This window comes from Escherichia sp. MOD1-EC6475, from assembly GCF_003046645.1.
Classification (GTDB): Bacteria; Pseudomonadota; Gammaproteobacteria; order Enterobacterales; family Enterobacteriaceae; genus Escherichia; species Escherichia ruysiae.
Genome location: NZ_PZKQ01000021.1, coordinates 1 through 57,671, shown reverse-complemented (window position 1 = coordinate 57,671; position 57,671 = coordinate 1). Strand labels below are relative to the sequence as shown.

43 protein-coding genes and 1 pseudogene (1 of these 44 running past the window's edge) are annotated in these 57,671 nt (G+C 52.1%); 29 read left to right on the top strand and 15 right to left on the bottom strand.

The window, feature by feature from the left end:
* A protein-coding gene (gene nrdB, locus A7589_RS06395; protein ID WP_105284955.1) for a class Ia ribonucleoside-diphosphate reductase subunit beta crosses the window boundary here: on the bottom strand, positions 1–935 show its 5' portion. 196 nt of this gene lie to the left of the window's left edge; only the first 935 of its 1,131 coding nucleotides appear in the window; the start codon lies at positions 933–935; its stop codon lies off the left edge, out of view.
* A gap of 88 nt (positions 936–1,023) precedes the next feature.
* Complete coding sequence (nrdA, locus tag A7589_RS06390; RefSeq protein ID WP_001075192.1) at positions 1,024–3,309, bottom strand: class 1a ribonucleoside-diphosphate reductase subunit alpha; 2,286 nt, start codon at positions 3,307–3,309, stop codon at positions 1,024–1,026.
* 689 nt (positions 3,310–3,998) lie between these two features.
* Here nrdA and yfaL point away from each other — a divergent pair.
* Entirely contained in the window at positions 3,999–7,745 is a 3,747-nt protein-coding gene (gene yfaL / locus A7589_RS06380) for an AIDA-I family autotransporter adhesin YfaL/EhaC (RefSeq protein ID WP_108188776.1), read from the top strand.
* A 140-nt stretch (positions 7,746–7,885) separates the two neighbouring features.
* Here the strand turns inward: yfaL and ubiG are convergent, their stop codons facing one another.
* A complete protein-coding gene (gene ubiG, locus A7589_RS06375) occupies positions 7,886–8,608 on the bottom strand; it encodes a bifunctional 2-polyprenyl-6-hydroxyphenol methylase/3-demethylubiquinol 3-O-methyltransferase UbiG (RefSeq protein WP_000990774.1) in 723 nt (240 codons plus the stop codon).
* Between the two features lie 146 nt (positions 8,609–8,754).
* On the opposite strand from ubiG, the gene gyrA reads away from it, so the two are divergent.
* The 6 genes from gyrA (at position 8,755) to A7589_RS06345 (ending at position 20,808) form a co-directional block, all read left to right on the top strand.
* Positions 8,755–11,382, top strand: a complete 2,628-nt coding sequence (gene gyrA, locus A7589_RS06370; protein ID WP_001281237.1) for a DNA topoisomerase (ATP-hydrolyzing) subunit A — start codon at positions 8,755–8,757, stop codon at positions 11,380–11,382.
* 148 nt (positions 11,383–11,530) lie between these two features.
* On the top strand, positions 11,531–13,219 hold the full coding sequence (locus tag A7589_RS06365) for a DUF2138 domain-containing protein (RefSeq protein WP_108188775.1): 1,689 nt from the start codon (positions 11,531–11,533) through the stop codon (positions 13,217–13,219).
* Positions 13,216–13,839, top strand: coding sequence for a DUF1175 domain-containing protein (locus A7589_RS06360; protein WP_010353017.1), 624 nt, complete (start codon positions 13,216–13,218; stop codon positions 13,837–13,839). Before A7589_RS06365 ends, A7589_RS06360 begins: the two co-directional genes overlap by 4 nt.
* 23 nt (positions 13,840–13,862) lie before the next feature.
* Positions 13,863–18,377, top strand: a complete 4,515-nt coding sequence (locus A7589_RS06355; RefSeq protein ID WP_201261854.1) for an alpha-2-macroglobulin family protein — start codon at positions 13,863–13,865, stop codon at positions 18,375–18,377.
* On the top strand, positions 18,378–20,027 hold the full coding sequence (locus tag A7589_RS06350) for a YfaQ family protein (RefSeq protein ID WP_108188773.1): 1,650 nt from the start codon (positions 18,378–18,380) through the stop codon (positions 20,025–20,027). It abuts the gene before it with no gap.
* A gap of 4 nt (positions 20,028–20,031) precedes the next feature.
* Complete coding sequence (locus tag A7589_RS06345) at positions 20,032–20,808, top strand: YfaP family protein (protein WP_016158657.1); 777 nt, start codon at positions 20,032–20,034, stop codon at positions 20,806–20,808.
* A gap of 73 nt (positions 20,809–20,881) precedes the next feature.
* Here the strand turns inward: A7589_RS06345 and atoB are convergent, their stop codons facing one another.
* The 6 genes and pseudogenes from atoB to atoS form a co-directional block, all read right to left on the bottom strand.
* Positions 20,882–22,066 (bottom strand): acetyl-CoA acetyltransferase, encoded by a 1,185-nt coding sequence (gene atoB / locus A7589_RS06340; RefSeq protein ID WP_000786559.1) that lies wholly within the window; start codon positions 22,064–22,066, stop codon positions 20,882–20,884.
* A 30-nt stretch (positions 22,067–22,096) separates the two neighbouring features.
* On the bottom strand, positions 22,097–23,419 hold the full coding sequence (locus A7589_RS06335) for a TIGR00366 family protein (protein ID WP_000580270.1): 1,323 nt from the start codon (positions 23,417–23,419) through the stop codon (positions 22,097–22,099).
* Complete coding sequence (gene atoA / locus A7589_RS06330; protein WP_000339061.1) at positions 23,416–24,066, bottom strand: acetate CoA-transferase subunit beta; 651 nt, start codon at positions 24,064–24,066, stop codon at positions 23,416–23,418. Before atoA ends, A7589_RS06335 begins: the two co-directional genes overlap by 4 nt.
* A complete protein-coding gene (gene atoD / locus A7589_RS06325) occupies positions 24,066–24,728 on the bottom strand; it encodes an acetate CoA-transferase subunit alpha (RefSeq protein WP_108188772.1) in 663 nt (220 codons plus the stop codon). Before atoD ends, atoA begins: the two co-directional genes overlap by 1 nt.
* 195 nt (positions 24,729–24,923) lie before the next feature.
* Entirely contained in the window at positions 24,924–26,309 is a 1,386-nt protein-coding gene (gene atoC / locus A7589_RS06320; protein ID WP_108188771.1) for an acetoacetate metabolism transcriptional regulator AtoC, read from the bottom strand.
* A pseudogene (atoS, locus tag A7589_RS06315) lies at positions 26,306–28,122 on the bottom strand (two-component system sensor histidine kinase AtoS). Before atoS ends, atoC begins: the two are co-directional and overlap by 4 nt.
* A 176-nt stretch (positions 28,123–28,298) precedes the next feature.
* On the opposite strand from atoS, the gene rcsC reads away from it, so the two are divergent.
* Positions 28,299–31,148 carry a two-component system sensor histidine kinase RcsC gene (rcsC, locus tag A7589_RS06305; RefSeq protein WP_108188770.1) on the top strand — a complete coding sequence of 950 codons (2,850 nt, stop codon included), beginning with the start codon at positions 28,299–28,301 and terminating at the stop codon, positions 31,146–31,148.
* Between the two features lie 147 nt (positions 31,149–31,295).
* Here the strand turns inward: rcsC and rcsB are convergent, their stop codons facing one another.
* Positions 31,296–31,946, bottom strand: a complete 651-nt coding sequence (rcsB, locus tag A7589_RS06300) for a response regulator transcription factor RcsB (RefSeq protein WP_001516743.1) — start codon at positions 31,944–31,946, stop codon at positions 31,296–31,298.
* Between the two features lie 16 nt (positions 31,947–31,962).
* Positions 31,963–34,635, bottom strand: a complete 2,673-nt coding sequence (rcsD, locus tag A7589_RS06295) for a phosphotransferase RcsD (protein WP_105286754.1) — start codon at positions 34,633–34,635, stop codon at positions 31,963–31,965.
* A gap of 738 nt (positions 34,636–35,373) precedes the next feature.
* Between rcsD and ompC the strand changes: the two genes are divergently transcribed.
* The 6 genes from ompC (at position 35,374) to mqo (ending at position 43,018) form a co-directional block, all read left to right on the top strand.
* The gene (ompC, locus tag A7589_RS06285; RefSeq protein WP_021551088.1) at positions 35,374–36,480 is read left to right on the top strand and encodes a porin OmpC; all 1,107 of its coding nucleotides are present in this window, start codon (positions 35,374–35,376) and stop codon (positions 36,478–36,480) included.
* 111 nt (positions 36,481–36,591) lie between these two features.
* Positions 36,592–37,647: an FAD:protein FMN transferase ApbE gene (gene apbE, locus A7589_RS06280; protein ID WP_000406117.1), complete on the top strand. Its 1,056-nt coding sequence runs from the start codon at positions 36,592–36,594 to the stop codon at positions 37,645–37,647.
* A gap of 73 nt (positions 37,648–37,720) precedes the next feature.
* Positions 37,721–38,785, top strand: a complete 1,065-nt coding sequence (gene ada, locus A7589_RS06275) for a bifunctional DNA-binding transcriptional regulator/O6-methylguanine-DNA methyltransferase Ada (RefSeq protein WP_108188769.1) — start codon at positions 37,721–37,723, stop codon at positions 38,783–38,785.
* Positions 38,785–39,435 carry a DNA oxidative demethylase AlkB gene (gene alkB / locus A7589_RS06270; RefSeq protein ID WP_108188768.1) on the top strand — a complete coding sequence of 217 codons (651 nt, stop codon included), beginning with the start codon at positions 38,785–38,787 and terminating at the stop codon, positions 39,433–39,435. Before ada ends, alkB begins: the two co-directional genes overlap by 1 nt.
* 75 nt (positions 39,436–39,510) lie before the next feature.
* A complete protein-coding gene (gene yojI, locus A7589_RS06265; protein ID WP_000422202.1) occupies positions 39,511–41,154 on the top strand; it encodes a microcin J25 efflux ABC transporter YojI in 1,644 nt (547 codons plus the stop codon).
* 217 nt (positions 41,155–41,371) lie between these two features.
* Positions 41,372–43,018 carry a malate dehydrogenase (quinone) gene (gene mqo / locus A7589_RS06260; RefSeq protein WP_108188767.1) on the top strand — a complete coding sequence of 549 codons (1,647 nt, stop codon included), beginning with the start codon at positions 41,372–41,374 and terminating at the stop codon, positions 43,016–43,018.
* A gap of 195 nt (positions 43,019–43,213) precedes the next feature.
* Here the strand turns inward: mqo and eco are convergent, their stop codons facing one another.
* Complete coding sequence (eco, locus tag A7589_RS06255) at positions 43,214–43,702, bottom strand: serine protease inhibitor ecotin (RefSeq protein ID WP_000849204.1); 489 nt, start codon at positions 43,700–43,702, stop codon at positions 43,214–43,216.
* Between the two features lie 130 nt (positions 43,703–43,832).
* Complete coding sequence (yojO, locus tag A7589_RS23480; protein ID WP_032337191.1) at positions 43,833–43,997, bottom strand: protein YojO; 165 nt, start codon at positions 43,995–43,997, stop codon at positions 43,833–43,835.
* A 108-nt stretch (positions 43,998–44,105) separates the two neighbouring features.
* Between yojO and napF the strand changes: the two genes are divergently transcribed.
* From napF to ccmH, 15 genes are read left to right on the top strand one after another with little or no spacing between them, the layout of a single operon-like run.
* Positions 44,106–44,600, top strand: a complete 495-nt coding sequence (gene napF / locus A7589_RS06245; RefSeq protein ID WP_000686715.1) for a ferredoxin-type protein NapF — start codon at positions 44,106–44,108, stop codon at positions 44,598–44,600.
* Complete coding sequence (gene napD, locus A7589_RS06240; RefSeq protein ID WP_000557378.1) at positions 44,590–44,853, top strand: chaperone NapD; 264 nt, start codon at positions 44,590–44,592, stop codon at positions 44,851–44,853. Before napF ends, napD begins: the two co-directional genes overlap by 11 nt.
* Entirely contained in the window at positions 44,850–47,336 is a 2,487-nt protein-coding gene (napA, locus tag A7589_RS06235; RefSeq protein WP_000778067.1) for a periplasmic nitrate reductase subunit alpha, read from the top strand. The genes napD and napA overlap by 4 nt, the downstream gene beginning before the upstream one ends.
* Before the next feature lie 6 nt (positions 47,337–47,342).
* Positions 47,343–48,038 carry a ferredoxin-type protein NapG gene (gene napG / locus A7589_RS06230; RefSeq protein ID WP_000091291.1) on the top strand — a complete coding sequence of 232 codons (696 nt, stop codon included), beginning with the start codon at positions 47,343–47,345 and terminating at the stop codon, positions 48,036–48,038.
* Positions 48,025–48,888 carry a quinol dehydrogenase ferredoxin subunit NapH gene (gene napH, locus A7589_RS06225; RefSeq protein WP_000013485.1) on the top strand — a complete coding sequence of 288 codons (864 nt, stop codon included), beginning with the start codon at positions 48,025–48,027 and terminating at the stop codon, positions 48,886–48,888. Before napG ends, napH begins: the two co-directional genes overlap by 14 nt.
* Positions 48,885–49,334 carry a nitrate reductase cytochrome c-type subunit gene (gene napB / locus A7589_RS06220; protein WP_000835177.1) on the top strand — a complete coding sequence of 150 codons (450 nt, stop codon included), beginning with the start codon at positions 48,885–48,887 and terminating at the stop codon, positions 49,332–49,334. The genes napH and napB overlap by 4 nt, the downstream gene beginning before the upstream one ends.
* A 9-nt stretch (positions 49,335–49,343) precedes the next feature.
* The gene (gene napC / locus A7589_RS06215) at positions 49,344–49,946 is read left to right on the top strand and encodes a cytochrome c-type protein NapC (protein WP_000528377.1); all 603 of its coding nucleotides are present in this window, start codon (positions 49,344–49,346) and stop codon (positions 49,944–49,946) included.
* 12 nt (positions 49,947–49,958) lie between these two features.
* A complete protein-coding gene (gene ccmA / locus A7589_RS06210; protein WP_000525570.1) occupies positions 49,959–50,582 on the top strand; it encodes a cytochrome c biogenesis heme-transporting ATPase CcmA in 624 nt (207 codons plus the stop codon).
* A complete protein-coding gene (gene ccmB, locus A7589_RS06205; protein ID WP_000971724.1) occupies positions 50,579–51,241 on the top strand; it encodes a heme exporter protein CcmB in 663 nt (220 codons plus the stop codon). The genes ccmA and ccmB overlap by 4 nt, the downstream gene beginning before the upstream one ends.
* Positions 51,242–51,282: 41 nt before the next feature.
* Positions 51,283–52,020 (top strand): heme exporter protein CcmC, encoded by a 738-nt coding sequence (ccmC, locus tag A7589_RS06200; RefSeq protein WP_001295447.1) that lies wholly within the window; start codon positions 51,283–51,285, stop codon positions 52,018–52,020.
* On the top strand, positions 52,017–52,226 hold the full coding sequence (ccmD, locus tag A7589_RS06195; protein WP_000186540.1) for a heme exporter protein CcmD: 210 nt from the start codon (positions 52,017–52,019) through the stop codon (positions 52,224–52,226). The genes ccmC and ccmD overlap by 4 nt, the downstream gene beginning before the upstream one ends.
* The gene (ccmE, locus tag A7589_RS06190; RefSeq protein WP_001026418.1) at positions 52,223–52,702 is read left to right on the top strand and encodes a cytochrome c maturation protein CcmE; all 480 of its coding nucleotides are present in this window, start codon (positions 52,223–52,225) and stop codon (positions 52,700–52,702) included. Before ccmD ends, ccmE begins: the two co-directional genes overlap by 4 nt.
* The gene (gene ccmF, locus A7589_RS06185; RefSeq protein ID WP_000982452.1) at positions 52,699–54,642 is read left to right on the top strand and encodes a cytochrome c-type biogenesis heme lyase CcmF; all 1,944 of its coding nucleotides are present in this window, start codon (positions 52,699–52,701) and stop codon (positions 54,640–54,642) included. The genes ccmE and ccmF overlap by 4 nt, the downstream gene beginning before the upstream one ends.
* Positions 54,639–55,196: a thiol:disulfide interchange protein DsbE gene (gene dsbE / locus A7589_RS06180; RefSeq protein WP_000824453.1), complete on the top strand. Its 558-nt coding sequence runs from the start codon at positions 54,639–54,641 to the stop codon at positions 55,194–55,196. Before ccmF ends, dsbE begins: the two co-directional genes overlap by 4 nt.
* Positions 55,193–56,245: a cytochrome c-type biogenesis thiol:disulfide oxidoreductase CcmH gene (ccmH, locus tag A7589_RS06175; protein WP_001211596.1), complete on the top strand. Its 1,053-nt coding sequence runs from the start codon at positions 55,193–55,195 to the stop codon at positions 56,243–56,245. Before dsbE ends, ccmH begins: the two co-directional genes overlap by 4 nt.
* Before the next feature lie 212 nt (positions 56,246–56,457).
* On the opposite strand, the gene narP is transcribed toward ccmH, so the two are convergent.
* Positions 56,458–57,105 carry a nitrate/nitrite response regulator protein NarP gene (narP, locus tag A7589_RS06170; RefSeq protein WP_010350424.1) on the bottom strand — a complete coding sequence of 216 codons (648 nt, stop codon included), beginning with the start codon at positions 57,103–57,105 and terminating at the stop codon, positions 56,458–56,460.
* A gap of 373 nt (positions 57,106–57,478) precedes the next feature.
* Positions 57,479–57,671 (bottom strand): hypothetical protein (locus A7589_RS23205; RefSeq protein WP_133174883.1); only part of this gene is annotated, 193 nt, incomplete at its 5' end.

Here is a 57,671-nt window from a genome sequence, read left to right as displayed (position 1 = left end):
ATGTACTCGACGTACTGGCAGAGAATGTCTTTATTCAGACCAATCATCGAACCGTCACGGAACAGATAATCCGCCCAGTCTTTCTCCTGCTGTGCCGCCTGGACAAACAGGTCATAGCACTCCTGCTTACACTCTTCGGCAATTTCCGCCATCTCAGGATCGTCCGCGCCGCTGCGCAACAGATTCAGCATATGCTGAGTACCAGTCAGGTGCAGGGCTTCGTCACGGGCAATCAGGCGAATAATTTTGGCGTTGCCCTCCATCAGCTCACGTTCAGCGAACGCGAAAGAGCAGGCGAAGCTGACGTAGAAGCGGATCGCTTCCAGCGCGTTAACGCTCATCAGGCAGAGATAAAGTTTTTTCTTCAGCTCGCGCAGGCTAACGGTCACGGTTTTGCCGTTGACGGTATGGGGGCCTTCGCCCAGCAGATGCCAGTAACTGGTCATTTCGATCAGTTCGTCGTAGTAAGCTGAAATCCCTTCTGCGCGTTTCTGGATCTGCTCGTTGGTGACGATATCATCAAACACAACAGACGGATCGTTAACGATATTACGAATGATGTGCGTGTAGGAGCGGGAGTGAATAGTTTCCGAAAACGCCCAGGTTTCTACCCAGGTTTCCAGTTCGGGAATGGAAATCAGCGGCAGCAGCGCCACGTTCGGGCTACGACCCTGAATGGAGTCCAGTAGCGTCTGGTACTTTAGATTGCTGATAAAGATGTGTTTTTCGTGCTCCGGCAGCGCCTGATAATCGATACGGTCGCGGGAGACGTCAACTTCTTCTGGACGCCAGAAGAAAGAGAGCTGCTTTTCGATCAATTTTTCGAAGATTTCATATTTTTGCTGATCGTAGCGAGCCACGTTGACCGGCTGACCAAAGAACATGGGTTCTTTGAGCTGATCATTCTTCGTCTGTGAAAAGGTGGTATATGCCATGAATGTGTCCTGTGGTTTTATTACCCCTCACCCTAACCCTCTCCCGCAAGGGGAGAGGGGACGGTTTGGTGCAAAGGCTGGGGGATTATCAGATCTTACATGCGCCGCTTTCGCAGCCATCGTCCTGGATTGACGGCACCAGATCGTCCTGCGCGTCTTCAGCGCCATCACGGGTGTTCTGATAATACAGCGTTTTGACCCCGAATTTGTAGGCGGTGAGCAGGTCTTTCAGCAACTGCTGCATCGGCACTTTTCCTGACGGGAAGCGTGACGGATCATAGTTGGTGTTAGCAGAGATCGACTGATCGATAAATTTCTGCATGATACCCACCAGTTGCAGGTAACCATCGTTACCCGGCATTTCCCACAGCAGCTCATAGGCGTCGTGCAGGTGCTCGTAGTCCGGCACCACCTGGCGCAGAATACCGTCTTTCGACGCTTTGATGCTGACGTAACCGCGCGGCGGTTCAATACCGTTAGTGGCGTTAGAGATCTGCGAAGAGGTCTCGGACGGCATCAGAGCAGAAAGCGTGGAGTTACGCAGGCCGTGCGTTTTGATTGACTCACGCAACGCTTCCCAGTCGTAATGCAGCGGTTCATTGGTGATAGCATCCAGATCTTTCTTGTAGGTATCGATCGGCAGGATACCTTTCGCGTAAGTGGTTTCGTTAAACCACGGGCACGCGCCTTGCTCTTTCGCCAGCTCGTTAGACGCTTTCAGCAGGTAATATTGAATAGCTTCGAAGGTTTTATGCGTCAGGTTGTTGGCACTGCCGTCGGAGTAGCGTTTACCGTGCTTAGCCAGATAGTAAGCGAAGTTGATCACACCAATACCCAGCGTGCGACGACCCATCGCTCCGCGTTTGGCTGCCGGGATCGGGTAATCCTGATAATCCAGCAGCGCGTCGAGTGCGCGCACCGCCAGAATCGCCAGCTCTTCCAGTTCATCCAGGCTATTAATTGCGCCCAGGTTGAAAGCAGACAGCGTACACAACGCGATTTCACCGTTTTCGTCGTTGACGTCATTCAGCGGTTTGGTCGGCAGGGCGATTTCCAGGCACAGGTTAGACTGGCGCACTGGCGCAATAGCCGGATCAAACGGGCTGTGGGTGTTGCAGTGGTCAACGTTCTGAATATAGATACGACCGGTAGACGCACGTTCCTGCATCATCAGCGAGAACAGCTCAACGGCTTTCACACGCTGTTTGCGGATGCTGTCGTCTTTTTCATATTTGGTGTACAGGCGCTCAAATTCTTCCTGATCGGCGAAGAACGCGTCGTATAACCCTGGCACATCGGACGGGCTGAACAGGGTGATATCTTCACCTTTCAGCAGGCGGGTATACATCAGTTTGTTGATTTGTACCCCGTAGTCCATATGACGCACGCGGTTGCCTTCAACCCCACGGTTGTTTTTCAGCACCAGCAGGCTTTCTACTTCCAGATGCCAAATTGGGTAGAACAGCGTTGCTGCACCACCGCGCACACCGCCCTGGGAGCAGGATTTCACAGCGGTCTGGAAATGCTTGTAGAACGGAATACAACCGGTGTGGAACGCTTCGCCACCGCGAATCGGGCTACCCAGCGCACGAATACGCCCGGCGTTGATACCGATACCGGCACGCTGGGAGACGTATTTTACAATCGCGCTGGAGGTCGCATTGATGGAATCCAGGCTGTCACCGCACTCAATCAGTACGCAGGAGCTGAACTGACGAGTCGGGGTACGCACGCCGGACATGATTGGCGTCGGCAGCGAAATTTTAAATGTGGAAACCGCGTCGTAAAAACGCTTCACGTATTGCAGACGCGTTTCACGCGGGTAGTTTGAGAACAGGCAGGCAGCAACCAGAATATAGAGGAACTGGGCGCTCTCGTAGATTTCGCCGGTCACGCGGTTCTGTACCAGATATTTCCCTTCCAGTTGCTTAACGGCAGCGTAAGAGAAGGTCATATCACGGTCGTGATCGATAAACGTGTCCATCTGCTTGAACTCTTCTTCCGTGTAGTCTTCCAGCAGATGATTATCGTATTTGCCCATTTCGACCATTTTCTTCACATGGTCATACAGCGCAGGCGGCTCAAACTGACCGTAGGCTTTTTTACGCAGGTGGAAAATTGCCAGGCGCGCGGCGAGGTACTGATAATCCGGTGCTTCACGGGAGATCAGGTCTGCGGCAGCCTTGATAATGGTTTCGTGGATGTCAGAAGTCTTGATACCGTCATAAAACTGAATGTGGGAGCGCAGTTCGACCTGGGAAATCGAAACGTTATGCAGTCCTTCTGCCGCCCAATCCAGAACACGATGGATTTTGTCGAGATTGATGCGCTCTGTGCTACCGTTGCGCTTTGTCACCAGCAGATTCTGATTCATGTATGTAGTACCTGTTTTGGGAATACTTTCCGCAATAGTGTCGCTTTGACTACCTGTAGTGAGAAAAGTCGCAATGAACACTATATATAGGGGGTATGTTTGGGATTCACTGCAAGATAGTGTGAAAATGGCCCTCTTGCAAGTGCATAACTTTGTGGATAACTCGCAACGGAAAAGGTGACTTCCACGCACCTTAGGTCAGACAAGGTGTTCGGGAAAGTCAATGGGAAGAGAAAAAATTGTTAAAAATAACCGTTCGGCGATTTCTTGAACGTTCAATTTAAGATAATTATTGATCCAGGTTATTTATTGCGCTTATGTCAGATGTGGCGAAAATTGATACCATCACAAACTCATATCATGTCGACACTTATTGTTATGTTTATGATGTGAGCAAATGTAAAGGGGGGGCGTTCACGAAACAGATATTTTTTAATCAGTAGATGTAAAATTAAAGTTTGCGATATTGATTATTCCAGGTAAACAAGAAATGAATTAATCAGTTTAATATGTTTTAATTATCATTGTTTAATAATCAAGTAAACTTTGAAAGAAATAATTAATACCTTTCTGTAAATATTATTTCTGGTTCGATTATTTTAAAAATTTCTTGTTTACAATTGGTTATTATCTACAATCGTAATATGCCTTTTAATGATAGCGTGTTATTTCTCACAGGCTGTCAGATCATGAATAAAAAATGGATTATTTTTATCAGGAAAGGGTATCTGTTAATTTTCCCGGCTGTCGTTGCTTGCGTGTTTACGCGTGCAAACGCGGCGTCGCAGATTCTGGCTTCATGTCAGGGGGTTAATGTTTCTACCAGTTGCCTGGCCAGTCGCCAGAGCCTTTCAGGTAGTATGCAGACCTGGAGTGTTGCTGACGGGCAATGGCTTATTTTTTCCTCTATGGCAAATGATGCCAGTGGCGGGGCGGTATTTTTACAACAAGGAGCTGATTTCATATTGTCAGCACAAGGTGGAACAGGTATGACTCTGTTCGAAAATAATACCGTGAGTGGTGAATATAATAATGGAGGTGCTATTTTTGCGAAAGAAAACTCAACGCTGAATCTTACTCAGGTTATCTTCGACAGTAATGTGGCCGGAGGATATGGCGGGGCAATCTATTCTGCGGGTACAAATGACGCTGGTGATATTGATCTTAGCGTTACCAATGCTGTATTTACAGGTAATATTGCTAACGATGGCAAAGGTGGCGCAATTTATTCGATTAATAATAATATTTACTTAAATAACACGATTTTTAATAATAATCGGGCATATACATCAACAAGTTACAGTGATGGCGATGGTGGCGCTATCGATATCACCGATAATAATACGGAAAACATTCACCCATCAGAGTTCACAATAATTAATAACACCACGTTTACAGATAATATTGCTGAAGGCTACGGTGGTGCAATTTATAGCAGTAGTGCGAACTCTCCCTATCTTATTGATATTTCGGTTGATGCCGGCTACAGCTATAACGGTGGCGTTTTGGTGGATGAGAACAACAGTGCCACAGGATATGGCGATGTGCCATCTGCGTCGGCGGGCGGCTTTATGTACATCGATTCAAGTCAGGTCAGGTTTGATATCGCTGGTAATAAAACGTTGATTATTGGTGACCTGAGCAACGATGGTGCGCTCGATTCCATTGCCGGAACCGGAAGTATCAGCAAAACCGGCGCAGGCGAACTGGTGCTTAATGCGGATAATAATAATTTTACCGGTGAGATGCGGGTTGAAAACGGTGAAGTGACGCTGGGGCGTAGCAATTCGCTGATGAATGTTGGCGATGATCGTTGCCAGAGTAATCCACAAAATTGCTATGGCCTGATGGTCGGCAGTATCAGTCATCGGGATGATCAGGCAGAACTTAACGTTGGCGCAACACAGCAGACTTTTGTTCATTCACTGACGGGTTTTCAGAATGGCACTTTAAATATTGATGCTGGCGGTAACGTGACTGTAAATGCCGGCGGGTTTAGCGGAACTATTGAAGGTGAAGGACAACTGACCATTGCCGAAAATGGTAGCTATGTGCTGGCGGGGGCGCAGTCGATGGCACTGACCGGCGATGTCGTGGTAGAAGATGGCGCAATTCTCTCGCTGGCGGGAAACGCGGCGGATCTGGCGGCGATGCAGGACGATCCGCAGTCAATTGTGTTAAACGGTGGCGTATTAGATCTCTCCGATTTCACCACCTGGCAGAGCGGTATGTCAGAGAACGATGGGCTGGAAATCAGTGGCAGTGGCGGTACGGTAATTGGTCAGCAGGACGTTGTCGATCTTTATGGTGGTGAGGATTTGCATATTGGCGATGACGGGAAAAAAGGCGTCTATGTAGTGGTAGATGCAGGCGATGGACAGGTAAGCCTGGCGAATGACAATCAATACCTCGGCACAACACAAATCGCTTCCGGCACGCTGGTGGTGAGCAACAATTCTCAGCTTGGTGATACTCACTATAACCGCCAGGTTATCTTCACTGATAATCAACAAGATAGTGCGATGGAGATTACGGCTGATGTCGATACTCGCTCTGCGATGGCTGGTCTTGGGCGTGATATCGAAATGCGCGCTGATGGCGAAATTGTGGTTGACGATGGTGCTGTGACGCAGTGGGGCGCATTGATCGCCGACAGCAGTGGACAGCAGCAGGACGCGGGAACCACACTGACGAAAACCGGTGCAGGAACGCTGGAACTGACCGCCAGCGGTACAACGCAGTCGGCGGTACGTGTCGAAGAAGGCACCCTGAAAGGTGATGTTGCGGATATCCTTCCTTATGCTTCGTCACTGTGGGTCGGTGATGGGGCAACGTTCGTTACTGGCGCGGATCAGGATATTCAGTCAATTGATGCTACTTCCAGCGGCACTATCGACATCAGCGATGGTACGGTTTTGCGCCTGACCGGGCAGGATACTTCTGTCGTCCTTAATGCCTCACTGTTTAACGGCGATGGGACGCTGGTGAATGCCACCGATGGCGTGACGTTGACAGGTGAGCTTAATACCAACCTTGAAACTGACAACCTGACCTATCTTGCCGACGTGACGGTTAATGGTGATCTAACCAATACGTCCGGTGCGGTTAGCCTGCAAAATGGCGTCGTTGGCGATACGCTGACGGTAAACGGTGATTACACCGGCGGCGGTACGTTACTGCTCGACAGCGAATTAAACGGCGATGACTCAGCAAGCGACCAGTTGGTGTTGAACGGTAATACTGCTGGCAATACCACGGTTGTGGTTAACCCCATTACAGGGATTGGTGAGCCGACATCTACAGGCATTAAAGTGGTTGATTTCGCAGCTGATCCCACGCAGTTTCAAAACAATGCGCAGTTCAGTCTGGCAGGCAGTGGCTACGTCAACATGGGAGCGTATGACTACACGCTGGTGGAAGATAACAACGACTGGTATCTGCGATCGCAAGAAGTAACGCCGCCATCGCCACCTGATCCAGACCCGGACCCAACACCCGATCCTGACCCAACACCCGATCCAATCCCCGCTTACCAGCCGGTGCTGAATGCCAAAGTTGGCGGTTATCTCAATAACCTGCGGGCAGCAAACCAGGCGTTTGTGATGGAGCGACGCGATCATGCGGGTGGCAATGGTCAGACGCTGAATTTACGTGTTATCGGCGGACGTTATCATTACACGGCGGCAGGGCAACTGGCTCAGCATGAAGACACTTCTACGGTGCAGCTTAGCGGTGACCTGTTTAGGGGGCGCTGGGGCGATGATGGCGAGTGGATGCTTGGGATTGTAGGTGGCTACAGCGATAACCAGGGCGACAGCCGCTCGAATATGACCGGAACTCGCGCCGATAACCAGAACCACGGTTATGCCGTTGGGCTGACTTCGAGCTGGTTTCAGCATGGTAGTCAGCAGCAGGGGGCGTGGCTGGATAGCTGGCTGCAATATTCGTGGTTTAGCAATGATGTTTCCGAACAAGGCGACGGCACGGATCATTACCACTCGTCGGGAATTATCGCCTCGCTGGAGGCGGGGTATCAGTGGTTACCGGAGCGTGGTGTGGTGATTGAACCGCAGGCGCAGGTGATTTATCAGGGCGTGCTGCAGGATGACTTTACCGCCGCTAACCGTGCGCGGGTGTCGCAATCGCAGGGTGATGATATTCTGACGCGTGTCGGGATACATAGCGAATGGCGTAATACTTTCTATATCACGCCAACCCTGGATTTGAATTATTATCACGATCCCAATTCGGCGGAAATTGAAGAAGATGGCAGCAATATCAGCGACGATACGGCGAAGCAGCGTGGTGAAATAAAAGTGGGGATAACTGGCAATATTAGCCAGCGAGTTTCCCTGCGCGGCAGTGTCGCATGGCAGAAGGGAAGTGATGATTTTGCCCAGACGGCAGGATTTTTGTCGATGACGGTGAAATGGTAATTGTTGTCCGCCCGGCATCGTTGCCGGATGCGGCGTAAACGCCTTATCCGACCTACGGGGGGCATTTGTAGGCCTGATAAGACGCGGCAAGCGTCGCATCAGGCATTGGTACGGTTGCCGGATGAATCCGGTCAACAATCTCACTTATTCTGCGTGTGCAGCATATAGTTCACATCCACGCCGGGGCCGAGTTTAAAGGAATTAGTGATCGGGTTGTAATGCAGCCCGGTCATATGACGCTCTTTTAAACTGGTCTGATCCACCCAGCCCAGCAGTTCTGCCGGTTTAATAAATTTCTTCACATCATGCGTACCTTTAGGCACCATGCGCAAAATATATTCTGCACCGACCACCGCCATCAGCCATGACTTACCGTTACGGTTAAGCGTAGAGAAAAAGACATCGCCGCCCGGTTTTACCAGTTGCGCACAGGCTCTGACTACTGACTGTGGATCGGGGACGTGCTCCAGCATCTCCATGCAGGTCACAACATCGTACTGCCCGGCATGTTTTGCCGCGTGTTCTTCAACGGTCTCCTGCACGTACTCCACCTGAATACCGCTTTCCAGCGCGTGTAGCTTTGCAACCTGTAGTGGTTCAAAGCCCATATCCAGGCCGGTTACCGTCGCGCCTTCTCGCGCCATACTCTCAGCCAGAATGCCGCCGCCGCAACCGACATCGAGCACCTTTTTGCCAAATAAACCGCCAGCACGCTCGGCAATATAGCCCAGACGCAGCGGGTTAATGCGGTGCAGCGGTTTGAACTCACCTTCAAGATCCCACCAGCGGGAGGCGACGGCTTCAAATTTAGCGATCTCTTCGTGGTCTACGTTATGGTTTACCGGCGATTTTTCGGCATTCATTGGCACTTCTACTCCGTAATTGGCAAGACAATCGAGTATATCAGGCATTGCAGGTGAATAAAGCGTATAGGTTTACCTCAATCTGTGCGGCTGTGTTATAATTTGCGACCTTTGAATCCGGGATACAGTAGAGGGATAGCGGTTAGATGAGCGACCTTGCGAGAGAAATTACACCGGTCAACATTGAGGAAGAGCTGAAAAGCTCCTATCTGGATTATGCGATGTCGGTCATTGTTGGCCGTGCGCTGCCAGATGTCCGAGATGGCCTGAAGCCGGTACACCGTCGCGTACTTTACGCCATGAACGTACTAGGCAATGACTGGAACAAAGCCTATAAAAAATCTGCCCGTGTCGTTGGTGACGTAATCGGTAAATACCATCCCCATGGTGACTCGGCGGTTTATGACACGATCGTCCGTATGGCGCAGCCATTCTCGCTGCGTTACATGCTGGTAGACGGTCAGGGTAACTTCGGTTCCATCGACGGCGACTCTGCGGCGGCAATGCGTTATACGGAAATCCGTCTGGCGAAAATTGCCCATGAACTGATGGCCGATCTCGAAAAAGAGACGGTCGATTTTGTTGATAACTATGACGGCACGGAAAAAATTCCGGACGTCATGCCGACCAAAATTCCTAACCTGCTGGTGAACGGTTCTTCCGGTATCGCCGTAGGTATGGCAACCAACATCCCGCCACACAACCTGACGGAAGTCATCAATGGTTGTCTGGCGTATATCGATGATGAAGACATCAGCATTGAAGGGCTGATGGAACACATCCCGGGGCCGGACTTCCCGACGGCGGCAATCATCAACGGTCGTCGTGGTATCGAAGAAGCTTACCGTACCGGTCGTGGCAAGGTGTATATCCGCGCCCGTGCAGAAGTGGAAGTTGACGCCAAAACCGGGCGTGAAACTATTATCGTCCACGAAATTCCGTATCAGGTAAACAAAGCGCGCCTGATCGAGAAGATTGCGGAACTGGTAAAAGAAAAACGCGTGGAAGGCATCAGCGCGCTGCGTGACGAGTCTGACAAAGACGGTATGCGCATCGTGATTGAAGTGAAACGCGATGCGGTCGGTGAAGTTGTGCTCAACAACCTCTACTCCCAGACCCAGTTGCAGGTTTCTTTCGGTATCAACATGGTGGCATTGCACCATGGTCAGCCGAAGATCATGAACCTGAAAGACATCATCGCGGCGTTTGTTCGTCACCGCCGTGAAGTGGTGACCCGTCGTACTATTTTCGAACTGCGTAAAGCTCGCGATCGTGCTCATATCCTTGAAGCATTAGCCGTAGCACTGGCGAACATCGACCCGATCATCGAACTGATCCGTCATGCGCCGACGCCTGCAGAAGCGAAAACCGCGCTGGTTGCTAATCCGTGGCAGCTGGGCAACGTTGCCGCGATGCTGGAACGTGCTGGTGACGATGCTGCGCGTCCGGAATGGCTGGAGCCAGAGTTCGGCGTGCGTGACGGTCTGTACTACCTGACCGAACAGCAAGCTCAGGCGATTCTGGATCTGCGTCTGCAGAAACTGACCGGCCTTGAGCACGAAAAACTGCTCGACGAATACAAAGAGCTGCTGGATCAGATCGCGGAACTGTTGCGTATCCTTGGTAGCGCCGATCGTCTGATGGAAGTGATCCGCGAAGAGCTGGAACTGGTTCGTGAACAGTTCGGTGACAAACGTCGTACTGAAATCACTGCCAACAGCGCAGACATCAACCTGGAAGATCTGATCACCCAGGAAGATGTGGTCGTGACGCTCTCTCACCAGGGCTACGTTAAGTATCAGCCGCTTTCGGAATACGAAGCGCAGCGTCGTGGCGGGAAAGGTAAATCTGCCGCACGTATTAAAGAAGAAGATTTTATCGACAGGTTGCTGGTGGCGAACACCCACGATCATATCCTGTGCTTCTCCAGCCGTGGTCGCGTCTATTCGATGAAAGTCTATCAGTTGCCGGAAGCCTCTCGTGGTGCACGTGGTCGTCCGATCGTCAACCTGCTGCCGCTGGAACAGGACGAGCGTATCACCGCGATCCTGCCAGTGACCGAGTTTGAAGAAGGCGTGAAAGTCTTCATGGCCACCGCTAACGGTACTGTGAAGAAAACCGTCCTCACCGAATTCAACCGTCTGCGTACCGCCGGTAAAGTGGCGATCAAACTGGTTGAAGGCGATGAGCTGATCGGCGTTGACCTGACCAGCGGCGAAGACGAAGTAATGCTGTTCTCTGCCGAAGGTAAAGTGGTGCGCTTTAAAGAGTCTTCTGTCCGTGCGATGGGCTGCAACACCACTGGTGTTCGCGGTATTCGTTTAGGTGAAGGCGATAAAGTCGTGTCTCTGATCGTACCGCGTGGCGATGGCGCAATCCTTACTGCAACACAAAACGGTTACGGTAAACGTACCGCAGTGGCGGAATACCCAACCAAGTCGCGTGCGACGAAAGGGGTTATCTCCATCAAAGTGACTGAACGTAACGGTTTAGTGGTTGGTGCGGTACAGGTTGATGACTGCGACCAGATCATGATGATCACCGATGCCGGTACGCTGGTACGTACCCGCGTTTCGGAAATCAGCATCGTGGGTCGTAATACCCAGGGCGTGATCCTCATCCGTACTGCGGAAGATGAAAACGTAGTGGGTCTGCAACGTGTTGCTGAACCGGTTGACGAGGAAGATCTGGATACCATCGACGGCAGTGCTGCGGAAGGGGACGATGAAATCGCTCCGGAAGTGGACGTTGACGATGAGCCAGAAGAAGAATAATTTCATTTCTTCATGCCAAAAGGGAGCCATCTCCCTTTTTTGAATTGAAAAGTCCAGGCTGTAAAGTCTGGGCTTTTGTCGTATTAGGGCGCGATAAAGTTGTGCATCGCCCATAAAAAATGGCTGGCTTTACACAAGGAATGTGGCAATGAGTGGTGAAAAAAAGGCGAAAGGCTGGCGGTTTTATGGCCTTGTAGGTTTTGGTGCAATAGCACTGCTTTCCGCTGGCGTCTGGGCATTGCAATATGCTGGCAATGAGCCAGAAAAAACGTTGTCGCCGCTGGTGGTGCACAACAATCTGCAAATCGATCTCAATGAGCCGGACCTCTTTCTCGACAGCGACTCTCTAAGCCAGCTTCCCAAAGATCTCCTTACCATTCCTTTTCTTCATGATGTCCTGAGCGAAGATTTCGTTTTTTATTATCAGAACCATGCCGACCGTCTGGGCATTGAAGGCAGCATTCGCCGCATTGTCTATGAGCACGATCTCACGCTGAAAGATAAGTTATTTTCCTCGTTATTAGACCAGCCTGCGCAGGCGGCGTTATGGCACGATAAACAAGGCCATCTTTCACATTATATGGTGCTGATCCAGCGCAGCGGCTTAAGCAAATTGCTGGAGCCATTACTGTTTGCTGTCACCAGCGATAGCCAGTTAAGCAAGACGGAAATCAGTAGCATCAAGCTAAATAACGAAACCATTCCTGTTTATCAGTTGCGCTATAACGGCAATAACGCCCTGATGTTTGCGACTTATCAGGACAAGATGTTGGTGTTTTCCAGCACGGATATGCTGTTTAAAGATGACCAGCAGGATACCGAAGCCACGGCGATCGCAAGTGATTTGTTGAGCGGTAAAAAACGCTGGCAAGCCAGCTTTGGCCTGAAAGAGCGTACTGCCGAAAAAACGCCAGTACGCCAGCGCATCGTGGTTAGCGCAAATTTGCTGGGTTTTGGCTACCAGCGATTAATGCCTTCTTTTGCTGGCGTGCGCTTCGAAATGAGCAACGACGGCTGGCATAGCTTTCTGGCGTTAAATGATGAATCTGCAAGCGTAGATGCCAGTTTCGATTTCACGCCCGTGTGGCACAGTATGCCTGCCGGAGCCAGCTTCTGTGTGGCGGTGCCGTATTCGCACGGTATTGCCGAAGAGATGCTTACGCACATCAGCCAGGAAAACATCAAGCTGAATGGAGCGTTAGACGGTGCTGCCGGGATGTGCTGGTACGAAGACTCAAAATTGCAAACCCCGCTATTTGTTGGTCAGTTTGATGGCTCAGCCGAACAGGCGCAACTGCCAGGGAAACTGTTTACGCAAAATATTGGTGCGCACGAAAGCAAAGCGCCAGAAGGTATATTGCCGGTAACCCAGACACAGCAGGGCGAAGCGCAAATCTGGCGTCGCGAAGTGAGTTCCCGATATGGTCAGTATCCGAAAGCGCAGGCGGTGCAACCAGATCAATTAATGTCGGATTATTTTTTCCGCGTGTCGCTGGCGATGCAAAACAAAACGCTGCTTTTCTCCCTCGATGACACGCTGGTTAATAACGCGCTGCAAACACTGAATAAAACTCGCCCGGCAATGGTGGATGTGATACCCAATGACGGCATCGTTCCGGTCTATATCAATCCACAAGGTGTGGCGAAACTGCTGCGTAACGAAACGCTGACCAGTCTGCCGAAGAATCTCGAACCGGTTTTTTATAACGCAGCGCAAACTTTATTAATGCCGAAACTGGACGCTCTATCTCAACAACCGCGTTATGTGATGAAACTGGATCAGATGAAACCGGGCGTCGCCTGGCAGTGGCTACCTGTCAACTGGCAGCCGTTATGAGGCGCGGACTTCTGGCGCTGATCTGCTGGCTGTGTTGTTTTTGCGCTCAGGGTGAAATGCTGAATGTCGAACAGTCGGGGCTGTTTCGTGCCTGGTTTGTGCGTGTTGCTCAGGAACAACTCCGTCAGGGGCCAAGTCCACGCTGGTATCAGCAGGATTGTGCGGGCCTGGTGCGCTTTGCGGCGAACGAGGCGCTGAAAGTTCACGACAGCAAATGGCTAAAAAGTAACGGTTTATCGAATCAGTATTTGCCGCCTGAAATGACGCTAACACCTGAACAGCGTCAACTGGCGCAAAACTGGAACCAGGGGAACGGGAAAACAGGCCCCTATGTGACCGCAATTAATTTGATTCAGTACAACAGCCGTTTTATTGGCCAGGACATAAACCAGGCGCTGCCTGGCGATATGGTTTTTTTCGATCAGGGCGATGCTCAGCACTTAATGGTCTGGATGGGGCGTTACATCATTTACCACACCGGAAGCGCCACGAAAACTGACAACGGAATGCGCGCAGTCAGTCTGCAACAACTTATGACATGGAAGGACACCCGATGGATACCCAACGATTCCAATCCCAATTTCATTGGCATTTATCGTTTAAATTTTCTGGCGCGATAGCGGCCTGTCTGTGCCTGTCTCTTGTGGGGACGGGAATTGCTAATGCTGATGATTCGCTTCCTTCCAGTAACTATGCGCCGCCCGCCGGGGGAATGTTCTTTTTGCTCGCTGACAGCAGTTTTAGCAGCAATGAAGAGGCGAAAGTGCGGCTGGAAGCGCCGGGGCGTGATTATCGGCGTTATGAGATGGAAGAGTACGGCGGCGTGGACATTCGCCTGTATCGTATTCCTGACCCGATGGCATTTTTGCGCCAGCAGAAAAACCTGCATCGCATTGTGGTGCAACCGCAATATCTGGGCGACGGGCTGAACAATACGCTGACCTGGCTGTGGGATAACTGGTACGGCAAATCTCGTCGCGTAATGCAGCGTACTTTTTCTTATCAGTCACGGCAGAATGTGACTCAGGCGTTACCCGAATTACAGCTCGGCAATGCCATCATTAAACCTTCCCGTTACGTGCAAAACACTCAGTTTTCACCGCTGAAAAAATACCCGCTGGTGGAGCAATTCCGTTATCCGCTATGGCAGGCAAAACCGGTCGCGCCGCAGCAAGGGGTAAAACTGGAAGGCGCATCCAGCAATTTCATCTCGCCGCAGCCGGGCAACATCTATATTCCTCTCGGCAAACAAGAGCCGGGACTGTACCTCGTCGAGGCAATGGTAGGTGGGTATCGGGCGACAACGGTGGTGTTTGTTTCCGATACCGTGGCGCTTAGTAAAGTGTCAGGTAGCGAGCTTCTGGTGTGGACCGCTGGCAAAAAACGGGGTGAAGCTAAACCTGGTTCGGAAATTCTCTGGACTGACGGTCTTGGCGTGATGACACGTGGTGTGACTGATGATAGTGGCACCTTGCAGTTACAACATATATCGCCGGAACGTTCATACATTCTGGGTAAAGATGCTGAAGGCGGCGTTTTTGTCTCCGAGAACTTCTTCTACGAAAGCGAAATCTACAACACCCGCTTGTATATCTTTACCGACCGCCCGCTGTATCGGGCAGGCGATCGTGTCGATGTTAAAGTGATGGGGCGCGAGTTCCACGACCCGATGCATTCATCGCCCATCGTCAGCGCCCCGGCAAAACTCTCGGTGCTGGACGCCAACGGCAGCCTGTTGCAAACCGTCAATGTCACGCTGGATGCGCGCAATGGCGGGCAGGGGAGTTTCCGCCTGCCAGAAAATGCCGTTGCCGGAGGTTATGAGTTACGCCTGGCTTACCGCAATCAGGTCTACAGCAGTAGTTTTCGCGTTGCCAACTATATCAAGCCACATTTCGAGATTGGTTTAGCTCTCGATAAAAAAGATTTCAAAACTGGCGAAGCGGTCAGCGGCAAACTGCAACTGCTCTATCCGGATGGCGAACCGGTAAAAGATGCCCGCGTGCAGTTAAGTTTGCGCGCTCAGCAACTTTCGATGGTTGGTAACGATTTGCGTTATGCCGGACGTTTCCCGGTGTCGCTGGAAGGTAGCGATGCTGTTTCGGACGATAAAGGCAATGTAGCATTAAACCTTCCCGCTGCCGATAAACCGAGCCGCTATTTGTTAACCGTTTCCGCCAGCGATTGCGCGGCATATCGTGTCACCACCACCAAAGAGATCCTCATTGAACGCGGTCTTGCGCATTACTCTCTAAGCACCGCCGCGCAATACAGTAATAGCGGCGAGCCGGTTGTTTTCCGTTATGCCGCGCTGGAAGCTTCAAAACAGGTTCCTGTTACGTATGAATGGTTGCGTCTCGAAGACCGCACGAGCCATAGCGGAGATCTACCGTCTGGCGGCAAATCCTTTACCGTCAATTTCGATAAACCTGGCAACTACAACCTGACGTTACGCGATAAAGACGGCTTAATTCTCGCCGGGTTAAGCCATGCCGTCAGCGGTAAGGGCAGCACGGCGCATACTGGTACGGTAGATATCGTGGCGGATAAAACGCTGTACCAGCCAGGCGAAACCGCGAAGATGCTGATTACCTTCCCGGAGCCAATCGATGAAGCGTTATTGACGCTGGAACGCGATCGCGTGGAACAGCAGTCGCTGCTATCGCATCCGGCAAACTGGCTAACGCTACAACGTTTAAACGATACCCAGTATGAAGCCCGCGTACCGGTGAGCAATTCCTTTGCGCCTAACATCACTTTTTCGGTGCTGTATACCCGTAACGGTCAGTTCAGTTTTCAGAACGCCGGGATCAAAGTTGCCGTTCCCCAGCTGGATATTCGGGTGAAAACGGACAAAACCCATTACCAGCCAGGTGAACTGGTCAATGTTGAATTAACCTCTTTGCTGAAGGGTAAACCGGTTTCCGCGCAGCTAACGGTTGGCGTGGTCGATGAAATGATCTACGCACTGCAACCGGAAATCGCGCCGAATATCGGCAAATTTTTCTATCCGCTGGGGCGTAACAATGTGCGCACCAGTTCCAGCTTGTCATTTATCAGCTACGACCAGGCGCTCTCCAGCGAGCCGGTTGCGCCAGGCGCGACTAACCGCAGCGAGCGGCGAGTAAAAATGCTGGAACGCCCACGACGCGAAGAAGTTGATACCGCTGCATGGTTGCCGTCGCTAACCACAGATAAACAAGGCAAAGCGTACTTCACGTTCCTGATGCCTGATTCGTTAACCCGCTGGCGCATTACCGCCAGAGGGATGAACGGCGACGGACTGGTCGGGCAGGGGCGCGCTTATTTGCGTTCGGAAAAAAATCTCTACATGAAGTGGAGTATGCCGCCGGTTTATCGCCTGGGCGATAAACCGGCGGCAGGGCTGTTTATCTTCAGTCAGCAGGATAACGAACCTGTGGAACTGGTGAGTAAATTTGCGGGCGCTGAGATGCGTCAGACGCTGACGCTGCACAAAGGGGCGAACTATATTTCGCTGGGGCAGAACATTCAGCAATCTGGCTTGTTAAGCGCAGAGCTGCAACAAAATGGGCAAGTGCAGGACAGCATTAGCACCAGGCTGTCTTTTGTGGATAACACCTGGCCCGTTGAACAGCAGAAAAACGTCATGCTCGGCGGTGGTGATAACGCTCTGATGTTGCCCGGGCAGGCGAGCAATATCCGGATACAAAGTAGTGAAACGCCGCAGGAGATTTTCCGCAATAACCTCGACGCGTTAGTTGATGAACCGTGGGGTGGGGTGATCAACACCGGTAGCCGTCTGATCCCGCTCAGTCTCGCCTGGCGTTCGCTTGCCGATCATCAAAGTGCCGCCGCTAACGACATTCGTCAGATGATTCAGGATAACCGTCTGCGGCTGATGCAACTGGCGGGGCCCGGAGCGCGCTTTACCTGGTGGGGTGAAGATGGCAATGGTGACGCCTTCCTTACGGCATGGGCATGGTACGCCGACTGGCAGGCCAGCCAGGCGCTCGGCGTAACGCAACAACCGGAATACTGGCAGCATATGCTCGACAGTTATGCCGAGCAGGCAGATAACATGCCGTTATTGCATCGGGCGCTGGTGCTGGCGTGGGCGCAGGAGATGAATCTGCCGTGCAAAACGTTGTTGAAAGGGTTGGATGAAGCTATCGCCCGGCGCGGAACTAAAACTGAAGATTTCTCTGAGGAAGACACCAGCGATATCAATGACAGCCTGATCCTCGATACACCGGAATCTCCACTGGCAGATGCGGTGGCAAACGTCTTAACCATGACGTTGCTGAAAAAAGCGCAGTTGAAGTCCACTGTGATGCCACAGGTTCAGCAATATGCGTGGGATAAGGCAGCGAACAGCAACCAGCCGCTGGCGCACACGGTTGTGCTGCTCAATAGCGGTGGCGACACCACCCAGGCGGCCGCCATTTTAAGTGGTTTGACTGCTGAGCAATCCACTATTGAACGCGCACTGGCCATGAACTGGCTGGCGAAATATATGGCGACGATGCCTCCGGTTGTGTTACCTGCGCCTGCGGGCGCATGGGCCAAACATAAGTTAACCGGAGGGGGCGAATACTGGCGTTGGGTTGGTCAGGGCGTGCCGGACATTCTCTCTTTTGGTGACGAATTATCGCCGCAAAACGTACAGGTCCGCTGGCGTGAACCGGCAAAAACGGCTCAACAAAGTAACATTCCGGTGACCGTTGAACGCCAGTTGTATCGGCTTATCCCTGGTGAAGAAGAGATGAACTTTACTCTGCAGCCGGTGACCGGTAATGAGATCGACAGCGACGCCCTGTACCTTGATGAGGTAACGCTTACCAACGAGCAGGATGCATCTCTGCGCTACGGTCAGGTAGAAGTACCGCTGCCGCCGGGAGCCGATGTTGAACGCACAACGTGGGGCATTTCGGTCAATAAACCCAACGCCGCGAAACAGCAGGGGCAATTGCTGGAAAAAGCGCGAAATGAAATGGGCGAGCTGGCCTATATGGTGCCGGTGAAAGAACTGACGGGAACGGTCACTTTCCGCCATTTGCTGCGCTTCTCGCAAAAAGGGCAATTCGTTCTGCCGCCTGCTCGTTATGTGCGTTCCTATGCACCTGCACAGCAAAGCGTTGCGGCAGGGAGCGAATGGACCGGGATGCAGGTGAAATAAGTGAACTGGCGCAGAATCGTCTGGCTATTGGCGTTGGTTTCTCTGCCAACGCTTGCGGAGGAGACGCCGTTACAACTGGCACTGCGTGGTGCGCAGCACGATCAACTGTATCAGCTGTCGTCATCAGGCGTGACCAAAGCCTCGACATTACCTGACTCGCTCACCACGCCGTTAGGGAGTTTGTGGAAACTGTATGTTTACGCCTGGCTGGAGGATACCCATCAACCGGAGCAGCCCTACCAGTGTCGCGGCAACTCCCCGGAAGAGGTTTATTGTTGTCAGGCAGGGGAGAGCATAACGCGTGATACCGCACTGGTACGTTCCTGCGGACTCTATTTTGCGCCGCAACGGCTGCATATTGGCGCGGATGCATGGCGGCAATACTGGCAACAGCGTCAGGCACCAGCGTGGTTAGCGTCTCTATCTACGCTGAAGCCAGAAACCTCGGTAACGGTTAAATCGCTACTTGATTCATTAGCGACGTTACCCGCGCAAAACAAAGCTCAGGAAATCTTACTGGATGTGGTGCTGGACGATGCGAAAATCGGTGTCGCGTCCATGCTCGGTAGTCGGGTACGAGTGAAAACCTGGAGCTGGTTTGCCGATGATAAGCAGGAAATCCGTCAGGGGGGCTTTGCCGGCTGGTTAACCGATGGTACACCGCTGTGGGTTACTGGCAGCGGCACCAGCAAAACGGTACTGACCCGTTATGCGACGGCGCTGAATCAGGTTTTACCTGTACCGACGCAAGTTGCCAGTGGGCAATGTGTGCAGGTTGATCTGTTTGCTCGCTATCCGCTGAAAAAAATCACAGCGGAAAAGAGTGCGACAGCAGTAAAACCTGGCGTGCTCAATGGGCGCTATCGTGTGACGTTTGCCAATGGTAACCACATTACGTTTGTCAGCCACGGTGAGACGACCTTACTGAGCGAAAAGGGCAAACTGAAATTGCAGTCGCATCTCGATCGTGAAGAGTACGTTGCCAGAGTTCTGGATCGCGAGGCGAAAAGCACGCCTCCAGAGGCTGCGAAAGCCATGACCGTGGCGATTCGCACTTTTTTACAGCAAAACGCCAATCGGGAAGGCGATTGCCTGACCATCCCCGACAGCAGCGCCACGCAGCGTGTTTCTGCTTCGCCAGCCACCACGGGGGCGCGGACAATGACCGCCTGGACGCAGGATCTCATCTATGCGGGCGATCCAGTTCATTATCACGGCAGTCGCGCTACCGAAGGTACGCTCTCCTGGCGGCAAGCCACCGCCCAGGCGGGGCAGGGCGAACGTTACGACCAGATACTTGCCTTTGCTTATCCCGACAACAGCCTTAGCCGCTGGGGAGCGTCACGCTCTTCCTGCCAGTTATTACCCAAAGCGAAAGCCTGGCTGGCGAAAAAAATGCCGCAGTGGCGTCGTGTGTTACAAGGCGAGACGGGTTACAACGAACCAGACGTGTTTGCGGTCTGCCGTTTAGTCTCAGGTTTCCCCTATACCGATCGGCAGCAGAAGCGGCTGTTTATTCGTAATTTCTTTACGCTTCAGGAGCGGCTTGATTTAACCCACGAGTATCTGCATCTGGCCTTTGATGGCTATCCCACCGGGCTGGATGAGACGTATATCGAAACGCTGACCCGACAATTATTAATGGACTAATGCTATGCGAAAGATTTTTCTTCCGTTGTTACTGGTGGCGCTTTCGCCTGTTGCTCACGGCGAAGGTGTGCAGGAAGTCGAGATTGATGCGCCGCTCTCAGGCTGGCATCCGGCGGAGGGTGAAGATGCCAATTTTTCACAATCGATTAATTACCCCGCATCGTCCGTCAATATGGCCGATGATCAAAATATCTCAGCGCAGATCCGTGGCAAAATCAAAAATTATGCGGCGGCGGGCAAAGTCCAACAGGGGCGACTGGTGGTCAACGGTGCCAGTATGCCGCAGAGAATTGAATCCGATGGTTCATTTGCGCGCCCTTATATTTTCACCGAAGGCAGCAACAGCGTGCAAGTCATCAGCCCGGATGGGCAAAGCCGACAAAAAATGCAGTTTTACTCAACGCCGGGTACAGGAACGATTCGTGCGCGTTTACGGCTGGTTCTCTCGTGGGATACGGATAATACCGATCTCGATCTCCATGTCGTTACGCCTGATGGCGAACACGCCTGGTACGGTAACACGGTGCTGAAAAACAGTGGTGCACTGGATATGGATGTCACGACGGGGTACGGTCCAGAGATTTTCGCCATGCCAGCGCCGATTCACGGGCGCTATCAGGTGTATATCAACTACTATGGCGGGCGCAGCGAAACGGAATTGACGACTGCCCAACTGACGCTGATCACCGATGAAGGATCGGTCAATGAGAAACAGGAAACCTTTGTTGTCCCGATGCGTAATGCTGGTGAACTGACGCTGGTGAAAAGTTTTGACTGGTAATTAATGAGGTGACTTTCACTGTCGATGTTTAAGAAAACGCCCGATGACTTTCGCTATCGGGCGTTTTTGTTCGTTAATTCAACCGTTCAATCACCATCGCAATTCCCTGACCGCCACCAATGCACAGCGTTGCCAGACCCAGCGTTTTATCTCGTGCCTGCATTGCATGTAATAGCGTGACCAGAATACGTGCACCGCTGGCGCCGATAGGATGCCCCAGCGCGATGGCTCCGCCGTTGACATTCACTTTTTCAGGATCAAAGCCCAGAGTTTTCCCAACGGCAAGGAACTGCGCAGCAAATGCTTCATTGGCTTCGATGAGATCAATGTCTGCCAGTTGCAGCCCCGCCAGTTGTAATGCTTTTTGTGTGGCAGGTACTGGCCCCATACCCATCAATGCGGGAGGCACGCCGCCGCTGGCATAGCTTTTAATGCGTGCCAGTGGTTTTAGGCCTGCCGCCAGCGCCGCCGATTCTTCCATAATCACCAGTGCGGCAGCCCCGTCGTTAATGCCAGACGCGTTCCCGGCGGTGACCGTTCCGGCTTTGTCGAAGGCCGGGCGCAATGCAGCCAGAGCTTCTGCAGTAGAATCTACTTTCGGGAATTCATCGCGATCGAAGACGATGTTTTTCTTCCGTGTGACAACATTTACCGGGACGATTTCGGCGGTAAAAGCACCGGACTCAATGGCTGCTGCCGCTTTACGCTGTGAGTTTAGTGCCAGTTCATCCTGCATTTCACGGGTAATTCCGTACTCTTTGGCCACGTTCTCGGCGGTAATCCCCATATGATAACCGTGAGTGGCGCACATCAGGCCATCGCGCAGGATTACGTCATAAACCTGCCCATCTCCAAGACGATAACCAGAGCGTGCTTTTGCATCGAGTAAATAGGGCGCTAAACTCATGTTCTCCATTCCACCCGCTACGATGCTCTGTGCCTGACCAGCCTGAATTGCCTGGGCGGCAAGCGCCACGCTTTTCAGACCCGAACCACATACTTTGTTGACCGTAAATCCGCACACCGTTTCTGCCAGTCCGCTTTTTAGCAGTGCCTGACGAGCCGGATTTTGCCCCAGCCCGGCCTGCAATACGTTACCCATAATCACTTCATCGACGTGTTGTGAATCGAGTTTTGCGCGTTCAATGGCGGCCTGAATTACTGTTGCCCCCAGGTCGATGGCGCTGGTGGAGGCGAGTGAACCATTAAAACTACCGATGGCAGTACGTACCGCACTGACGATGACACAATTTTTCATTTTATCTTCCTTCTGTCTGTAGAGTTGCCGTCAGAACAGCGTTAAACCAATGACGAAAATGACGCCGGAGAAGAGCAGGGCAGTGATGCAATAGCCCATGATGTCGCGGACACCGAGCCCGGCGATTGCCAGTGCTGGCAGCGCCCAGAACGGTTGTGCCATGTTCATCCATTGCTCGCCGTAGGCGATCGCCATTACCGATTTACCGAGATCAGCGCCCAGCGCCTGAGCTGCGGGTATAACGAAAGGTCCCTGAATAACCCAGTGACCGCCGCCAGACGGAACGGCGAAGTTAATCAGTGCAGAACTAAAGAAGGTCATTACCGGGAAGGTGTCTTTGTTAGCGACATTGATAAAAAATTCGGTAATGAGTCCGCCCAGACCGGAGTGCTCCATCATCAGTTGGATCCCGGCGTAGAAGGGGAATTGCACCAGAATACCGGCGGTACTGCGTGCTGCCGCGCTGATAGCACGCATATAAGCCATTGGCGTTTTATGTAGCAGCAGACCTGCAATCATAAACATCAAGTTGACGGTATTGATGGTGATGTTGAAGCCATGTTCGATGAAGTACATCGCCAGGTAAGCGATACCCAGTGCGCCGATGATCAACGTCAGGATGCGGCTTTCCTCCAGTCGCTCGGATGGTGGGGCATCTTTCGGTAGCTGCTTCTGAAAATCAGCCTCTTCCATGAGTAGTTTCGGATCGATACTCACCACGTCGGATGGTTTTGGCATCATCATGCGGGTGATAAATGGCATCACTACAATCAACGCCACAGTGATGAAAATGTTAAAACCACTGAACAGAGTATCGCCCACCGGGATAATCCCGGCGATATGCTCAACCGGGTTGCCCGGTGTTGCAGCCAACAGAGGCATTGAGCCAGAGAAGCCGCCACCCCAGGTGAGAAAACCAATGTAGGCGCAGGCAATGAGCAACGGATAATCAGAACCGGGTACTCGCCGGGCGACTTCACGGGCGAACATTGCGCCGACAACCAGACCAAATCCCCAGTTGATGACACAAGCGACGGAACCGAAGAAAGTGACCAGCATGACGCCCTGTACGGGCGTCTTTGCGGCGGAGGCGGCAGTGCGCAGCAAACTTTTTACCGGAGCAGAGCTGGCAAGGGCATGACCGGTAACGATGATCAGCGCCATCTGCATACCGAACGCCAGCAAGTTCCAGAAACCGTCACCCCACATTTTCACCATGCTGATCGGCGTTTGTGGTGTTAACCAAAGCGCGATCACGAACGTTAGCAATGTCAGCAACATGGCAAAGATCAGAGGATCGGGAAGCCACCGGCTGACAAAGCGCGTCATAAAACGCGAGATGCGACCAATCATAAATCACCCCGTTGCGTATTCAGATCGGTGGCTACTTCAAACTGAGCTTCGGTTTTTGCACGCACGGTGGCTAAATCACACCCGTCGGCAATTTCGGTGAGCCACATTTTGCCGTCAATGAAACGAAAGACAGCCAGTTCAGTGACCAGCATATGCACCGCGTGTTGCGCAGTGAGCGGCATGGTGCAGCGGCGCAAAATTTTCGGTGAACCATCTTTGGCGCAATGTTCCATAGCAATGATCACTTTGCGCGCCCCGGTCACCAGATCCATCGCGCCCCCCATACCGGGCACCATTTTTCCAGGCACTACCCAGTTCGCGAGGTTGGCTTCTTCGTCTACCTGCAAACCACCGAGCACACAGGCATCAATATGGCCGCCACGGATTAGCGCAAATGACATGGCGCTATCAAACATGGCTGCACCGGGTAAAACACCGCACGGTTGCCCGCCAGCGTTCACCAGATCGGGATGCGCTGTCGTGACCGGGCCTAAACCGAGGAAGCCGTTTTCCGATTGCAGAGTGATATGAATGCCTTCTGGTAAATAGTTGGCGACCATCGTCGGCAGACCAATGCCCAGATTCACGATGTCACCATCACGAAGCTCTTGTGCCACACGGCGTGCAATACGTTGTTTCGCATCCATTATTTACTCTCCTGTGAAACGATGATGTGGTCGATAACGGCACCAGGGGTGACAATATGGTCAGGTTGCAGCTCACCGACTTCGACCAGTTCATCTGGCTCCACCAGCGTGATATCAGCCGCAAGGGCAATCAGGGGGTTAAAGTTGCGGGCGCTAAGTTGATAGGTCAGGTTGCCAAGTGGGTCGCAACGATGAGCGCGAATGAGCGCCAGGTCGGCGCGCAGCGGGCGTTCAAGCAGCCAGGTTTTGCCGTCGAGTGTCAGTGTCTGTTTGCCTTCCTCTACGACGGTGCCGACACCGGTTGGAGTGAGAAAACCACCAAGTCCAGCACCACCACAGCGAATTTGCTCGATTAGCGTACCTTGTGGCACCAGGACGACGTCCATTTCACCAGATATCATGCGTCGGCCTGTTTCCGGGTTGGTGCCGATATGTGAAGCAATTACTTTGCGGACTCGACCATTGACGATGAGCGAACCGATGCCGGTATCAACAAACGCGGTATCATTGGCTATCAATGTCAGGTCGCGAACGCCAGATTCCAGTAATGCTTCAACCAGGCGGGATGGAGTGCCAATCCCCATAAATCCGCCCACCATGATGGTCATGCCGTCACGAAAGAAGCCGGAGGCGTCTTGTAATGTCATCAATTTTGTTTTCATTATTTATCCCTCTTGCATACACCGTTGTGGGTACAGTCAGGGAATAGCAAGGGGAGTGCCAGAATGAGAATATTGGATGTTGTTTCTTAACTGATTGAATAGAAAAGAATAAATCAGATGGGGGTTAAGAAGGAGATTGAGCGGCTATGCAGAAATTTGCGCACTGTGCAAATTTCTGCATAGCAAGTTTTGGTGTTATACATCCGCCAGATCGATACCGTATTCCTGGAGTTTATACATCAATGCACGGCGACTGATACCCAGCATTAAAGCTGTGCGGGTTCGGTTTCCATCTTGTTGTTCCAGCACTTCCATAATGATGCGTTTTTCGACGCGTTTAATTTCCTCTTTTAAATTACGCTCACCGACAGGGGCTGTTTTTGCCTCTCCAGCATTACAGACTGGCTGACGAATCTGTGGCGGAAGATCTTCAGAAAAAATGATCGGGCCTGAGTTCATCACGACGGCGCGTTCAATGACGTTGGAAAGCTCTCGAATATTTCCCGGCCATGACCAGGCGGTAAGCAGTGACATTGCCATCGGATCGATGTCGATAATATCGCGCTGATTCTCACTACTGAATTTTTGCAAAAAGTGATTAGCTAACAGGGAAATATCTTCCCGACGATCGCGCAGAGGCGGCAGTACTAAATGAATAACGTTAAGGCGATAAAAGAGATCTTCACGGAAGGTGCCTTCTTTTACCATCGCCTGCAAGTCACGGTTGGTGGCGGCAATGATGCGGATATCAACTTTTATGGTCTGATGACCGCCAATCCGTTCAAATTCCCGTTCCTGCAGAATGCGTAGTAATTTGGCTTGCAGTACCAGCGGCATTTCGCCAATTTCATCGAGGAGCAGAGTCCCCTCGTTGGCGCGTTCAAATAATCCCTGACGCAAGGTTTGTGCACCAGTAAATGCGCCTTTTTCATGACCAAACAGTTCACTTTCGAGCAACGATTCCGGCAGCGCCGCGCAGTTGACTTTAATAAACGGCCCCTTTGCCCGCCGCGAATTGTAGTGAATCGCTCTGGCAATCAATTCTTTCCCGGTGCCGCTTTCACCGCTAATCAAGACGCTGGCCTGAGAAAGGGCAATTTTGGCGGTGTCTTTGCAGATGTCCATCATCGCCGGGCTGTTGGTGAGAATATGCCCCCATTGCCAACTGGTGCTCAGTGCCTGGTGCAGATGACGGATCTCTTTTTTCATTGACTGGAGTTGTAAAGCGCGCTGAATGATTAAATTCAACTCATCGAGATCAAACGGTTTAATAACATAGTCAAAGGCCCCGCAGCGTAGTGCTTCGACGGCGGTTTCCACTTCAGCATAAGCCGTCATCAGAATAACGGGAGTTCGGGTCTCATGGCTGCGCATCTCCTTTAGTGCCCTGATGCCGTCCATCTCTGGCATACGGATATCCATCAACACCACGTCTGGGTGAATATCGGCAAACAGGTGTAATGCTGTGCGTCCGTTGTTCGCACAATGTGTTTCGTATCCTTGTAGTGCAAAAGCGGTGCTCAGCATACGGCGAACATTATCTTCATCATCAACAATAAGGATGCGATTAATAGCGGTCATACGGTCTGATTTCCCTGTGGGTTGATCGGTAAAATAAGGGTGAAGGTTGCGCCGTAGCCCGGCAAACTGGCGACGCGAATATCACCCTGATGGGCGTTAATGATGCGTTGACTTAACGCCAGACCAAGCCCGGTTCCTGAGGCTTTGGTGGTGAAAAAGGGATCGAAGATCTTCTTTTGCAGCGAGAGATCAATGCCACAGCCGTTGTCTTCTATCGAAATGGCCTGTTGTGAGTCGCTGTACTGCCAGGTCCGAATACGAATTTTCCCTCGTGCACTGATAGCCTGGACGGCATTGATCAGGATATTCAGTAGTACCTGTTTGAGAAGTTCACGATCGGCGATAATCGGACTTAATTCATTATCCAGTTCGCTTATGAAGTCGACCCGCGCTTGTACGCCGGCGGTTTGCACCAGTACCAGCGTTTCTTCAATCAATGCATTGAGGCTGACTTGTTGCCATTGACTGTGGCGTGGGCGTGAAAAATCGAGCAATTGCTGAATGACTTTGTTAATTGAGTCGATTTCTTTGAGTACTACAGAAAGATATTCCTGATGTATTGGATCACTGGTTTGTTGGCGCAAGATCTGTACATAACCACGAATAGCCGTCAGCGGATTACGGACTTCGTGCGCCACGCCAGCCATCAGCTCACCCAGCGTGGCGAGGCGTTCAGCTTGCGCCATGCGGCGTTGGGTTTCTTTGCGGGCAGTTAAATCAGAGAAAATCACCAAAGCACCTATCATTTCACCATGCGTATTATGAATACGACTGGTAGTGACACTGAGTTCAATGGTGCGGTCACGGCCTGGAAAACTGATCTCCAGCGCCACGTGTTCGGTGCCATGTTCCAGCGTATCCAGTACTGGACTGTAGAACTGAGTATTGTCGAACAACATGGAGTAAGGCTGCCCTACCAGTTCATGACGTTGATAGCCAGTGATGACTTCTGCTGCTGGGTTCATGGTGGTTACATCACCCTGGCGGTCAATGGCAATGACGCCATCGGCAGCGTTTTCAATAATCAGATCGTTAAGTGTTCGCGTTCACGCAGTGCCTGGGCGAGGTTGTTAACACTCTGACTGATTTGCCCCATTTCACCGGGCAATTGTGGTAATCGAGTGGGAATATTTTGCGCCAGAGTCGAGAGGCCGTCGGTGATGATATCTATATTGGCGCTCAGGCGACGGGAGAAAAGGACAATCAACAGCAGGCTTATCAGCAAACCGGCGGTGAGTACAATGATAATCCTCACATCCATTTTCCAGGCCTGGCGGCGAATATCTTCGGTTAATTCATTGGCCCAGATATAACCGAGGACTTCACCATTACGCTCAATGGGGATCATTGAATTCAAAATATCGCCGCGCACCTGCCTGCCTGAATAAACCAAAGGGGTATTTGTACGCATAACTTCGCGACCAGGGTGATCCGCAGCAATCGTCACGCCCACATTATTCTGATATAGCGATGAAGGCGCGTAGGTGATTATCGCATCCAGCGTCTTGTTATAATAACCAGCGCCTATGCCAGGAAAGGCGCGAGTAATATTTTCGGTAATGGGGGCAAGCTCTGCATTCAATGCGCGGATACGCTCCTCACGCGGTAAGTCGATATAGAGATCGTAGCGATCGCCTAGCGCCTGATTAAGCAGGTTGACCACGGCAGAAAGTTTTTTCTCTTTTTCAGATAAGACTGCTGAACGTCCTTCCGTTTCTACGATATAACCAATAGTAAGCGTTGGGACAATGACCATCAGGATTGCCATCAGGATCATTTGATTGCGTAAGCGGCGAGGATATATCCATTTCATATTACGCGTCCTTTTCTCCATCAGTATTGTTCCGGCATAGCACTATTATTGGGGGTTAAGGTGATGATTTCTCGGCGGTGTATCATATTACCGAGAAGAGAGAACATTGCGGTGGCACGCTTTTACCGCTACCTTAACCACACTCCATCGGTCACCTGAGGCGGAGCTTCGCCCCTTTGAAATACCTTGCTTCTTTTCGCACAACCCTGAAAGTCTCGCGCTATATGTTCAGAGCATTGGCGTTATTGCTCTGGCTGTTGATTGCTTTTTCATCAGTGTTTTACATCGTCAATGCCCTGCATCAGCGAGAATCAGAGATTCGTCAGGAATTTAACCTGAGTTCCGATCAGGCTCAGCGGTTTATTCAGCGCACTTCTGACGTGATGAAAGAGCTGAAGTACATTGCTGAAAATCGCTTATCTGTAGAAAACGGCGTGCTTTCCCCGCGTGGGCGAGAAACGCAAGCGGATGTGCCCGTGTTCGAACCGTTGTTTGCCGATTCCGACTGTTCCGCGATGAGTAACACCTGGCGCGGCTCTCTGGAGTCGCTGGCGTGGTTTATGCGCTACTGGCGCGATAATTTCTCTGCAGCTTACGATCTCAACCGCGTATTTTTGATCGGCAGCGATAACCTCTGCATGGCAAACTTTGGCCTGCGTGATATGCCGGTTGAACGCGACACCGCCCTGAAAGCTCTGCATGAGCGCATCAATAAGTATCGTAATGCTCCGCAGGATGACAGCGGCAGCAACCTTTATTGGATCAGCGAAGGCCCGCGTCCTGGCGTTGGATATTTCTACGCGCTGACGCCGGTGTATCTGGCGAACCGTTTGCAGGCTTTGTTGGGCGTTGAGCAAACCATTCGGATGGAGAACTTCTTCTTACCAGGTACATTACCGATGGGGGTTACTATCCTTGATGAGAATGGTCATACCCTGATTTCGTTGACCGGACCAGAAAGCAAAATCGAGGCTGAACCGCGTTGGATGCAGGAACGTTCCTGGTTTGGTTATACACCTGGCTTCCATGAGCTGATGCTGAAGAAAAATCTGCCGCCATCATCGTTAAGTATCGTTTACTCGGTGCCCGTAGATCAGGTGCTGGAACGCATTCGAATGCTGATACTTAACGCAATTTTGCTGAATGTTATTGCCGGTGCGGCACTGTTTACTCTCGCGCGGATGTACGAGCGGCGTATTTTCATTCCGGCAGAAAGTGACTCCCAGCGTCTGGAAGAACACGAGCAGTTTAATCGCAAGATTGTTGCCTCCGCACCGGTGGGGATCTGTATTTTGCGCACCGCTGATGGCGTCAATATTTTGAGTAACGAACTGGCGCATACCTATCTCAACATGCTTACGCATGAGGATCGCCAGCGGCTGACGCAAATTATCTGCGGGCAGCAGGTCAATTTTGTCGATGTCCTGACCAGCAACAATACTAATCTGCAAATCAGCTTTGTTCATTCTCGCTATCGTAATGAAAACGTGGCGATTTGCGTACTGGTCGATGTTTCTTCGCGCGTGAAGATGGAAGAGTCGTTGCAAGAGATGGCGCAGGCAGCAGAACAGGCGAGTCAGTCGAAATCGATGTTCCTTGCTACCGTCAGCCACGAGTTGCGAACGCCGCTGTATGGCATTATCGGTAACCTGGATCTGTTGCAAACCAAAGAGTTGCCGAAAGGCGTTGACCGTCTGGTGACGGCAATGAATAACTCTTCCAGCCTGCTGTTGAAAATTATCAGCGACATTCTCGATTTCTCGAAGATTGAATCGGAACAGTTAAAGATAGAGCCGCGTGAGTTTTCACCGCGTGAAGTGATGAACCATATCACCGCCAACTATTTGCCGCTGGTGGTGCGAAAGCAGCTTGGTTTGTACTGCTTTATTGAACCGGATGTGCCGGTAACCTTAAACGGCGATCCGATGCGTTTACAGCAGGTCATCTCCAATCTGTTGAGTAACGCCATTAAATTTACCGATACCGGCTGCATTGTTCTGCATGTCCGTGCTGATGGCGATTATCTTTCTATTCGCGTTCGCGATACTGGCGTGGGGATTCCGGCGAAAGAAGTGGTGCGGCTGTTCGATCCCTTCTTCCAGGTAGGGACGGGTGTACAGCGTAACTTCCAGGGAACCGGTCTGGGACTGGCGATTTGTGAAAAACTGATCAGCATGATGGACGGTGATATCTCAGTAGAGTCTGAACCAGGTATGGGAAGCCAGTTTACGGTACGTATTCCGCTGTATGGTGCGCAATATCCACATAAAAAAGGTGTCGAAGGATTAACGGGTAAACGCTGCTGGTTGGCGGTACGCAATGCGTCACTATGCCAGTTTATCGAAACCAGTTTGCAGCGCAGTGGTGTAATCGTTACAACATACGAAGGTCAGGAACCCTCACCGGAGGATGTGTTGATTACTGATGAGGCGCTGAGTGAAAAATGGCAGGGCAGAGCGGTGGTGACTTTCTGCCGTCGACATATTGGCATTCCGCTGGAGAGAGCGCCCGGTGAGTGGGTGCATAGCGTCGCCTCGTCGCATGAACTGCCTGTGCTACTGGCGCGTATCTATCGGATAGAAATTGAAAGTGATGATCCTGCCAACGTTCTGCCGTTGACGGACAAAGACTCCACCAGCAATGACGACATGATGATTCTGGTGGTTGACGATCATCCGATTAACCGTCGCTTACTAGCCGATCAGCTCGGATCGTTGGGTTATCAGTGTAAAACGGCAAATGATGGCGTCGATGCGCTTAATGTACTAAGCAAGAATCATATCGATATCGTGCTTAGTGACGTCAACATGCCAAATATGGACGGTTACCGGTTAACGCAACGTATCCGCCAGCTGGGGTTAACGTTGCCGGTAATCGGAGTAACTGCTAATGCGTTGGCTGAAGAGAAGCAGCGGTGTCTGGAGTCCGGTATGGACAGCTGCCTGTCGAAGCCGGTAACGCTGGATGTGATAAAACAGACGCTGACGGTATATGCCGAGAGGGTCAGGAAAGCGCGGAAATCGTAGGAGCTGTCGGAGCAAATGCCTGATGCGACGCTGGCGCGTCTTATCAGGCCTACGTTTGTGTAATATATTGAAATAGCGGGATTTGTAGGCCGGATAAGGCGTTTACGCCGCATCCGGCGGTCGGTGCTTATCTGGCCTGTCGGGTGATTACTCTTTATCTGCCGGACTTAAGGTCACAGAAGAGAGATAATTCAGCAGGGCGATATCGTTCTCGACACCCAGCTTCATCATCGCGGATTTCTTCTGGCTGCTGATGGTTTTGATGCTACGGTTGAGCTTTTTAGCAATCTCGGTAACCAGGAAACCTTCTGCAAACAGGCGCAGTACTTCACTCTCTTTAGGTGAGAGACGCTTGTCGCCGTAACCACTGGCGCTGATTTTCTCCAGCAGACGAGATACGCTTTCCGGGGTAAATTTCTTGCCTTTTTGCAGCGCGGCGAGGGCTTTTGGCAGATCCGTAGGCGCGCCTTGCTTCAGGACGATCCCTTCGATATCCAGATCCAGTACCGCGCTAAGAATTGCCGGGTTGTTGTTCATGGTCAGAACAATGATCGACAGGCTTGGGAAATGACGCTTGATGTATTTGATCAAGGTGATCCCGTCACCGTATTTATCTCCAGGCATGGAGAGATCGGTAATCAACACGTGCGCATCCAGTTTCGGCAGGTTGTTGATCAGTGCTGTGGAATCTTCAAATTCGCCGACAACATTCACCCACTCGATTTGTTCAAGTGATTTGCGAATACCGAACAGTACTATCGGATGGTCATCGGCAATAATTACGTTCATATTGTTCATGTAATAGGCTACCTTGCTACAGCAAGCTCTTGACATAGCTGTCAATGTCGCTGATGTATTTTTCTGTTCCTGGGACATCCTTCTCGCGAATAAGATGTTCCAGCGTTTCACATAACTGCTTGCCGGGTACCAGATTTAGCATGGCAAACACGCCTTTAAGACGATGAGCCGTTTGGGCTAATGCAGCAAAGTCACTGGTTGCTGCTTCAGTATATAGCCTCTTAACATCATCCGGTACTGTGTCTACAAAGAGCGCATAATAGCCGCTGGCATGGAGTTGTGCATTTTCATCTCCACCCATAGGCGATTCTGTCACCTCTTCCTGCGCCAGTTGCACTTCAATTAATTGTAAGACCGCTTCCTGCATAGCATTGCTCATATTGAAGTTGACGCACAATTGACCAGGCCCAATTTCCCGTACGCCAGACTCATCATCGCTTAAAAGCAAGCCAGAGGCAGTAAGATTAGACGGATTATCCGTTAAAAAGATATCATAATCCTGACTAATTAATCTTTCATCGGGTGTGATACAGGTTGCACCCCAATTTTCTAACTGGCGAGTGACAATATTCCGAATTTCTGTGGAAGTTACATCCACCATCACGGTGACATCATCCAGTAAACGTTCCTCTTCCTCTTCAACGTCCGGGTCTGCAGGCAGCATTTTGATATGCACGGAGTAGCGTGTACCAAGCCCGTCCCGCGTTTTAATATTTAAATGACCGCCCAGTTTTCGCGCCAGTTGATCACTCAACCAGAATGCCAACGGGTCCGCCTTGCCATAGCGATCGCTTTGGGTCTGGTTGATGAACGGGAAGTGTAAATTATCCATTTCATGAATGCTTACACCGTCTCCGGTGTCCAGAATGCGGAAAGTCAGACGTTCGTCAGAGGATTCATCCTGATCAACCTCAAGGGTAATTTTCCCCAGTTGCGTTGAGGTGACGGCATATTGCATCAACAGCAGCAAAATACGGCGTAAAGCATCGCGATCGCCACGGCGCATATCGTGTGCTTTCAGATGATTGTTAATCAGTAGTTGCAGGCCTTTGCGCTTCATTGCCGGTAGCACAGCAGGCACCACTTCATCGATTAAATCCTGTACGGAGAAAAGCTCGGTCTCGCTCTTCCAGCTATCGTCCGCAAGCATGTTCGCTAGCTGAATTTCATCGACCAGGCGCACCAGCACATCAGCCTGATTTGCCAGTTGTTTGCTTTCCGGAGAGTTGAGTTTAGCCGCACTTTCCGCCAGTGACCGTGCGGGTTCTTTCAGCGCATCACCAATGTTTTGCATAAAGGCCATCCGGCCCTGCTGGTTTTTCTCGTACAGACGCTGCGCCTGCTTGAGTTTCTTGTTCACCAGCACCTCGCGATCCTGATCGCGAATGATGAAGATTTGCGTACGCGGCGCTATCTGGCTGCGGAACATGCGAATTTCATACAGCTCGTTATTGACGGTTGCCTGAATAATCCCCTGATGCTGTTCTGCCATGGTGGTGATGTTTTGCAGATTCAAATGCGGCAGCAGATGGTCGGCAATCTTATTGCTGATAACTGTGCGATTCGATTCCTGATCGTGAACCAGCAGACCGAGTGGCAGCAGTGACACAATCTCTTCATTTATTGCCCGCAAGATACGCAGTTCGTTATTCACTGCGGTGCTGGGAACGCTTTCTGTGCTGCGCCCGGAGAAATGGCGAAAGGTGGTGTAACCAAAAAGTGCCAGTGCCAGCAAACCGATATTCAGCAGCAGTGGCAGCAGAATGTTTTGCAATGTATCCAGCAGCAAAGTGCCGTAAGGAACCTGCCAGACCAGCCGCATATCGGTGGAGTTGAGCGCCGAAGAGATTTCAATCTTCGAACTATTAAAGTTAATGCTGACGCTATCCGTTGCTTCTTTCTCATTATTATTGTTACCCGCAGTACCTGCTTCTGGTTCAAGACGGAAGCTATCCAGCGGCATCCCTGGCGGGATTAGATCATTAATAGGCAGATCAAATGCAACCACTGTTGCCAGATGTCCCGGCTGGTTAAAGGTTGTACGCAAGGTAAAATAATGACCGTTCTGCCAGGCAAGACGGCGCAGGTTAGAAAAACTTTCACGTTCATCCAGGGCGTTAGCCTGTTGCAGCATCTCCGCGCGACGAGAATCAACAATGTCACTGACAGTCGATTCTTTAAATCCGGAGGTGAGATCTTTTAACGGCAGGGTCGAGATAAGAATCAGGCTGTTATCCTGCCCGTTCAGATAATACATCGACCACGGTACATTTTCTGCGCCCCATAATGTGTCCAGATAAGTAGACATTCGTTGGGTCATCTCAAGCGTTGAGTTGTCGTGAGAACCAAAGATCAGGGCTTCTGTTTTGCGACGCGGTTTTTCCAGATAGTAGACATCCTGTTTCAGACGCGTCTCTTGCAAACTTTCACTGGTGGAAGGCGAAGTCGTTGCAGCGATGTTGTCGTAGATCTGCCAGGTCACGTAACGCCAGGTATCGACGCGCTTTTGTATAGCATGAGTAATGTCGACAATCTGGTAGCTTTTATCTTTCAGCCAGGCGTTGACTGCGCTTTGTACCATTACACCCATCATCACCAGCAACACAATGATCAACAGTAAAAAGAAGCGGGTAATGCTCCCCGGTAGGAGTGAAAAGCGGGTCGTGGCCGTTGTCTCTTTCTGACGCATTCGTGTTTATGACCTGTTAAAACTTCGCGAAGTGATAGGGCAGTATAAAGGGTACAGTGCGAAATTCCAGACTATTACCCGATAGATGATTCTCTATTCCTCAACGATATGTCTCGTTCTGCCCGATGGGAAATAGATGTACACACCGCATTTTGCTGTACAAATAATCTGCAAAAAAGAAGAGCGAAATTAATTACGGATAAAGAAAAGATGGCGGGAATTATATCTTGTTAATTTTTTGTGAAATTGTTAACAAGCGTTATAATTTTCCAGCGGTAGTACAAAAAAATAAAAGTTGTGTAAAGAAGGGTAAAAAAAACCGGATGCGAGGCATCCGGTTGAAATAGGGGTAAACAGACATTCAGAAATGAATGACGGTAATAAATAAAGTTAATGATGATAGCGAGACATATTTTAGTTGCGAGTGAAGATTTTGTTTTGGCATTCAGTGCTATCAAGTACTTAAGAATAAGTTATTGATTTTACCTTTGAATTATTATTGCTTGATGTTAGGTGCTTATTTCGCCAATCATCAAGAATCTTAAAAAGTTCCATCATATTTACATTTTGAAACATCTATAGCGATAAATGAAACATCTTAAAAGTTTTAGTATCATATTCGTGTTGGATTATTCTGCATTTTTGGGGAGAATGGACTTGCCGACTGATTAATGAGGGTTAATCAGTATGCAGTGGCATAAAAAAGCAAATAAAGGCATATAACAGAGGGTTAATAACATGAAAGTTAAAGTACTGTCCCTCCTGGTCCCAGCTCTGCTGGTAGCAGGCGCAGCAAACGCTGCTGAAGTTTACAACAAAGACGGCAACAAATTAGATCTGTACGGTAAAGTAGACGGCCTGCACTATTTCTCTGACAACAAGTCAGAAGACGGCGACCAGACCTATGTACGTCTTGGTTTCAAAGGCGAAACTCAGGTTACTGACCAGCTGACCGGTTACGGCCAGTGGGAATATCAGATCCAGGGCAATACCTCTGAAGACAACAAAGAAAACTCCTGGACCCGTGTGGCATTCGCTGGTCTGAAATTCCAGGACGTTGGTTCTTTCGACTACGGTCGTAACTACGGCGTTGTTTACGACGTAACTTCCTGGACCGACGTACTGCCAGAATTCGGTGGCGACACTTACGGTTCTGACAACTTCATGCAGCAGCGTGGTAACGGCTTCGCGACCTACCGTAACACCGACTTCTTCGGTCTGGTTGACGGTCTGAACTTTGCTGTTCAGTACCAGGGTAAAAACGGTAGCGTAAGCGGCGAAGGCATGACCAACAACGGTCGTGGTGCTCTGCGTCAGAACGGCGACGGCGTTGGCGGTTCTATCACTTATGATTACGAAGGCTTCGGTATCGGTGCTGCAGTTTCCAGCTCCAAACGTACTGATGCTCAGAACACCGCTGCTTACATCGGTAACGGCGACCGTGCTGAAACCTACACCGGTGGTCTGAAATACGACGCTAACAACATCTACCTGGCTGCTCAGTACACCCAGACCTACAACGCAACTCGCGTAGGTTCCCTGGGTTGGGCGAACAAAGCACAGAACTTCGAAGCTGTTGCTCAGTACCAGTTCGACTTCGGTCTGCGTCCGTCTGTAGCATACCTGCAGTCTAAAGGTAAAAACCTGGGTGTCGTTGCTGGTCGTAACTACGACGACGAAGATATCCTGAAATATGTTGATGTTGGTGCTACCTACTACTTCAACAAAAACATGTCCACCTACGTTGACTACAAAATCAACCTGCTGGACGACAACCAGTTCACCCGCGCTGCTGGCATCAACACTGATGACATCGTAGCTCTGGGTCTGGTTTACCAGTTCTAATCTCGATTTATATCGAACAAAGGGCCTGCGGGCCCTTTTTTCATTGTTTTCAGCGTACAAACGCAGTTTTTTGGTGTACTCTTGCGACCGTTCGCATGAGGATAATCACGTATGGAAATAAGCTTTACCCGCGTGGCATTGCTGGCTGCCGCGCTCTTCTTTGTTGGTTGCGATCAAAAAACACAACCCGCCAAATCCCACGCTACTGAAGTTACCGTTCTTGAAGGCAAAACGATGGGAACCTTCTGGCGTGCCAGCATCCCTGGCCTTGACGCCAAACGCAGTGCTGAACTTAAAGAGAAGATTCAGACCCAGCTGGACGCCGACGATCAGCTGCTTTCGACCTATAAAAAAGACTCCGCGCTGATGCGCTTTAACGACTCGAAAAGTTTGTCGCCGTGGCCGGTAAGTGAAGCGATGGCCGATATCATCACCACCTCGCTGCGCATTGGCGCCAAAACCGATGGCGCGATGGATATTACTGTCGGGCCGCTGGTGAATCTGTGGGGCTTTGGCCCGGAACAACAGCCGGTACAAATCCCGAACCAGGAACAGATCGACGCGATGAAAGCCAAAACGGGTTTACAGCATCTGACGGTCATTAATCAGTCACATCAACAATATCTGCAAAAAGATCTGCCGGATTTATATGTCGATCTCTCTACCGTCGGCGAAGGTTATGCGGCAGATCATCTGGCACGCTTAATGGAGCAGGAAGGTATTTCCCGCTATCTGGTGTCGGTGGGCGGCGCGCTGAACAGCCGTGGCATGAACGGCGAAGGGCAGCCGTGGCGGGTGGCGATCCAAAAACCGACCGATAAAGAGAACGCGGTTCAGGCCGTGGTTGACATCAATGGTCACGGTATCAGCACTTCTGGTAGCTATCGCAACTATTACGAGCTGGACGGCAAACGCCTTTCCCATGTTATTGATCCGCAAACCGGGCGTCCCATCGAACACAATCTGGTATCCGTGACGGTGATTGCCCCGACGGCGCTGGAAGCCGACGCCTGGGATACTGGCTTAATGGTGCTCGGGCCGGATAAAGCCAAAGAAGTCGTTCGCCGGGAAGGGCTGGCGGTCTATATGATCACCAAAGAGGGCGATAGCTTTAAAACCTGGATGTCGCCGCAGTTTAAAAGCTTCCTTATCAGCGAAAAAAATTAAAGCGCAAGATTGTTGGTTTTTGCGCAATGGTGACCGGGCAGACTAAAGGCTATCCTTAACCAGGGAGCTGATTATGAACAACGCCACACGCTTAACTGACGATCAACGCTGGCAATCTGTCTTAGCCCGCGACCCAAACGCCGACGGCGAATTTGTCTTCGCCGTGCGCACCACGGGCATCTTTTGTCGTCCGTCTTGTCGGGCTAAACACGCTCTGCGGGAAAACGTCTCCTTCTTTTCTGATGCCAGCGAGGCGCTTGCCGCTGGCTTTCGCCCCTGCAAACGTTGTCAGCCAGACAAAGCCAATCCCCAACAACATCGCCTTGATAAAATTACCCACGCCTGCCGACTGCTGGAACAGGAAATGCCTGTAACGCTGGAAGCCTTAGCCGACCAGGTGGCGATGAGTCCGTTCCATCTGCATAGATTGTTTAAAGCGACTACCGGAATGACGCCGAAAGCCTGGCAGCAGGCCTGGCGCGCTCGCCGATTGCGGGAATCGTTAGTGAAAGGGGAGAGCGTGACCCAGGCAATTCTCAATGCCGGATTCCCCGACGGCAGCAGTTACTACCGTAAAGCCGATGAAACGCTGGGCATGACGGCTAAACAATTTCGTCACGGTGGCGAAAACCTGACTGTGCGTTATGCACTGGCTGATTGTGAGCTGGGTCGTTGCCTGGTGGCAGAAAGCGAGCGGGGGATTTGCGCGATATTACTGGGTGATGATGACGCGACATTAATCAGTGAACTGCGGCAGATGTTTCCCGCTGCCGACAACGCGCCCGCTGACCCGACGTTTCAGCAACATGTGCGTGAAGTGATCGCCAGCCTCAACCAGCGCGATACGCCGCTGACGTTGCCGCTGGATATTCGCGGCACCGCTTTTCAGCAGCAAGTCTGGCAGGCGCTGCGTACCATTCCTTGCGGTGAAACTGTGAGTTATCAGCAACTGGCAAACACCATCGGCAAACCGAAAGCGGTACGTGCCGTGGCAAGTGCCTGCGCCGCCAATAAGTTAGCGATCGTTATACCTTGTCATCGGGTGGTACGTGGTGATGGCACACTTTCCGGTTACCGCTGGGGTGTTTCGCGTAAAGCACAGTTGCTACGTCGTGAAGCTGAAAACGAGGAGAAATAATGTTGGATCTGTTTGCTGATGCTGAACTGTGGCAAGAACCCCTGGCACTTGGCGCGGTGATCCTGCGCCGTTTTGCCTTTAATACTGCGGAGCAACTGATGCAGGGAATCAGCAATGTCGCCCGCCAGTCACTGTTTCGCCAGATGGTCACACCCGGCGGATATACCATGTCGGTGGCGATGACCAACTGCGGGCGTCTGGGCTGGACCACCAATCGGCAGGGTTATCTCTATTCGCCCATTGATCCGCAAACAAATAAACCGTGGCCTGCCATGCCGCAGAGTTTTCATAATTTATGTCAACGTGCGGCTACGGCGGCGGGCTATCCAGATTTCCAGCCAGATGCTTGTCTTATCAACCGCTACACTCCTGGCGCGAAACTGTCGCTGCATCAGGATAAAGACGAACCGGATCTGAGCGCGCCGATTGTTTCTGTTTCTCTGGGCTTACCCGCGATTTTTCAATTTGGCGGCCTGAAACGAAATGATCCGCTAAAACGACTGTTGCTGGAGCATGGCGACGTGGTGGTTTGGGGCGGTGAATCGCGGCTGTTTTATCACGGCGTTCAACCGCTGAAAGCGGGGTTTCATCCACTCACCGCCGACTGCCGCTACAACCTGACTTTTCGTCAGGCAGGTAAAAAAGAATAAAAATAAGAATTATTATTGCTGTGCGCGCGAAGATGTTTAAACTGCGGGCTGTAATTCATTGTCCGGGTTTTCTGCATGGAACTTCTTGTGCTTGTCTGGCGGCAGTATCGCTGGCCATTTATCAGTGTGATGGCGCTAAGCCTCGCCAGTGCGGCATTAGGCATTGGTTTAATTGCTTTTATCAATCAGCGCCTTATCGAAACGGCGGATACCAGTCTGCTGGTGTTGCCGGAGTTTCTGGGTTTATTGCTGCTGTTGATGGCAGTGACGCTGGGATCGCAACTGGCTCTTACTACCCTGGGTCATCACTTCGTTTACCGACTGCGTAGCGAATTTATCAAGCGAATTCTGGATACCCACGTTGAGCGTATCGAACAACTCGGAAGCGCCTCATTGCTGGCGGGATTAACCAGCGATGTGCGCAATATCACCATTGCTTTTGTGCGTCTGCCGGAACTGGTGCAGGGGATCATTCTCACTATCGGTTCAGCGGCGTATCTGTGGATGCTGTCGGGCAAAATGTTGCTGGTAACGGCTATCTGGATGGCGGTCACCATCTGGGGCGGTTTTGTGCTGGTAGCGCGGGTGTACAAACATATGGCGACCCTGCGTGAAACCGAAGACAAGCTGTACGCGGATTTTCAAACTGTACTTGAAGGGCGTAAAGAGCTGACTCTGAACCGTGAACGCGCCGAGTATGTGTTTAACAACCTCTACATCCCTGATGCGCAAGAGTATCGCCATCATATTATCCGTGCTGACACCTTCCATCTTAGTGCTGTGAACTGGTCAAACATCATGATGCTGGGTGCTATCGGCCTGGTGTTCTGGATGGCGAACAGTCTCGGTTGGGCTGATACCAACGTTGCCGCGACCTATTCGCTGACGCTGTTATTCCTGCGCACGCCGCTGCTTTCTGCGGTTGGCGCATTGCCGACGCTGCTGACGGCGCAGGTGGCGTTTAACAAGCTGAACAAATTCGCACTCGCGCCTTTCAAAGCGGAGTTTCCACGCCCGCAGGCGTTTCCTGACTGGCAAACGCTGGAGCTACGTAACGTGACGTTTAGTTATCAGGACAACGCGTTTTCCGTTGGCCCACTCAACCTCACCATTAAACGTGGCGAACTGTTGTTTCTGATTGGTGGTAACGGTAGCGGAAAATCGACGCTGGCGATGTTGCTGACGGGGTTGTATCAGCCGCAAAGCGGTGAAATTTTGCTGGATGGTAAACCCATCAGCGGCGAAAAACCGGAGGATTATCGCAAGTTGTTTTCCGCCGTGTTTACCGATGTCTGGCTGTTTGATCAACTGCTGGGGCCGGAGGGGAAACCCGCTAATCCGCAACTGGTTGAGAAGTGGCTGGCGCAGTTGAAAATGGCGCATAAGCTGGAGTTAAGTAACGGGCGTATTGTTAACCTGAAGTTATCAAAAGGGCAGAAAAAACGCGTGGCGCTGTTGCTGGCGCTGGCAGAAGAACGCGATATTATCCTGCTGGATGAATGGGCGGCGGATCAGGACCCACACTTCCGCCGTGAGTTTTATCAGGTGCTGCTGCCGCTGATGCAGGAGATGGGGAAAACTATTTTCGCCATCAGCCATGATGACCATTACTTTATCCACGCCGACCGCCTGCTGGAGATGCGCAACGGGCAACTTAGCGAGCTGACTGGCGAAGAGCGCGATGCTGCTTCGCGTGATGCCGTTGCCCGGACGGCATAATATTTTGACGCTGACCTGGCGGATTTCTGCCGCCAGGTAAATATTCTAAAAATCCCTTCATTTCTAATAACCCTATAATTAATCAACGAAATTACAATGTTTCTAAAATTAGAATATAATTTATAAACATTATTTAAATGTTGTTACTTAAGTGTTACCGTTGATGCCGCGCAAATCTCACCTGCAATAAAGCGACTAAAAGTAAGGCATTAACAAGATGAAAAAAGTGACTGCCATGCTCTTCTCGATGGCCGTGGGGCTTAATGCCGTTTCGATGGCGGCAAAAGCGAAAGCGTCCGAGGAGCAGGAAACTGATGTACTGTTGATTGGCGGCGGCATTATGAGCGCCACGTTGGGGACCTATTTACGCGAGCTGGAGCCTGAATGGTCGATGACCATGGTGGAGCGCCTGGAGGGTGTCGCGCAGGAGAGTTCGAACGGCTGGAACAACGCCGGAACCGGGCATTCTGCACTGATGGAACTGAACTACACCCCGCAAAACGCCGATGGCAGCATCAGTATTGAAAAAGCAGTCGCCATTAACGAAGCATTTCAGATTTCCCGCCAGTTCTGGGCGCACCAGGTTGAGCGCGGCGTGCTGCGTACTCCGCGTTCATTTATCAATACCGTTCCGCATATGAGCTTTGTCTGGGGCGAGGATAACGTCAATTTCCTACGCGCCCGTTACGCCGCGTTGCAACAAAGTTCGCTGTTTCGCGGTATGCGTTACTCTGAAGATCACGCGCAGATCAAAGAGTGGGCACCGTTAGTGATGGAAGGGCGCGCTCCACAGCAGAAAGTGGCGGCTACACGTACAGAAATCGGCACTGATGTGAACTACGGCGAGATCACCCGCCAGTTAATAGCTTCCTTGCAGAAGAAGTCTAACTTCTCGCTGCAACTCAGCAGTGAAGTCCGCGCTCTCAAACGTAATGACGATAACACCTGGACCGTCACCGTTGCCGATCTGAAAAACGGCACAGCACAGAACATCCGCGCGAAATTTGTCTTTATCGGCGCGGGCGGTGCGGCGCTGAAGCTGTTACAGGAATCCGGTATTCCGGAAGCGAAAGACTACGCCGGTTTCCCGGTAGGTGGGCAGTTCCTTGTTTCGGAAAACCCGGGCGTGGTTAACCATCATCTGGCGAAGGTCTATGGGAAAGCCTCCGTTGGCGCACCACCGATGTCGGTTCCGCATATCGATACCCGTGTGCTGGACGGTAAACGCGTAGTGCTGTTTGGGCCATTTGCCACCTTCTCAACCAAATTCCTCAAAAACGGTTCACTGTGGGATCTGATGAGTTCCACCACCACTTCCAACGTGATGCCGATGATGCACGTCGGGCTGGATAATTTCGATCTGGTGAAATATCTGGTAAGTCAGGTGATGTTGAGTGAAGAGGATCGTTTTGAAGCGTTGAAAGAGTACTATCCGCAAGCGAAAAAAGAGGACTGGCGTTTGTGGCAAGCAGGACAGCGTGTGCAGATTATCAAACGCGATGCCGATAAAGGCGGCGTACTGCGTTTGGGGACAGAAGTGGTTAGCGACCAGCAAGGAACCATTGCCGCGCTGCTGGGGGCATCTCCGGGGGCGTCAACTGCCGCGCCGATTATGTTGAATCTGCTGGAAAAAGTGTTTGGTGATCGTGTTTCCAGCCCGCAATGGCAGGCCACGTTGAAAGCGATCGTTCCGTCTTATGGACGCAAGCTGAACGGTGATGTGGCAGCAACAGAACGCGAGTTGCAGTACACCAGCGAAGTGCTGGGGCTGAAATACGACAAGCCGCAGGCGGCAGATAGTACGCCGAAACCGCAGTTGAAACCGCAACCCGTTCAAAAAGAAGTGGCGGATATTGCATTGTAATGATGTGCCACATCCGGCATTGAGTGTCGGATGCGGCGTAACCGCCTTATCCGACCTGTGGAGTGCAGCGTTTCACAGCGGCGTAGGCCTGATAAGACGCGTCAGCGTCGCATCAGGCAACCGGCTCGGGTGCCAGATGTCGGATGCGGCGTGACCACCTTATCCGACATACGGAGTGCAGCACTTCACAGCAGTTTAGCGAACTACCGCGTTGTCAATTCTCTCTTCCGCCTTCCAGACCCGGTACTTCACATCCACGTTGTCTGGCGTATACACCACGATCGGCAGCTTGCTGTTGTAACGCAGCATTCCAGCATCGCCCAGATACGCGGTGACAAATTTCTTCTCTTTCTTGCCATCCGGGCAGGCCATCATCGTGGAAACCGGCGAGCTTACTTTATCAAAGACATAATAATCATAGCCCCAGCCTTCCAGCGTTTTACTTTCCAGCTTCCCGCCGAGACGATGCAGGTTGCAATCGACTTCCAGCGTCTGACCGATCAACAGTTCTACTTTCAGGGTAGATTCATCTTCTTGCGGGGTTAACTGAATCACCTGACGCTTCATGCCTTTTTCAGCTTGTGGATAAGGGGCGATTTTTTCCAGTGGCTGGACGCTGTCTGCCGCCCAGGCTGAGGTTGCGGCGAAAGCGGCAAACAGCACTGCAGGTAGAATGGTCTTCATTTGTTTTCCTTCTTCATTTATAGGTTTTCACCGAGGATGTCGCTGAAGGTTAACATATTCATCAGATTTATTAATTTGCTTTATGAATAACTGAAAGAACATTCAGACAATTTTACCTGCTCTTTTAGTGTTAAATGCTAATGAGAGAACAAACCAGCTGAAATATCTCTGGTGAATTAATCGCTATATAAATGTGTTTATAACCATTTGAAATGTGAGCAAAAGCTCGTTTTTGCCACTCTTCCCACCACTCTTTTGATCCTGCTACAGGTTTTACCCCGATCGGGGTATGCATCTTTGACACATCCTTTAATATCTTAGCGGCTATAAAAATGGCTTATTAATTATGCGGTTTATTTGGTCGCTCTCAGTTTTCAGAGCGCGTTAATGATGGAAGGTCAATGTGAAGATTGATGCATCCCGTCGGGGCATACTGACTGGTCGCTGGCGTAAAGCCAGTAACGGTATCCGTCCGCCCTGGTCCGGTGATGAATCTCATTTTCTTAACCATTGCACCCGCTGCGACGCCTGTATTAATGCTTGTGAAAACAACATTCTTGAACGCGGCGCGGGTGGTTATCCGAGCGTTAATTTCAAAAATAACGAGTGCAGCTTCTGTTACGCCTGCGCGCAGGCTTGCCCCGAATCGCTATTTTCTCCGCGCCACACCAGGGCCTGGGATTTGCAGTTCACCATCGGGGACGCGTGCCTGGCGTATCAGTCAGTTGAATGCCGCCGCTGTCAGGATAGCTGTGAGCCAATGGCAATTATCTTTCGCCCGACGCTCTCCGGGATCTACCAGCCGCAACTTAATAGCCAACTTTGCAACGGATGTGGAGCATGTGCAGCCAGCTGTCCGGTATCAGCCATAACTGCGGAGTATCTCCATGCACACTAACTGGCAAGTTTGCAGCCTGGTCGTGCAGGCCAAAAGCGAACGAATTTCAGACATCAGCACCCAACTGAACGCCTTTCCCGGCTGTGAAGTCGCTGTCAGCGACGCGCCGAGCGGTCAGTTGATTGTGGTGGTGGAAGCAGAAGACAGCGAAACGCTGATCCAAACCATTGAGTCAGTACGCAACGTAGAGGGCGTGCTGGCGGTGTCGCTGGTTTATCACCAGCAGGAAGAGCAAGGTGAGGAAACACCATGAAACTCAGTCGTCGTAGCTTTATGAAAGCTAACGCCGTTGCGGCCGCTGCGGCGGCTGCCGGTCTCAGCGTGCCGGGCGTTGCCCGCGCCGTTGTTGGTCAGCAGGAAGCCATTAAATGGGATAAAGCGCCGTGCCGTTTCTGCGGTACTGGTTGCGGCGTTCTGGTCGGAACGCAGCAGGGGCGTGTGGTGGCCTGTCAGGGCGACCCGGACGCACCGGTTAACCGTGGTCTGAACTGCATTAAGGGCTATTTCCTGCCCAAAATCATGTACGGTAAAGACCGTTTGACGCAGCCGCTTCTGCGTATGAAAAACGGTAAATATGACAAAGAAGGCGAATTTACCCCAATCACCTGGGATCAGGCCTTCGATGTGATGGAAGAGAAATTCAAAACCGCCCTGAAAGAAAAAGGGCCGGAATCGATCGGTATGTTCGGTTCTGGTCAGTGGACTATCTGGGAAGGTTATGCCGCGTCCAAGCTGTTTAAAGCGGGCTTCCGTTCTAACAACATCGACCCGAACGCACGTCACTGTATGGCGTCGGCGGTGGTTGGCTTTATGCGTACCTTTGGTATGGATGAGCCGATGGGCTGCTATGACGATATCGAACAGGCTGACGCTTTTGTGTTGTGGGGCGCGAACATGGCGGAGATGCACCCGATCCTCTGGTCGCGCATCACCAACCGTCGTCTCTCTAACCAGAACGTCACCGTGGCGGTGCTTTCTACCTACCAGCATCGTAGCTTCGAGCTGGCGGATAACGGCATCATCTTTACGCCACAGTCTGACCTGGTGATCCTGAACTATATCGCCAACTATATCATTCAAAACAATGCGATAAATCAGGACTTCTTCAGCAAACACGTCAACCTGCGCAAAGGGGCGACGGACATCGGCTACGGTTTACGTCCGACTCATCCGCTGGAAAAAGCAGCGAAAAATCCGGGTTCTGACGCTTCCGAACCGATGAGCTTTGAAGATTACAAAGCCTTCGTTGCTGAGTATACGCTGGAAAAAACTGCCGAAATGACCGGCGTGCCGAAAGACCAGTTAGAACAACTGGCGCAGCTGTATGCCGATCCGAACAAGAAAGTCATCTCCTACTGGACGATGGGCTTCAACCAGCATACTCGTGGCGTGTGGGCCAACAACCTGGTCTACAACCTGCACCTGCTGACCGGCAAAATTTCCCAGCCGGGTTGCGGTCCGTTCTCCCTGACCGGGCAGCCTTCCGCGTGTGGTACTGCGCGTGAAGTGGGCACCTTTGCTCACCGTCTGCCTGCGGACATGGTGGTGACTAACGAGAAACACCGTGATATCTGCGAGAAGAAGTGGAATATCCCGAGCGGCACCATTCCGGCAAAAATCGGTCTGCACGCGGTGGCACAGGACCGTGCGCTGAAAGACGGCAAGCTGAATGTTTACTGGACCATGTGTACCAACAACATGCAGGCCGGGCCGAACATTAATGAAGAGCGTATGCCGGGCTGGCGCGATCCGCGCAACTTCATCATCGTCTCCGATCCGTATCCGACAGTCAGTGCGCTGGCCGCCGACTTGATCCTGCCGACCGCAATGTGGGTAGAAAAAGAGGGCGCTTACGGTAATGCCGAACGCCGTACTCAGTTCTGGCGTCAGCAGGTACAGGCACCGGGCGAAGCGAAATCGGATCTCTGGCAGTTAGTCCAGTTCTCCCGCCGCTTCAAAACAGAAGAAGTATGGCCGGAAGAGCTGCTGGCGAAGAAACCGGAACTGCGTGGCAAAACGCTGTACGAAGTTCTGTATGCCACCCCCGAAGTGAGCAAATTCCCGGTATCCGAACTGGCGGAAGATCAGCTGAACGATGAATCCCGCGAGCTGGGCTTCTATCTGCAAAAAGGGCTGTTCGAAGAGTACGCATGGTTTGGTCGCGGTCACGGTCACGATCTGGCACCGTTCGATGACTACCACAAAGCGCGCGGTCTGCGCTGGCCGGTGGTGAACGGTAAAGAAACTCAGTGGCGTTACAGCGAAGGTAACGACCCGTACGTGAAAGCGGGCGAAGGCTACAAGTTCTACGGTAAACCGGATGGCAAAGCGGTGATCTTCGCGCTGCCGTTCGAACCGGCGGCGGAAGCACCGGATGAAGAGTACGACCTGTGGCTCTCTACCGGACGCGTACTGGAGCACTGGCACACCGGCAGTATGACTCGCCGTGTACCGGAACTGCACCGCGCCTTCCCGGAAGCGGTACTGTTTATTCACCCGCTGGATGCGAAAGCGCGCGATCTGCGTCGTGGCGACAAAGTGAAAGTGGTTTCTCGCCGTGGCGAAGTGATCTCGATTGTCGAAACGCGCGGTCGTAACCGTCCGCCGCAGGGGCTGGTGTATATGCCGTTCTTCGACGCCGCACAGCTGGTAAACAAACTGACGCTGGATGCGACCGATCCGCTCTCGAAAGAGACGGACTTCAAGAAGTGCGCGGTCAAACTGGAGAAGGTGTAAGCCATTATGTCCCGGTCAGCGAAACCTCAAAATGGTCGCCGCCGCTTTCTGCGCGATGTTGTTCGCACAGCAGGCGGGCTGGCTGCCGTGGGTGTGGCGCTGGGGTTACAACAGCAAACCGCACGCGCATCTGGCGTGCGGTTACGCCCGCCCGGAGCCATAAACGAGAACGCCTTTGCCAGTGCCTGCGTTCGTTGCGGTCAGTGTGTTCAGGCTTGCCCTTACGACACCTTAAAACTGGCGACGCTGGCCTCTGGCCTGTCGGCAGGCACGCCGTATTTTGTCGCGCGTGATATTCCTTGCGAAATGTGTGAGGACATTCCGTGCGCCAAAGTGTGCCCGAGCGGTGCGCTGGATCGTGAGATCGAATCGATCGACGACGCGCGGATGGGGCTGGCGGTGCTGGTGGATCAGGAGAACTGCCTCAACTTTCAGGGGCTGCGCTGCGATGTTTGCTATCGCGAATGCCCGAAAATTGATGAGGCCATCACCCTGGAGCTGGAGCGCAACACGCGTACCGGTAAGCACGCCCGCTTTCTGCCGACGGTTCACAGCGACGCCTGTACCGGCTGCGGTAAGTGCGAAAAAGTGTGCGTGCTGGAACAACCGGCAATCAAGGTGTTACCGCTGTCACTGGCGAAAGGGGAGTTAGGTCACCATTACCGCTTCGGCTGGCTGGAGGGGAACAATGGCAAATCGTAAACGTGACGCCGGGCGCGAGGCGCTGGCGAAAAAAGGCTGGTGGCGCAGTCACCGTTGGCTGGTGTTGCGTCGCCTTTGTCAGTTCTTCGTGCTGGGAATGTTTTTGAGCGGCCCGTGGTTTGGTGTGTGGATCTTACACGGCAACTATAGCAGTAGCCTGTTATTCGACACCGTTCCGCTGACCGATCCACTGATGACGCTGCAAAGCCTTGCCAGCGGTCATCTGCCTGCCACGGTGGCGCTGACCGGTGCGGTGATTATCACCGTGCTCTACGCCCTGGCAGGAAAGCGATTATTTTGTAGCTGGGTCTGCCCGCTGAACCCAATTACCGACTTAGCGAACTGGTTACGCAGGCGCTTTGAGCTCAATCAGTCTGCGACTATCCCGCGCCACATTCGGTACGTGCTGTTGGTCGTGATCCTGGTGGGATCGGCCTTAACCGGCACGCTCATCTGGGAATGGATCAACCCCGTTTCCTTGATGGGGCGCAGCCTGGTAATGGGATTCGGCAGCGGCGCGCTGCTTATTCTCGCACTGTTTTTATTTGATCTACTGGTCGTTGAACACGGCTGGTGCGGGCACATTTGTCCGGTTGGCGCGCTGTATGGCGTGCTGGGTAGCAAAGGCGCTATCACCGTTGCGGCAACCGATCGGCAGAAATGTAACCGCTGTATGGATTGTTTTCATGTTTGCCCGGAACCGCATGTGCTACGTGCCCCGGTGCTGGATGAACAAAGCCCGGTGCAGGTCACCAGCCGCGATTGCATGACGTGCGGTCGCTGCGTGGATGTCTGTTCTGAGGATGTATTTACAATAACTACACGATGGAGTTCGGGAGCGAAATCATGAAAAGCCATGACCTGAAGAAGGCGCTGTGTCAATGGACGGCGATGCTGGCCCTGGTGGTGAGCGGCGCGGTTTGGGCGGCTAATGGCGTCGATTTTAGCCAGTCGCCGGAAGTATCCGGGACGCAGGAAGGGGCCATTCGGATGCCAAAAGAGCAGGAACGAATGCCGCTGAACTATGTGAATCAACCGCCAATGATCCCGCATAGCGTTGAAGGTTATCAGGTAACGACCAATACCAACCGCTGCTTGCAGTGCCACGGTGTTGAAAGCTATCGCACCACAGGCGCGCCGCGCATCAGTCCTACTCACTTTATGGACAGCGACGGCAAAGTGGGCGCAGAAGTGGCTCCGCGTCGTTACTTCTGTCTGCAATGTCACGTGCCGCAGGCCGATACCGCGCCAATCGTGGGGAATACCTTTACCCCGTCAAAAGGTTACGGGAAATAAGAGGTTATTATGGGAAATTCTGACCGTAAGCCTGGTCTGATTAAGCGCCTGTGGAAATGGTGGCGTACCCCCAGCCGTCTGGCGCTGGGTACGCTGCTGTTGATCGGCTTTGTTGGCGGCATCGTCTTCTGGGGTGGCTTTAACACCGGGATGGAAAAAGCCAATACCGAAGAGTTCTGCATTAGCTGCCACGAAATGCGCAACACGGTGTATCAGGAATACATGGATTCCGTGCACTACAACAACCGTAGCGGCGTGCGTGCGACCTGCCCGGATTGTCACGTTCCGCACGAGTTTGTGCCAAAGATGATACGCAAGCTCAAAGCAAGTAAAGAGCTGTATGGTAAAATTTTTGGCGTTATTGACACGCCGCAGAAATTTGAAGCTCATCGCCTGACGATGGCACAGAATGAGTGGCGGCGCATGAAGGACAATAACTCGCAGGAGTGCCGTAACTGTCACAACTTCGAGTATATGGATACAACCGCCCAGAAATCTGTTGCCGCTAAGATGCACGACCAGGCGGTGAAAGATGGGCAAACCTGTATTGATTGCCATAAAGGGATAGCGCACAAGCTGCCCGATATGCGCGAAGTCGAGACAGGTTTTTAACAGGGTTATTGCGTGGGTATGCTTGAAGCCAGAGAATTACTTTGCGAGCGGGATGAACGAACATTATTTAGTGGTTTGTCGTTTACGCTGAATGCAGGAGAGTGGGTACAAATTACCGGCAGCAACGGTGCGGGGAAGACAACGCTTCTCCGTTTGCTGACGGGATTGTCTCGCCCTGATGCGGGTGACGTTCTCTGGCAAGGGCAGCCCTTGCATCAGGTACGCGACAGCTACCATCAAAATCTGTTATGGATAGGCCATCAGCCGGGGATCAAAACCCGGCTGACGGCGTTAGAAAATCTGCACTTTTATCATCGCGATGGCGATACCGCACAATGTCTGAAAGCCCTGGCGCAGGCCGGGCTTGCCGGATTCGAAGATATTCCCGTTAATCAACTCTCTGCCGGGCAACAACGCCGCGTGGCGCTGGCGCGTCTGTGGCTGACCCGTGCCACGCTGTGGATCCTCGACGAACCTTTTACCGCGATTGACGTTAACGGCGTCGATCGTCTGACCCAGCGAATGGCGCAGCATACGGAGCAGGGGGGGATTGTGATTCTGACCACCCACCAGCCGCTCAACGTTGCTGAAAGTAAAATTCGCCGCATTTCACTGACGCAAACGAGGGCCGCATGATGTTCTGGCGCATTTTCCGTCTTGAGCTGCGCGTAGCGTTTCGCCATAGCGCCGAAATCGCTAATCCGCTGTGGTTCTTCCTGATTGTTATTACCCTTTTTCCGCTCAGTATTGGCCCGGAGCCGCAGCTGCTGGCGCGCATTGCACCGGGAATTATCTGGGTTGCGGCGCTGCTTTCTTCACTGCTGGCGCTGGAGCGGCTGTTCCGTGACGATTTGCAGGACGGCAGTCTTGAACAATTGATGTTGTTGCCGTTACCCTTGCCCGCCGTTGTGCTGGCGAAGGTGATGGCGCACTGGATGGTAACCGGTCTGCCGTTACTCATCCTCTCGCCTCTGGTGGCATTGCTACTGGGAATGGACGTTTATGGCTGGCAAGTGATGGCGCTGACGCTGCTGCTGGGAACCCCTACGCTTGGCTTTCTCGGCGCACCGGGCGTGGCGCTGACGGTGGGACTTAAGCGCGGTGGTGTGCTATTGAGCATACTGGTGTTACCGCTGACTATCCCATTACTCATTTTTGCCACCGCCGCGATGGACGCGGCTTCCATGCATTTGCCCGTTGACGGGTATCTGGCAATTTTAGGTGCGTTGCTGGCAGGCACCGCGACATTAAGCCCTTTTGCGACGGCGGCAGCGTTACGAATCAGCATTCAATAACGCTGAATTACTGATTTTTGTTCAAGTCTGGTATCGAAACTATGTGGAAAACACTGCATCAACTGGCGATCCCACCACGGCTGTACCAAATCTGTGGCTGGTTTATACCGTGGCTGGCAATCGCCAGTGTGGTTGTGCTTACCGTCGGCTGGATCTGGGGATTCGGCTTTGCCCCCGCTGATTATCAGCAGGGAAATAGCTACCGCATTATCTATCTGCATGTACCTGCGGCGATCTGGTCGATGGGCATTTATGCCTCAATGGCGGTGGCGGCGTTTATCGGCCTTGTCTGGCAGATGAAAATGGCCAACCTGGCGGTGGCGGCGATGGCGCCCATTGGTGCCGTGTTTACCTTTATTGCCCTGGTCACCGGTTCCGCGTGGGGGAAACCGATGTGGGGCACCTGGTGGGTATGGGACGCACGCCTGACTTCTGAACTGGTGCTGCTGTTTCTGTATGTGGGTGTGATTGCCCTGTGGCACGCCTTCGACGACCGCCGTCTGGCAGGCCGTGCGGCAGGTATTCTGGTGCTGATTGGCGTGGTGAATCTGCCGATTATTCATTACTCCGTGGAGTGGTGGAACACCCTGCATCAGGGATCAACGCGGATGCAGCAAAGTATCGATCCGGCGATGCGTTCGCCGCTACGCTGGTCGATTTTTGGCTTCCTGCTGCTGTCCGCCACGCTGACGCTGATGCGGATGCGTAATTTGATTTTGCTGATGGAAAAACGCCGTCCGTGGGTGAGTGAACTGATACTGAAAAGAGGCCGTAAATGACCCCTGCATTTGCTTCCTGGAATGAATTTTTCGCAATGGGCGGTTACGCCTTTTTTGTCTGGCTGGCGGTGGTGATGACCGTTATTCCGCTGGTGGTTTTGGTCGTGCACTCGGTGATGCAGCATCGCGCAATTCTGCGTGGCGTGGCGCAACAGCGGGCGCGTGAGGCGCGTTTACGTGCTGCGCAACAGCAGGAGGCTGCATGAATATTCGCCGTAAAAATCGGTTGTGGATTGCCTGTGCCGTGCTGGCGGGGCTGGCGCTGACGATTGGCCTGGTGCTGTATGCGCTGCGCTCGAATATCGACCTTTTCTATACGCCGGGGGAGATTCTCTACGGCAAGCGTGAAACCCAACAGATGCCGGAAGTCGGGCAGCGTCTGCGCGTTGGCGGGATGGTGATGCCGGGTAGTGTGCAGCGCGATCCCAATTCGCTGAAAGTGACCTTCACCATTTACGATGCTGAAGGCTCAGTGGATGTCTCTTACGAAGGCATTTTGCCGGATCTGTTCCGTGAAGGGCAGGGCGTTGTGGTGCAGGGCGAGCTGGAAAAAGGCAATCATATCCTCGCGAAAGAAGTGCTGGCGAAACATGATGAAAACTATACGCCGCCAGAAGTTGAGAAAGCGATGGAAGCTAACCACCGTCGCCCGGCGAGTGTTTATAAGGACCCAGCATCATGATGCCGGAAATTGGTAACGGACTGCTGTGCCTGGCGCTGGGAATTGCACTGCTGCTGTCCGTGTATCCGCTATGGGGCGTGGCGCGCGGAGATGCGCGCATGATGGCGTCTTCCCGCTTGTTTGCCTGGCTGCTGTTTATGTCTGTGGCTGGCGCATTTCTGGTGCTGGTCAATGCTTTCGTGGTCAACGACTTTACCGTCACCTATGTTGCCAGCAACTCCAATACCCAGCTTCCGGTGTGGTATCGCGTGGCGGCTACCTGGGGCGCGCATGAAGGCTCGCTACTGCTGTGGGTGCTGCTGATGAGCGGCTGGACCTTTGCGGTAGCGATTTTTAGTCAGCGTATTCCGCTGGATATTGTGGCCCGTGTACTGGCGATAATGGGGATGGTCAGTGTCGGCTTTTTGCTGTTCATTCTCTTTACCTCTAACCCGTTCTCACGCACGTTGCCGAACTTCCCGATTGAAGGTCGCGATCTTAACCCGCTGTTGCAGGATCCGGGGCTAATCTTCCATCCGCCTCTGCTTTATATGGGGTACGTCGGCTTCTCGGTGGCGTTTGCTTTTGCCATTGCTTCTTTGCTGAGTGGGCGTCTGGACAGCACCTACGCACGTTTTACCCGCCCGTGGACGCTGGCGGCGTGGATCTTCCTGACGCTCGGCATTGTGCTCGGTTCCGCATGGGCCTATTACGAACTCGGCTGGGGCGGCTGGTGGTTCTGGGATCCGGTTGAAAACGCCTCGTTTATGCCGTGGCTGGTTGGCACTGCGTTGATGCACTCGCTGGCGGTCACTGAACAACGCGCCAGCTTCAAAGCGTGGACATTACTGCTGGCAATCAGTGCCTTCTCGCTGTGTCTGCTGGGGACTTTCCTCGTGCGTTCCGGTGTGCTGGTATCGGTACATGCGTTTGCGTCTGATCCTGCGCGCGGTATGTTTATCCTCGCCTTTATGGTGCTGGTGATTGGTGGTTCACTGCTGCTGTTTGCCGCGCGTGGACACAAAGTTCGCTCACGCGTAAACAATGCGCTGTGGTCGCGGGAATCTCTGTTGTTAGCGAACAACGTTTTGCTGGTCGCCGCGATGCTGGTGGTGTTGCTGGGGACGCTGCTGCCGCTGGTGCATAAACAACTCGGGCTGGGCAGCATTTCGATTGGCGAACCGTTTTTCAACACCATGTTTACCTGGCTGATGGTGCCGTTTGCGCTGCTGCTAGGTGTTGGCCCTCTGGTGCGCTGGGGGCGCGATCGCCCACGTAAAATCCGCAACTTATTGATTATCGCCTTCATCTCTACGCTGGTGCTGTCGCTGCTGTTGCCGTGGCTGTTCGAAAGCAAAGTTGTGGCGATGACGGTACTCGGTCTGGCAATGGCCTGCTGGATTGCGGTGCTGGCAATTGCGGAAGCTGCGCTGCGTATTTCACGCGGCACGAAAACCACCTTCAGTTATTGGGGGATGGTGGCGGCTCACCTGGGGCTGGCAGTGACAATTGTTGGCATTGCCTTTAGCCAGAATTATAGCGTTGAGCGTGATGTGCGCATGAAGTCCGGCGATAGCGTCGATATTCATGAATATCGCTTCACCTTCCGTGATGTCAAAGAGGTGACTGGCCCGAACTGGCGCGGCGGTGTGGCGACTATTGGCGTAACGCGAGAGGGTAAACCGGAAACGGTGCTGTATGCGGAAAAACGTTATTACAACACTGCTGGTTCGATGATGACCGAAGCGGCAATTGACGGTGGTATTACCCGTGACCTGTATGCAGCACTCGGCGAAGAGCTGGAAAACGGCGCGTGGGCAGTTCGTCTTTACTACAAACCGTTTGTTCGCTGGATCTGGGCGGGCGGGCTGATGATGGCGTTGGGCGGGCTGTTATGCCTGTTTGATCCTCGCTATCGCAAGCGCGTGAACCCGCAAAAAACTGCGCCGGAGGCTGTATGAAGCGCAAAGTATTGTTAATTCCTTTGATTATCTTCCTGGCGATTGCCGCAGCGTTGCTGTGGCAGTTGGCGCGTAATGCCGAAGGGGATGATCCGACCAATCTGGAATCGGCGCTCATTGGCAAGCCGGTGCCGACGTTTCGCCTCGAATCACTGGATAATCCCGGTCAGTTTTATCAGGCGGACGTGCTGACCCAGGGCAAACCGGTGCTGCTCAACGTCTGGGCGACCTGGTGCCCGACCTGCCGTGCGGAACATCAATATCTGAATCAGCTTTCTGCGCAGGGCATCCGCGTGGTGGGTATGAATTATAAAGACGACAGGCAGAAAGCGATTAGCTGGCTGAAAGAACTGGGCAATCCTTACGCGCTAAGCCTGTTTGATGGCGACGGCATGTTAGGGCTGGATCTCGGCGTGTATGGCGCGCCAGAAACGTTCCTCATCGATGGCAACGGCATCATTCGCTATCGCCATGCGGGCGATCTCAATCCTCGCGTCTGGGAAGAAGAGATCAAGCCGCTGTGGGAGAAATACAGTAAGGAGGCCGCACAATGAGGTTTTTATTGGGCGTGCTGATGCTGATGATCTCCGGCTCGGCGCTGGCAACCATCGACGTGTTGCAGTTTAAGGATGAAGCACAGGAACAGCAGTTCCGCCAGCTCACGGAAGAACTGCGCTGCCCGAAATGCCAGAACAACAGCATTGCCGATTCCAACTCGATGATTGCCACCGACCTGCGCCAAAAAGTGTATGAACTGATGCAGGAAGGTAAAAGCAAGAAAGAGATTGTTGATTATATGGTGGCGCGTTACGGCAACTTCGTCACTTACGATCCGCCGTTAACGCCGCTGACCGTGCTACTGTGGGTGCTGCCAGTTGTCGCTATTGGTATTGGCGGCTGGGTGATTTACTCCCGCTCGCGGCGTCGGGTGCATGTGGTGCAGGAGGAGTTTCCTGAACAAAGCGTGCCAGAAGGTAAGCGTGCCGGATATGTTGTTTATCTGCCGGGTATTATGGTGGCGTTAATTGTGGCAGGCGTCAGCTACTACCAGACTGGCAATTATCAGCAGGTAAAAGTCTGGCAGCAGGCCACAGCGCAGGCTCCGGCATTGCTGGACAGGGCGCTGGATCCGAAAGCCGATCCGCTCAACGAAGAAGAGATGTCACGTCTTGCGCTGGGGATGCGTACTCAACTGCAAAAAAATCCAGGAGATATTGAAGGCTGGATTATGTTGGGGCGCGTTGGGATGGCGCTGGGTAACGCCAGTATCGCGACTGATGCATATGCCACAGCGTATCGCCTCGATCCGAAAAACAGCGATGCTGCGCTGGGTTACGCGGAGGCGTTAACACGTTCTTCTGACCCCAACGATAACCGCCTGGGCGGCGAGTTGTTGCGTCAACTGGTGAGAAGCGACCATAGCAATATTCGCGTGCTGAGCATGTATGCGTTTAATGCCTTTGAGCAGCAGCGATTTGGCGAAGCCGTTGCTGCGTGGGAAATGATGTTGAAACTCTTGCCTGCCAACGATACTCGCCGTGCGGTGATTGAGCGCAGTATCGCGCAGGCGATGCAGCATTTGTCGCCGCAGGAGAGTAAATAAGAAGAAGCCCGATGGTGACGCCATCGGAGCCAGGCGGATGACAACGTGCGCTATGTTTATGCCGGATGCGGCGTAAACACCTTATCCGGCCACAAAATCGTGCAAATTCAATATATTGCTCGATTCGCGTAGACTTGATAAGCGTAGCGCACCAGGCAGTTTTGCGTTTGTCATCAATCTCAGCCCGATGATAAATCCATCGGGCTATTTTTTTATTGTGTCCCGCGTTGTTGCAGGAACAGAATGGTGGCCGCCACGCGTGAGCGGACATTGAGTTTACGCAGCAGATTGCGAATGTGCACTTTTACCGTCTGCTCAGAAATATTCAACACCGAGGCAATTTGCTTATTCGACAGCCCTTGCGCCAGTTCGTGCAGAACATCCAGCTCACGCTCCGTTAGCACGCTGAAGGGATCTTCTTCCGCACCGAACATTTCACGCTCGCGTAAGTACTGATTGACGCGTTCGCTAAAGACTTTGCTGCCTTTTGCTCCGGCGCGAATTGCTTCCAGTAATACTTCCGGGTCGCTGTCTTTTAGCAGATAGCCGTCTGCGCCTGCGTCTATCAGTGCAAAGATATCGCTGGAGGCATCTGATACGGTCAGGATAATAATTTGCGCGGTAACGCCATCCCTGCGCAAGGCATTGAGGGTATCCAGGCCACTCATACCTTTCATATTGAGATCCAGCAAGATGACGTCGATATCCAGTCGATTAGCCAGATCGATAGCACTAGCGCCGTCGCCTGCTTCGGCGACCACTTCAAAACCAGGATCAAGCTCCAGTAACTGACGAACACCGCGTCGCATAAGTGGATGATCATCCACAATCATCACCTGAAAAGGCGTTGCTTCAGGCATAGTAGTCTCCTGAGGTTTTATTAGAATCATTATGTTTGAGCGTAGCGTTGGTAACGCTACCAGGCGCGTGAATGTTACCCCATTTTATGTATGGGCATGTAGTAAAACTGCAAGTGAGGGTAGCAAGACAATGCTATGGATATAAAAAAACCAACCGTAAAGGTTGGTTTTCTTGGGATTTTTGGCACGAGAGTAGTTTAATTGATTCTGTAACTGCATGATTTTAAAGATGTAGATTAATTGAGTTTTGAAATTGTATATCTAAACGTATAACTAAAATGATTTGCTGCAAAAATGTACAGCTTTAACCGTTACCATTTTCCGGCTATCCGCTATGAAGCTGGCTGGTGGATGAGCACGGATAACCTGACATCTACAGCCGCCTTAAAAAGCTGAACCCGACAAGCATATCGGCATCATGCCCACCTGCGTGACGCATTTTTTTAATTGCGCGGGCGTAAAAATTTGACGGGGCGGACAGTTCCATAAGTAATGGATTGCAGGAATTTCGCCCCCCTCCTGAATGCAATTTTTCGTATATATATACAAAACCACCCGTCCCACCC

Bases quoted from the DNA above. Each gene is read 5' to 3' on its own strand.
- yojO (WP_032337191.1), bottom strand. From the start codon at position 43,997: ATGCATACCCCGATCGGGGTAAAACCTGTAGCAGGATCAAAAGAGTGG.
- alkB (WP_108188768.1), top strand. From the start codon at position 38,785: ATGTTGGATCTGTTTGCTGATGCTGAACTGTGGCAAGAACCCCTGGCA.
- eco (WP_000849204.1), bottom strand. From the start codon at position 43,702: ATGAAGACCATTCTACCTGCAGTGCTGTTTGCCGCTTTCGCCGCAACC.
- atoC (WP_108188771.1), bottom strand. From the start codon at position 26,309: ATGACCGCTATTAATCGCATCCTTATTGTTGATGATGAAGATAATGTT.
- napA (WP_000778067.1), top strand. From the start codon at position 44,850: ATGAAACTCAGTCGTCGTAGCTTTATGAAAGCTAACGCCGTTGCGGCC.
- ccmH (WP_001211596.1), top strand. From the start codon at position 55,193: ATGAGGTTTTTATTGGGCGTGCTGATGCTGATGATCTCCGGCTCGGCG.
- nrdA (WP_001075192.1), bottom strand. From the start codon at position 3,309: ATGAATCAGAATCTGCTGGTGACAAAGCGCAACGGTAGCACAGAGCGC.
- napD (WP_000557378.1), top strand. From the start codon at position 44,590: ATGCACACTAACTGGCAAGTTTGCAGCCTGGTCGTGCAGGCCAAAAGC.
- ccmC (WP_001295447.1), top strand. From the start codon at position 51,283: ATGTGGAAAACACTGCATCAACTGGCGATCCCACCACGGCTGTACCAA.
- ompC (WP_021551088.1), top strand. From the start codon at position 35,374: ATGAAAGTTAAAGTACTGTCCCTCCTGGTCCCAGCTCTGCTGGTAGCA.
- ada (WP_108188769.1), top strand. From the start codon at position 37,721: ATGAACAACGCCACACGCTTAACTGACGATCAACGCTGGCAATCTGTC.
- yfaL (WP_108188776.1), top strand. From the start codon at position 3,999: ATGAATAAAAAATGGATTATTTTTATCAGGAAAGGGTATCTGTTAATT.
- A7589_RS06360 (WP_010353017.1), top strand. From the start codon at position 13,216: ATGAGGCGCGGACTTCTGGCGCTGATCTGCTGGCTGTGTTGTTTTTGC.
- A7589_RS06345 (WP_016158657.1), top strand. From the start codon at position 20,032: ATGCGAAAGATTTTTCTTCCGTTGTTACTGGTGGCGCTTTCGCCTGTT.
- atoD (WP_108188772.1), bottom strand. From the start codon at position 24,728: ATGAAAACAAAATTGATGACATTACAAGACGCCTCCGGCTTCTTTCGT.
- ccmB (WP_000971724.1), top strand. From the start codon at position 50,579: ATGATGTTCTGGCGCATTTTCCGTCTTGAGCTGCGCGTAGCGTTTCGC.
- napH (WP_000013485.1), top strand. From the start codon at position 48,025: ATGGCAAATCGTAAACGTGACGCCGGGCGCGAGGCGCTGGCGAAAAAA.
- ccmD (WP_000186540.1), top strand. From the start codon at position 52,017: ATGACCCCTGCATTTGCTTCCTGGAATGAATTTTTCGCAATGGGCGGT.
- mqo (WP_108188767.1), top strand. From the start codon at position 41,372: ATGAAAAAAGTGACTGCCATGCTCTTCTCGATGGCCGTGGGGCTTAAT.
- napB (WP_000835177.1), top strand. From the start codon at position 48,885: ATGAAAAGCCATGACCTGAAGAAGGCGCTGTGTCAATGGACGGCGATG.
- A7589_RS06335 (WP_000580270.1), bottom strand. From the start codon at position 23,419: ATGATTGGTCGCATCTCGCGTTTTATGACGCGCTTTGTCAGCCGGTGG.
- yojI (WP_000422202.1), top strand. From the start codon at position 39,511: ATGGAACTTCTTGTGCTTGTCTGGCGGCAGTATCGCTGGCCATTTATC.
- apbE (WP_000406117.1), top strand. From the start codon at position 36,592: ATGGAAATAAGCTTTACCCGCGTGGCATTGCTGGCTGCCGCGCTCTTC.
- A7589_RS06365 (WP_108188775.1), top strand. From the start codon at position 11,531: ATGAGTGGTGAAAAAAAGGCGAAAGGCTGGCGGTTTTATGGCCTTGTA.
- rcsD (WP_105286754.1), bottom strand. From the start codon at position 34,635: ATGCGTCAGAAAGAGACAACGGCCACGACCCGCTTTTCACTCCTACCG.
- gyrA (WP_001281237.1), top strand. From the start codon at position 8,755: ATGAGCGACCTTGCGAGAGAAATTACACCGGTCAACATTGAGGAAGAG.
- ccmF (WP_000982452.1), top strand. From the start codon at position 52,699: ATGATGCCGGAAATTGGTAACGGACTGCTGTGCCTGGCGCTGGGAATT.
- dsbE (WP_000824453.1), top strand. From the start codon at position 54,639: ATGAAGCGCAAAGTATTGTTAATTCCTTTGATTATCTTCCTGGCGATT.
- atoB (WP_000786559.1), bottom strand. From the start codon at position 22,066: ATGAAAAATTGTGTCATCGTCAGTGCGGTACGTACTGCCATCGGTAGT.
- atoA (WP_000339061.1), bottom strand. From the start codon at position 24,066: ATGGATGCGAAACAACGTATTGCACGCCGTGTGGCACAAGAGCTTCGT.
- napC (WP_000528377.1), top strand. From the start codon at position 49,344: ATGGGAAATTCTGACCGTAAGCCTGGTCTGATTAAGCGCCTGTGGAAA.
- ccmE (WP_001026418.1), top strand. From the start codon at position 52,223: ATGAATATTCGCCGTAAAAATCGGTTGTGGATTGCCTGTGCCGTGCTG.
- ubiG (WP_000990774.1), bottom strand. From the start codon at position 8,608: ATGAATGCCGAAAAATCGCCGGTAAACCATAACGTAGACCACGAAGAG.
- napG (WP_000091291.1), top strand. From the start codon at position 47,343: ATGTCCCGGTCAGCGAAACCTCAAAATGGTCGCCGCCGCTTTCTGCGC.
- narP (WP_010350424.1), bottom strand. From the start codon at position 57,105: ATGCCTGAAGCAACGCCTTTTCAGGTGATGATTGTGGATGATCATCCA.
- rcsB (WP_001516743.1), bottom strand. From the start codon at position 31,946: ATGAACAATATGAACGTAATTATTGCCGATGACCATCCGATAGTACTG.